The organism is Streptomyces sp. NPDC043746 (genome assembly GCF_056436485.1).
This window is the reverse complement of the sequence record NZ_JBWKCM010000005.1, coordinates 3,795-50,975: the sequence shown is the minus strand read 5'-3', so window position 1 is coordinate 50,975 and position 47,181 is coordinate 3,795. Positions and strand designations below refer to the sequence as shown.

The following is a 47,181-nucleotide window of genomic DNA, read 5'->3' as shown; positions in this document are numbered from 1 at the left end:
ACGAGGGAAAGCAACAGTAAACCACAAAAAGCACACGCGACCAGCCCCCACCCCCCCCCCCCCCCCCCCCCCCCCCCCCCCCCCCCCCCCCCCCCCCCCCGGCGTTGAGCCGTTGAACCGCTGTCGGATCTACAGGTACGGTCCCGAGCGGATCGGCCCGTGCGGGTCGCTGCCGCCTTCCTCGTCCTCGTGGGCCATCCCGGGCGGCAGCGCGCGGCGCATCTGCTCCAGCTGGGCGCGGGCCGCCATCTGCTGGGCGAACAGCGCGGTCTGGATGCCGTGGAAGAGCCCTTCCAACCAGCCCACCAGCTGAGCCTGGGCGATCCGCAACTCGGCCTCGGAGGGCACCGAGCCATCCGTGAACGGCAGGGAGAGCCGCTCCAGCTCCTCCACCAGCTCCGGCGCGAGACCGTCCTCCAGCTCCTTCACGGAGCTGGCGTGGATCTCCTTGAGCCGGACGCGGCTCGCCTCGTCGAGAGGTGCCGCCCTGACCTCTTCCAGAAGCTGCTTGATCATGCTGCCGATGCGCATGACCTTCGCGGGCTGTTCGACCATTTCCGTCACCGGGACCTCGCGCGACTCGTCGTCACTGGCACCGCCGCCGACAGCCATTCCGTCCTGGCCCACGACAAGGACCTGCGGGTGCTCCTGCGACCGGTCATTCCTCGGCATCTCCATGCCGCCATTGTCTCGCACACGTGCCGTACACCAGGTTGGTGCCCCCGAAAGCGGAAGATCCACCGTTCTCGGGGGCACCGGATGCGATCGTCACCCCGCGCGCCGGGCCAGCTTCTGCCGGGAGCTGGTGAGGGCGGCGGCGAGGAGGCCGGCCAGCACCGGGACGACCAGGGCCAGCAGCGCGATGGTCGGCCACGGCATCACGATCGGTGTGTACGCCGACTGCATCGGATCGGCCCGCATGACCTTCAGGGCCTCCCGCAGGTCGGTCAGGCGCAGCGCGACCGCCGGGACGATCCCCGCCACTGTTCCCAGCAGCACCCCGGTCAGGGCGACCACCAGGCACTGGAAGCCGGAGAGCGAGCGCCGTACGCCCGGGGGCGCCCCCACCGCGTTGAGCGTGGTGAGATCGGCCTCCGCGTCGGCCTTGGAGAGCCCGGTGGTGATGGCCGCCGCGCCGAGCGTCACGACGCCCGCGAAGAGGGCGAGGATCAGCAGGGTCACCGCGTCGTCGCGCGGGTCGGCGGAGTTGGCGGTCCACGCGTACGCGTGGCGGCCGGCCTGCTCCAGCGCCGCGTCGACTGCCTGCTGCTCGGCGTCGGTCGGCTCGCGTCCCAGGGTGTAGATCGAGCCGATCTCCTGGGAGTGCAGGCCGAGCCGGTCCACGGTCCGCTGCGGCATGATCATCCGGATCCCCGGGGTCGCCGCGTAGCTGTCGGGGGCGACGTACACCTTCAGCCGGTCCGTGGTGGTGCGGGCCTCGCCGGGGTGGCGGTCGCGGTTCTCCTTGTCGCGCTCGTTGTAGAGGTGGCGGGCCTTGAGGGTGATCTCGCCGTCCTTCGCGTACGCCGAGTTGAGCAGGACGGGGGTGCCGGCGGCGAGGGCCTTCGCGGCCTTCGGGTCGTCGAGCTTGACGTACGAGGTGAGCAGGGCGGCGTCCCCGACGACGATCTTGTCGTCGTTGTAGCCGAAGGTGATCATGGTGTAGTTCTCGTCCATGCAGGCGGGCGACTTCATCAGCCGCTTGTGCTCCTCGGCCGAGATCCGCAGGGCCAGCTCCCTGGCACCCTTGCCCTTCAGAGGGCAGGAGCGGCCCTCCCCTGTGGGTTTGACGATCTCGAGAGTCCCGCAGCCGTCCTCCTCCTCGTAGTACACGGAGCAGTCGCTGCCCGCCCAGACCCGGCCGAGCCCGGCGGGGGACCCGCTGACCGGGTAGTGCTGCTCGACGGCGGCCCGTGCGCGGTGGAGGTCGGCCTTCTCGGCGGTGTCGGAGACCGTCAGGGCGGCGGTGCCCGCGGTGAGGTTGGGCTGGTGGTTGTAGGCCTGCTCGGCGGAGGTGCTCGCGGTGTACGTGGCGATGGCGACGCTGCCCGCGACGGCGGCCATGACGGCGGCGACGGCGGGTGCGGTACGGCCCCGGTTGCGGGCCGCGTCGCGCAGGGCGATCCGGGGTGTCAGCGGCAGTCGGCGGCCGAGCCGGCCGAGGCAGCCGACGATGACCGGGATGCAGCCGAGGAGACCCAGTTCGGCGAGGACGGAACCGGCGGCGACCAGTTTGGTGCTGCCGCTCAGGCCGCCGTAGGCGGCGATGGCGACCCCGCCCGCGAGCACGACCGTGCCGACGATCGGCAGGACACGGGAGCTGCGGCGGGAGCCGCGGCGGCCGGTGAGCGATTCCAGGACGGACTGACGGCCCGCCACGATTGCCGGGGCGAGTGCGGCGAGGACGCCCGTGACCAGGCCGAGTACGGCGATGGCGAGGATTTCCCAGGGCTGGACGGTCAGTTCGCCGAAGCGACGGCCGCTGAATTCCTCGATCATCGGGCGGAACAGGACGGTGAGGCCGAATCCGGCGCCGACCCCGACGATCGCGCCGACCCCGCCGAGCACCGCACCGCCCGCGAGCACCACCGCCCGGACCTGGCCGCGGGTGCCGCCGCAGGAGCCGACCAGGCCCAGCTGCCGCCGTGACCGGCGGGCGCCCACCGCGAAGGCCGGTCCGGCCAGCAGCACGATCTCCAGCAGGGCCATCGAGGCCACGGTGAGGGCCGCGGCGGTCAGCTCCGTGCGGCTGCTCGTCCAGCTCTGCGCGTGCGCGGCCATCGGGACTTCGGAGTTCGGCGGCGGGTCCAGGACGACCTGGCGGGCTCGTACCACCACGCCCTTCTCGTTGGCGGCGAGAATGTCCGGCCAGGTCACGCCCGCCCCTGGCGGTCCCTGGACCAGCCACCTCAGGCCGCTCGCCTGGGGCGGCAGGATCTCGCTGTCGCCCTCGGCGGCCTTCTGCCACGGGGCGATGACCGCGCCCGGGACGGCGAACAGGGACCTGTTCTTCAGCTCGGCGGGGAGTTCCACCGCGCCGGTGAGGGTGTAGACCTGCTGGGGGCCGCGCACGGTGACGCGGTCACCGACGGAGAGCCCGGAGGCGGCGAGGAAGGCCTCGGTCGCCGCCATCTCGTCCTCGGCCCGCGGGTAGGCGCCTTCGGTGAGTTCGACCCGGCCGCGCACCAGCGGGTCCGCGACCGCCAGTTCGGTGATCTGCGTGTCGGTGATGCCGTGGCGGGTCGTCACGGAGGCGGGCACGGACTGCTCGGTGAGGGAACGCGAGCCCTTCGGGAAGGTCGCGGCCACGTCGACGGGCTTCCGCTCGTCCTCGGGAGGGGGCTCCGGGGCGTTCTCGGGCGTCTGCCACATGACGCCGTCGGGCATCTGCCACAGGGGGACCGGGCCCAGTCCCTGGTCGGTGAAGAGGGCGTCCGCCGCTCCCAGATCCGCCGTCAGCTCCTCCGCGGCGGTGGGCAGGGCGGATCGGTACGTCAGGTCGGCGGCGGTCACGCCGAGGACCGGCAGGGCGATCATCGCGACGACGAGGGCGCTGCGGCCCTTGGCCCGCAGCGCGTCGCGTCGGGCTATGCGGAAGGCGGCGCGCCAGCCGGGGAAGAGGCTCACTCGGCGGTCCCGGAGGTTCCGGTGGAGGCTGCGGACCCGTTGCCTCTGCCGACGCCGGGGCTTCCCGGGGCCGCGGCCGTCAGCAGCGCGTCGGCGCCCGTGGTCAGCGTCTGGTCCACGATCGAACCGTCGCGGAGGAAGACGACCCGGTCCGCCCAGGCCGCGTAGCGGGGCTCATGGGTCACCATCACCCCCGCCGCTCCCCGGTCGCAGCGGGTGCGCAGCAGGGCGAGGACGGCCTCGCCGGTCTCGGAGTCGAGCGCTCCGGTCGGTTCGTCGGCGAGGACGAGGCGCCGGTCGCCGACGAGGGCGCGGGCGATGGCGACGCGCTGCTGCTGGCCGCCGGACATCTCGTCGGGGAAGCGGTCGGCTATCTCGGTCAGCTTCATCTCGGCCAGGGCGGCGAGGGCCTCCCTACGTGCCTTGCGCACGGAGACGCCGTCGAGTTCGCGGGGCAGCGCGATGTTCTCGGCGGCGGTCAGGGCCGGGATGAGGTTGTAGTCCTGGAAGACGTACCCGACGCTGCGGCGGCGCAGGGCGGCGAGCCCCTTGCGGCCGAGCGACGCGATGTCCTGGCCCTCGATGATCACCTGGCCGCTGCTGGCGTCGTCGAGCCCTCCGGCCAGGGTCAGCAGGGTGGACTTGCCGGAGCCGGAGGGCCCCATCACGGCGACCAGCTCACCCGGGTACACGGAGAGGCTGATCCCGCGCAGGGCGTGCACCTCGGCGACGCCGGAGCCGTGGGTACGGGTCAGCGCCCGGAGTTCGAGTACGGGGGCGCCCGCGGGTGTCCCGGGGGGCGGCGGCGGTGTGGCGGTGGGCGAGGACATGGCGGGTGGTTCCCCCTGGGAGCGATGGGTTCTGATACGGGAGGTGGCGATGGGGCCGCGGCCGTGCGGGCACGGGCGCCACGGCTTCGGGCGGGCTCCGTGCCGACCCGCCTCGGGGCCGGGTGCGGGCTCAGGGAGCCCCGGGGCCTCGGGCGGGCCGTGCCGGGTCTTCGCGCGGTTCGGCCCGCCGGGGTTCCGGGCGGGCGCGGCGTGCCTGAAGCCCGGGCGGGCTCAGCGGTGGGACTTCGGGCGGCCGGCCAGGGCGCGGGCCGCCCCCCGGACGGCCGCCGGGCCGGGCGCGGCCGGGGGCTCGGTGGCGGCGGCCTCGGCGAGGCGGACGAGCCGCGACTCGCAGTGGTCGAGCCAGCGGGCCTCGGCCTCCGCCTGGAAGATCAGCTGCTCCACCACGAGCAGCCAGGCCACCTCGTCCCGGTCGGCCGGGACGTCGGCCAGGGCCTGGGCCTTGAGCCGCGTGTAGTCCTGCATGGCCTTGAGGGTGTGGTGGCGCTGGGACTGGATGACATCACGGATGTCGACACCCGGGGCCCCCACGGCCATGGCGAGCTTGATGGCCAGCTCGTCGCGGGGCGGGTTCGTGCGGTCCACCGGGGTCCCGAACCAGCTGCGCAGCTCGGCGCGGCCCTCGTCGGTGATCGCGTAGAGGTCGTGCCCGGCCTCGTCGGCCCCGTCCTGCACGACCATGCCGTCGCGCTCCAGACGGCCGAGCGTCGTGTAGACCTGGCCGACGTTCAGGGGCCAGGTGGAGCCGGTGCGCGACTCGAACTCGGTGCGGAGCTGGGAGCCGTAGCGAGGGCCCCGTTCCAGGAGGGCCAGCAGCCCGTGGCGGATCGACATACTGAGTATGTATACCGAGTATGTTGGACCTGGCAAGTCACCCGGACGGTACGGCCACGGGGCGGAACGGTCAGTTCACGCGGCGCAAGCGGAATGCGAGGAAGGCGAGCCCGAGGCCGACCAGGGCGATGCCCGTGCCCAGCGAGACCTGCTGGACCTGCCGTACGGCGGCGGCGTCCAGAGCGCGTGCCGCCCGGGCATCCGGATCGCTGAAGGCGTCGGGCGGCGGGGTGAAGTCCTGCAGGCCGACGGGGGTGGGGTCAGGTTCGTCCGCCTCTTCCGCCGCTTCCTGAGACGGTTCCTGCCCGGCCTGGCTCTCGGCCCGCGCCAGCTCCAGCGGGGTCAGTGAACGCCCGGGGCGGGCCTTCCCGGCCCCGGCCTCGCGGCCGGCCAGCGGTGCGGTCGACCCCGACACCTCGACGGAAGCGGAACGGCTGGGGGAGGGCGGGCCCGAGCCTGCGGGGGCCTCGGCGCCGTCGACGTACGCGGAGTCGGACGAGAGGCCGTCACTCGGCTCCGCCGCACCGGAACCCAGCACTCCGGGCGGCCGGGGCAGCCCCGACGGCAGGACGAAGGAGGGCCCCACGCCCGAGGGAGAGCCCGGCACGGCCACCGGCACGGACCCGGACGGCGTGCTCGACGGGAGGAGGGGCGTGGCCGGGGGGCTCGTGGCCCCGGAGTCCCCGGGGGGACCGGAAGGCGGGGCGTCGGCCGAAGGGCCGTCCGCCGCGGCCGACGACGCGTGGGCGGTCCCGCCCGGCGGGTTCAGCGGTCCCCACGGTCCCAGCGCCGCGCCGACCGCCACCAGCAGGCAGACCGCCCGCCTCGACGGCCACGCGGCCGGAAGTCCTGGAGCCATGAGATCAGCGTCACACGGGCTCTCCCATCCGGCACCCCGGACGGGACAGAAGAAGATAACCGGCCATGACGGGTCGACTGCCGACCCGTAATGAAGAGCCGAAGCCCTCACAGTGATCAGAAACGAACACCCCGAGAAGCCCGAGACCAAGCCCCGGCGCCCCCGCCCGGCCTCAGGAAGTCCGACCCGAGGAAGCCCGACCCCGGGGAGCCCGGCCTCAGGAAGCCCGCCCCGTCGACACCTTCAGCTCGAAGTGGGCGCCGCGCTCGGAGACCGCCGTACCCGAGGACGGGAACTGCCCCACGATCTGGCCTTCCGCGTACGTGTTGCCCGGCTCCTCGATCTCCTTGATCGTCCAGCCGGCGGCAGCCGCGCACTCCTTGGCCGAGAGGATGTCCTTGTAGACGAAGTTGGGCGCCTGGACCTTCTTCGGGTCGTTGGAGTCCTCGGTGGCGTCCGTGCAGGCCGTGGTCTTCATCGTCCGGTTGCGCTCCGGCGGCCGGTAGCCCTCCTCCGTGGAGGTGTCGCTGGTCCCCGGGTCACCGCCCTTGCCCGCCTGGTCGCCGCCCTTCTTGTCCTGGAGGGCGAGCGCGGTGATCAGACCGCCGACGGCGAGGAGCGCGACGACGACCGCGCCGACGACGACCGGCATGTTCCGCTTGGCGGAGGAGCCTCCCGTCGTACCGACCGCCGCCGTCGGGGCCTGCGGGTTGATCGTGTAGGGCGGCGGCGTCTGGTGGGCGAGCGGGCCCGGCGTCGGGTAGCTCTGGGCCGCCTGCGGGTAGCCGTAGCCCGGCGCGGGCGTCGGGGTCGGCTGGTTGTACGGCCCCGGGTGCTGCTGGTGCTGCGGATGCGGCTGGTACGGCGTCTGGACGCTCGGCGGGGCGGCGGTGGCCTGGTCGACCGGCGGGAACACCGCCGAGCCGACGCCCGCGCCGCTGTTGGCCGGTCCGCCGCCCGCCACGATCATCGGGGCGCCGGTCTGGCCGCCCGAGGCGTTCAGCACCCGGGCGATCTCGTCGCGCATCGCCGCGGCGCTGGGGAAGCGCTCGTTCGGGTTCTTCTTCAGGGCGCGGGCCACGAGGGCGTCCATCGCCGGGGTGACCGACCGGTTGATGCTGGAGGGCGCGACCGGCTCCTCCTGCACATGCGCGTACGCGATGGCGAGCGGGGAGTCCGCGTCGAACGGGATGCGGCCGGTGAGCAGATGGAAGAGCATGATGCCGACCGAGTACAGGTCGGAGCGGGCGTCGACACCGCGGCCGAGGGCCTGTTCGGGGGAGAGGTACTGCGGGGTGCCGACGACCATGCCGGTCTGCGTCATCGAGGTCACGCCGGACTGCATGGCGCGGGCGATGCCGAAGTCCATGACCTTCACGACGCCGCGCTTGGTCATCATCACGTTGCCGGGCTTGATGTCGCGGTGGACCAGGCCCATTTCGTGGCTGGTCTCCAGCGCGGCCAGCACGTCGGCCGTCACCTTGAGCGCCTTGTCGGCGGGCATCGCCCCGTACTGCCGGATGTCGGCGGCCAGCACCGAGCCGAGCGGCTGCCCCTCGACGTACTCCATGACGATGTACGGCATCAGCGCGCCGCCGAGCTCGTCCTCGCCGGTGTCGAAGACCGAGACGATGTTGGTGTGCTGGAGCTTGGCGACGGCCTGCGCCTCACGCCGGAACCGCTCGCGGAACGACTGCTCGCGCCCCAGCTCGGTGTGGAGGGTCTTGATCGCGACCTGGCGGTCCAGGGCGGAGTCGTAGGCGAGGTAGACGGAGGCCATGCCGCCCTCGCCGAGCAGGTCGCGCAGTTGGTAGCGGCCGCCTGCCACCGCTCCGCCCGCATAGCGGCCCTGTGCGCCGTCCTGGCTCATGACTTGCTTCCCCCTCGGCGGCGCGGCCACGACATCCGGCGGGCGGCACGCACGGTGCTGCCCACGCGATGTTTCTGTAGGACGCGGTCGCGTGCGACCTGGTTCCGTGTTCCGTACGACGTTCCGTACTACGCGATGACGCGCCAAGTCTGCCCGAGGGGTCCGACACGTCAAGCCGGGTGCCCGTTCCGTGACCCTACGCACAAGAAGCGTCGCGGAAGCGTTACAGGAATCGCATGCCGGAGGGGTGTGAGGCGCGCCGGGCGGTCGGATGATCGGTCCGGTGCGGAACCTGGGTGTCCGGCGAAGGCTGTAGCGTGACGTGGCAATGCAGCAAGGCATCGTGAGAACCCGCGGACGCGCGGACAGATACGACGGCGAGGACTGATGGCACCCGATTCCGAAGCAAACGGCGGCGGAGTTTCGGATGGCTCCGACGCCTGGGGTGTCGGAGGCGTCGTCGGTGACGGACGCTACCGGATGACCTACCGGCTCGGCCGTGGCGGCATGGCGGAGGTGTACGCGGCGGAGGACGTCCGGCTCGGACGCACGGTCGCGGTCAAGCTGCTCCGCTCCGACCTGGCCGAGGACCCGGTCTCCAAAGCCCGTTTCACGCGCGAGGCACAGTCCGTCGCCGGTCTCAACCACCATGCGATCGTCGCCGTGTACGACTCCGGCGAGGACGTCGTGGGCGGTCAGACCGTCCCGTACATCGTGATGGAGCTGGTCGAGGGCCGCACCATCCGCGACCTCCTGCTGACCGCCGAGGCGCCCCCGCCCGAGCAGGCGCTCATCATCGTCTCCGGGGTGCTGGAGGCGCTGGCCTACTCCCACCAGCACGGCATTGTGCACCGGGACATCAAGCCCGCCAACGTGATCATCACGGACTCGGGCGCGGTCAAGGTGATGGACTTCGGCATCGCGCGGGCGCTGCACGGAGCCCAGTCGACGATGACCCAGACCGGCATGGTCATGGGCACGCCGCAGTACCTCTCCCCCGAGCAGGCGCTCGGCAAGGCCGTCGACCACCGTTCCGACCTGTACGCCACCGGGTGCCTGCTCTACGAACTGCTGGCGCTGCGGCCCCCGTTCACCGGTGAGACCCCGCTCTCGGTGGTCTACCAGCACGTCCAGGACATGCCGGTCCCGCCGTCCGAGGTGCTGGACGCGGTGCCGCCGGAGCTGGACGGGCTGGCGATGCGCTCGCTGGCCAAGGATCCGGACGACCGGTTCCAGAGCGCCGAGGAGATGCGCGGGCTCGTCCAGTACAGCCTGCAGATGCTCCAGGTGCAGGGCGGCCACACCGGCACGTGGAACACCGGCCCGGTCACGCTCCACGAGGGCGGACAGGCCCCGCCGCACGGGATGTCGGGCTCGACCCGGGCCATGGGCTACCCGGCCCACGGCGACACCTCGCAGGGCCCGATCCTGCCACCGCTCAACCCGGACGACGGCGGTTACGACGGCGGCCAGCGCCCCGGTGGCGGGCGCTCGAAGATGTGGCTCTTCGTTCTGCTCGCCCTGGTCGCGATCGGTGCCGGGGTCGCCTTCGCCATCAGCGCGACGAAGGACGACAGCAAGGAGAAGGAGCCGGTCAAGCCGTCCACCTCGGTGAGTTCGACCCAGGAGGAGCCCTCACAGGAGCCGTCCGAGGAGCCCGAGGAGCCCGAGCAGCCGAGCAACTCCTCGGGCGGTGGCCGGACCCAGCCGAACCTGCCGCCGTGGACGCCGGACCCGGTGCCGAGTCAGCCGTCGTTCACCCCGTCCCCGACCCCGTCCGACAACACGGACGCCGGTACGACGGACGGCGCCACCAACGAAGGCACCAGCGGCGAACCGAGCGGCGACCCCGTGCCTCCCACCACCGACCCGGGCACGTCCGGCAACCCGGGGGGCAGCGGCGGCGACGCGGGTGCCTCCGAAGGCGCGACCGGCGGAAGCGGGGGCAGCGGCGGTCCGGGGGACACGGCCGGCCCTGGGGGAGGCACGCCTCAGTAGGGCGGGCTCCGAGGAGGCCATCGCGCATGCGTGGCCTCCTGGGCGCGCTCCGCGTCACTCCGTGAACGCCGCGCAGACCGCCTCGTACTCACGCGTCCACCACACCGCCAGGGCCGACACCGCGGGAAACTGCGGGTCGGCCCTTCGGTCGTCCAGGCGGTAGCGCCAGCGGAGTATCCAGAAGTCGTTGAGCCGCTCCCACCACACCCGGTGCACGGCGGCGGCCAGTTCGGCGGAGTCCGCCCCCGCCGCACGCCGGTAGGCGCGGGCGTACGCCCGCACTTTCGGCAGGTCCAGCTCCCCGCCCGGCTGGACGAAGAAGATGGCCGCGGCCCGGACCGCCTCTTCGGCGCGCGGCTGCACCCCCAGCCGGTCCCAGTCCACGATGGCGACCGGATCGGCGCCCCGGTAAAGGAGGTTGAGGGGGTGGAAGTCCCCGTGCACCCACCCGGTGGCGGGGCCGTCCGGGGTGGGCGGCCTGCGGTGGGCGTGCTGTTCGAGCAGGGCCCGGCGCTCCACGAGCCGGTGCACGGCCAGCTCGTCGAAGGCGTCGCGGGGGGTGTTCCGGGGCCGCTCCCCCCGGGCCGCGGCCAGCAGTTCGTCGATGAGCGCGAAGGTGTCGGCGGCGTGCGGGCTGCCGTAGCCGGCGGGTAACGGCCCCTTTGGCGAACCGCGTTCGCCACCCGTGTCCATCACCGGCATGACCTGCTCAAGAGCGGTGTGTACGGCTCCGAGGAGCGTCCCGAGACGCCGGGACTGGTGGGGGGTGAGCTGGGACCCGACGCGGTGCAGTCCGTCGACCCAGGGGTGCAGGGCGTAGCAGCGGTCGCCGATCACCGTGACCGTGGTGCCCTCCGCATCGGTCAGCGGGGGGACGACGGGCACCCCGAGGGAGGCGAGGCGCTGGGTGGCGTGGTGCTGGCGCACGATCGTGGCGCGTTCACCGGTGGCGTCGCCGATGTGCTTCTTGTCGAGATGGTGCTTGAGGAAGTAGGAGCCGCGGGTGGTGGAGACGCGGTATCCGTGGTTCAGCAGGCCCTTGGTGATCGGTTCGCAGGCGAGCGGTTCTCCCGCGTCCGGGTAGCGGCGCAGCACCTCGCCGACCGGAGGAACTGGTGGGCGGGTTACATATGAGCGCGGCACTTACCAAATGGTAGATCACGCTGCGTGGCGGACAAGCGGACTTGCGCCGAAGTCGAGAGTGTGCTCAGTGACGACGTGCGGGTCGACCCGGAGGTAGGCCGGAGCGAAGGGTTCCCCGTTGGCGCGGGCGGGTGCGGGGCCGAAGAGTCCGGCCTGTTCGGGGCAGGGATGGACGATCTCGGCGGGCCCGGTGAACTGCACGGACCACAGGTCGCCGCCGCCCGCTCCGGCGGTGGCCGCGTTGTAGTTGTCGGCCCCGTAGGTGACGACGCTGCCGTCGCACGCCTCGTGGTAGCCGAAGCCGCGGTGCATCCGCAGCAGGATCCGGCCGTCGCACACCACGTGCCGGGCGACCGCCAGGAACGGCAGGGCGCGCATGCTGGTGGCGAGGCGGCCGTACGGGACCCGGCGCAGCAGCTCGATCGCGGCGGTCGAAGAGGGCGACCCGGGCGCGCGGTGTTCGTCGGTGGGCATACGGTCCACTCTGCGCCAGGTGGAGGAGCCGGGTAAGAGTCCCCGGCCCCGGGCGGCCCGGGACCAAAGTCCCTTCCGGAGCGCGAGGGCGGCCCCCGGAACCGGTCCCTCAGCGGCGCTCGGCCTGGAGCCGTGCGACGTACGCGGCGGCCTGCGAGCGGCGCTCCATGCCGAGCTTGGACAGCAGGCTGGAGACGTAGTTCTTGATCGTCTTCTCCGCGAGGTGCAGCCGCTCCCCGATGACCCGGTTGGTCAGTCCCTCCCCGATCAGGTCCAGGATCCTGCGCTCCTGCTCGGTCAGGTCGGCGAGCCGGTCGTCACCCTTGGCCCTTCCGCCGTCGCGCAGCCGCTCCAGCACCCGGGCGGTGGCCACAGGGTCCAGCAGGGACTTTCCGGCGGCGACGTCCCGGACGGCACTGAGCAGCTCGTTCCCGCGGATCGCCTTGAGCACATATCCCGACGCACCGGCCATGATCGCGTCGAAAAGGGCCTCGTCGTCGGCGTACGAGGTGAGCATCAGGCAGGCGATGCCCTCGTCCAGCGAACGGACCTCCCGGCACACCTCCACACCGCTGCCGTCGGGCAGCCGCACGTCGAGCACCGCCACATCGGGACGCGTCGCCGGAATCCTGACCAGGGCGTCGGCGGCCGTCCCCGCCTCGCCGACCACCTCGATGTCCGGTTCGGAGGCGAGCAGCTCATGGACGCCGCGCCGGACGACCTCGTGATCGTCGAGCAGAAATACCGTGATTTTTCCATCTTCGCGCACGATCGCAGTCTCACATACTCGACCCTCCTCCGCTCTTCCCAGCCGCTGATCCGCGGGATAACGTGCCGTTGTTCCGGCTGCCTGCAAGGCTGTTCCCAGTGCTGTGACCAGCAGAACTTCGCGATTTTTTCGATTTACTTGGAAATCCAAGCAAAATCGCAGGTCAGATAGGGTTTCGCAGTTATGCGATGCACTGGGTAACGTGCTTATGACAGGACACTCGCCGGGGCACCTGTCACGCCTGTATCCCGGCCGAGAAGCACCCACCCCGTGCACGGGTCCGGACACAGGCGAGCCGCACTGGTCTCCCGGCAGACCCCGGGGGCCGGACCGACGGAGGAGCACGCACGTGACCGTGGAGAGCACTGCCGCCGCGCGTAAACCGCGACGCGCCAGTAAGCGGACCAGCGCCGCGAAGAAGCCGCAGAGTTCCGAGCCCCAGCTCGTGCAGCTGCTGACGCCCGAGGGCGAGCGCGTCGAGCACCCGGACTACAGCATCGATCTGAGCGCCGAGGAGCTGCGCGCTCTGTTCCGGGACATGGTGCTCACCCGCCGTTTCGACGCCGAGGCGACCGCCCTCCAGCGTCAGGGCGAGCTGGGTCTGTGGGCCTCGCTGCTGGGCCAAGAGGCCGCGCAGATCGGCAGCGGCCGGGCGCTGCGCGACGACGACTACGTCTTCCCGACCTACCGCGAACACGGCGTGGCCTGGTGCCGCGGGGTCGACCCCACCAACCTGCTGGGCATGTTCCGCGGGGTGAACCACGGTGGCTGGGACCCGACCACCAACAACTTCCACCTGTACACGATCGTCATCGGCTCGCAGACCCTGCACGCCACCGGTTACGCCATGGGCGTGGCCAAGGACGGCGCCGACTCGGCCGTGATCGCGTACTTCGGCGACGGGGCCTCCAGCCAGGGCGACGTCGCGGAGTCGTTCACCTTCTCCGCGGTCTACAACGCCCCGGTCGTGTTCTTCTGCCAGAACAACCAGTGGGCCATCTCCGAGCCCACCGAGCGCCAGACCCGTGTGCCGCTCTACCAGCGCGCGCAGGGGTACGGCTTCCCCGGCGTCCGCGTCGACGGCAACGACGTCCTGGCCTGTCTGGCCGTGACCCGCTCCGCGCTGGAGCGCGCCCGCCGGGGCGAGGGCCCGACCCTGGTCGAGGCGTTCACCTACCGCATGGGCGCCCACACCACCTCCGACGACCCGACCAAGTACCGCGCGGACGACGAGCGCGCCGCCTGGGAGGCCAAGGACCCGATCCTGCGGCTGCGGACGTACCTGGAGAAGGAGAAGCTCGCCGACGAGGCGTTCTTCACCGAGCTGGAGGCGGAGAGCGAGACCCTCGGCAAGCGCGTACGCGAGGCGGTGCGGGCGATGCCCGACCCGGAGCCGATGGCCCTCTTCGAGCACGGCTACGCCGACGGCAACTCCCTCGTCGACGAGGAGCGTGCCCAGTTCGCCGCCTACCAGGCATCGTTCGCAGACTCCGCCGAGGAGGGCAAGTAGCCATGGCCGTGGAGAAGATGTCCATCGCGAAAGCGCTCAACGAGTCGCTGCGCCACGCTCTCGACACCGACCCCAAGGTCCTCATCATGGGTGAGGACGTCGGGAAGCTCGGCGGTGTCTTCCGGATCACCGACGGCCTCCAGAAGGACTTCGGCGAGGACCGGGTGATCGACACCCCGCTCGCGGAGTCCGGCATCGTCGGCACCGCGATCGGTCTGGCCCTGCGCGGCTACCGCCCCGTCGTCGAGATCCAGTTCGACGGCTTCGTCTTCCCCGCGTACGACCAGATCGTCACGCAGCTCGCCAAGATGCACGCCCGCGCGCTCGGCAAGATCAAGCTCCCGGTCGTCGTCCGCATCCCGTACGGCGGTGGCATCGGCGCGGTCGAGCACCACTCCGAGTCCCCCGAGGCGCTCTTCGCCCACGTGGCGGGCCTCAAGGTGGTCTCGCCGTCCACCGCGAGCGACGCCTACTGGATGATGCAGCAGGCCGTCCAGAGCGACGACCCGGTCATCTTCTTCGAGCCCAAGCGGCGCTACTGGGACAAGAGCGAGGTCGACACCGACGCGATCCCGGGCCCGCTGCACAAGGCCGTCACCGTCCGCGAGGGCAGCGACCTGACGCTCGTCGCGTACGGCCCGATGGTCAAGGTCTGCCTGGAGGCGGCCGCGGCCGCGCAGGAGGAGGGGAAGTCGATCGAGGTCCTGGACCTGCGCTCGATGTCCCCGATCGACTTCGACACCGTCCAGGCCTCGGTCGAGAAGACCGGCCGGCTCGTGGTCGTCCACGAGGCGCCCGTCTTCTACGGCTCCGGCGCGGAGATCGCCGCCCGGATCACCGAGCGCAGCTTCTACCACCTGGAGGCCCCCGTCCTGCGGGTCGGCGGCTACCACGCGCCCTATCCGCCGGCGCGGCTGGAGGAGGAGTACCTGCCGGGTCTGGACCGGGTGCTCGACGCCGTCGACCGCTCACTGGCGTACTGAGAGGAAGGGGACGTGACGACGATGACCCAGACGTCCGCTCGCTTCCGCGAGTTCAAGATGCCCGACGTGGGCGAGGGCCTCACCGAGGCCGAGATCCTCAAGTGGTTCGTCCAGCCCGGTGACACGGTCACCGACGGCCAGGTCGTGTGCGAGGTCGAGACGGCGAAGGCGGCGGTGGAGCTGCCCATCCCGTTCGACGGCGTGGTGCACGAGCTGCGGTTCGGCGAGGGTACGACGGTCGATGTCGGCCAGGTGATCATCACGGTGGACGTGGCGCCGGGCAGCGACGAGGAGGCGCCCGCGCCCGCTCCCGTACAGGAGCCGGTGGAGGCACCCGCTCCGGCCGCTCCCGCCGACGCACCGAAGGGCCGTACCCCGGTCCTCGTCGGCTACGGAGTCGCCGAGTCCTCCACCAAGCGCCGCCCGCGCAAGGGCGCCGCTCCGGAGGCCGCTGCCGTGGCGGCGGCGGTCCAGGCCGAGCTGAACGGCCACGGGGCGCCGGTTGCGGAGCCCGAGGCTCCGGTGGCCCGCCCGCTGGCCAAGCCGCCGGTGCGGAAGCTGGCCAAGGACCTGGGCGTGGACCTGGCGAGCGTGGTGCCGACCGGCAAGGACGGCATCATCACGCGCGAGGACGTGCACGCGGCGGCGACGGCGAAGGCGGATGCTCCGGCTCCGGTCACCGAGCCGGTGACGGCGACGGCCGAGCCCTCGGCTGCTCCGGCACCCTCCACCTCCGCCCGCGAGACCCGTATCCCCATCAAGGGGGTCCGCAAGGCGACCGCGCAGGCGATGGTGGGCAGCGCCTTCACCGCGCCGCACGTCACGGAGTTCGTGACGGTCGACGTGACGCGCACGATGAAGCTCGTGGCGGAGCTGAAGGAGGACAAGGACATGGCGGGGGTGCGGGTCAACCCGCTCCTGATCATCGCCAGGGCCCTCCTGGTCGCCATCAAGCGGAATCCCGAGGTCAACGCGGCCTGGGACGAGGCCAACCAGGAGATCGTGCGGAAGCACTACGTCAACCTGGGCATCGCGGCCGCCACCCCGCGCGGTCTGATCGTGCCGAACATCAAGGACGCGCACGACAAGACGCTGCCGCAGCTCGCGGAGGCGCTGAGCGAGCTGGTCGCCACGGCCCGGGACGGCAAGACGTCCCCGGCGGCGATGGCGGGCGGCACGGTGACCATCACCAACGTCGGCGTCTTCGGCGTGGACACCGGCACCCCGATCCTGAACCAGGGCGAGTCCGCGATCCTGGCGGTCGGTGCGATCAAGCTCCAGCCGTGGGTCCACAAGGGCAAGGTGAAGCCGCGTCAGGTCACCACGCTGGCCCTCTCCTTCGACCACCGGCTGGTCGACGGCGAGCTGGGCTCCAAGGTGCTGGCGGACGTGGCGGCGATCCTGGAACAGCCGAAACGCCTGATCACCTGGGCGTAGCAGTGCGTGGGGTGGGCCCGTACGTCTTGGTGGCGTACGGGCCCACCGCCGTGTCCGGTACGTACGTGGTCCTGGCGTACGAGCCCACCGCCATGTCCGGCCCCGGTCACCGTTCGGACAGCTCGGCGAACACGGTCCTCCCGACGCTGCGCGACTCGACGCCCCACCGGTCAGCGGGCTGGGCCACGACCAGGAGACCGCGCGGACTCGTACCCTGGCATGACCAGCGCTCTCAGCACCCGCGCGCCCGCCGCGTGGGGCGCCTTCACGGCCGACCTGCACCGCCGGCGGCGGCCGTAGGCCCGTACGTCCGCCATACGAACGGCGAAGGGCCCGGCCCGCACACACCGTGCGGACCGGGCTCCCTGTCGTACGCGTGGGCCGGCTACAGCTTGAAGCCGTAGTCCATGAGCTTCTTCGCGTCGGCCGTGCGGGTCGACTCGTTGGTCGACGTGAGCACCGTGCCGATGACCGTCTTGCCGTTACGGGTCGCGGCGAAGACCAGGCAGTACTTGGCGGTCGGGCCGGAGCCCGTCTTCACGCCGATCGCACCGTTGTAGGTGCCGAGCATCTTGTTGGTGTTGGTCCACGACATGACGCGCTTGCCACCGTTCTTCATGGTGACCGTCTGCTTCGTGGACTTGGTCTTGACGACCGTGCGGAACGTGGGGTTCTTCATCGCTTCGCGGGCGATGATCGTCAGGTCGCGGGGGGTCGAGTAGTTCTTCCCACCCCCTATGCCGTCGAACGAGTCGAAGTTGGTGTTCTTCAGCTTGAGGCTCTTCGCCGTGGCGTTCATCTTGCCGATGAACGACTTCACGCGGGCGTCACGGGTCTGGCCGGTGCCGAACTTGTCCGCCAGGGCGTACGCCGCGTCGCAGCCGGAGGGGAGCATCAGGCCGTAGAGGAGCTGGCCGACGGTGACCTTGTCGCCGACGATGAGCCGGGCGGACGAGGCGTTCTTCGACACGATGTAGTCGCTGTACGCCTTCTGGACCGTGACCTGGGAATTCAGGTTCACGTTCTTCTGCTGGAGCACCACGAGAGCGGTCATGATCTTCGTGGTGGAACCGGTGGAGCGGCGGGTGTCCGCGGTCTTGCTGAAGAGCGACTTCCCGGTGCCGCTGTTCATCACGAAGCCGCCCTTGGCGTCGATCGTCGGAGCCGGCGGCGCCGTGGCGGCCTGGGCCCCCGAGGCGAGAGCGCCGCTCGCCAGCACCGCGCCCGCGGTGAGGACCACGGTGCTCGTGACGGTCACGCGATTGATGCGCTTGATCCCGATTTTCAACTGAACGCTCCAAATGCCCCTGATATGCGGCCACATAAGGGTGCCGCTCGGTAATGAGACTCCTGGGGCGGGGGAAAGGATGCGTGTCCTGACGGGTGAATTTGCACAGGCTTGGCCCTGGCGGTTCGAGGGCCGCCGAGGGGGACTCCGTCAGGCGTATGAGGAGAGCAGTTCGTCGAGTGTCCAGATCGTCGCCCGTACGCCCGATGTGCGGGCGAGGTACCGGTCCCGTTCGATGAGGATATTGAGGTCGCCGCAGCCGAGCCGGTTGCAGGCGTGCTCGATCAGGGTGCCGCCTGTACTGCCGCCGTCCACGAGTGCCTGAAGGTGGGCTGAGTCCCACTCGACCTCGTTGAGGGCCCAGGGTGCCTTTCCCCCAATGACGGTGGTCAGGACGCCGGAGAGCCGTTCGGCGCAGGAGCGGCGAGCCCGGCCGTCCGAGACCTGGGCGATGTGATTGCCCGTTTCGATGATTGCGGTGACCGGCAGGAGAAGGTCCGTGTCCCGGCGTTCCCGCTTGGTCTTCAGCTCGTCGATCACCCGCTTGCGGTCCTGGCATTTGCCGGGGACCTCCAGCAGATTGCACAGGATCGACGTGTCGACGAACTCCACCCCCCGGGCCACTGCCTCACCCGATCCCGAGGAGTCGGTCGAACTCGGCGTAGTCCTGCTCGCCGCGGCCCTCCCGCATCAGTCGGCCATGAGTCACCACGTCACCCAGCGGGCCGGCCCCCATCGCCGTGGCGTAACCGTCCAACTCGGTGAGCCGCGTGAGGAGGCTGGTGCCTGTGGTGCGGTCGCGTGAGCAGACGATGACCCCTTGGTGGTCGTCTCCGCTGAGAGCGGAGAGCAGGGCGGGGCTGTGGGTGGTGATCAGGACCTGGGTCGCGTTCTTGTCGGCCGCCTCACGTACGAGCCGCAGTACCTCCGCCGCTTGCGAGGGATGAAGCCCGTTCTCCAACTCCTCGATGACGAGAGCCAGAGAGCCGTCAAGGACGCCAAGGGGTGACGTGCCCGTGTCGAGTCCTTTGCCGCCAGTGAGCAGCGAAGTGGCGATCGCGAGGAATCGGAGCATGCCATCGCTCATCTCGCGGGCGGGGGTGAGGCCCAGGGGGCCTTCGTCGAGTGCGAGCATGACGTCCCCCAACTCCGACTTGGTGACGGCGAGCCGCTCGATGTCGTGGTCGGCTAGACCGCGCAGGAGATCGACGAGCTGAGCGAAGAGGCCGGGGTCGTGTCTCTGGATGTTGTCGACAGCGGCCGAGAGGTTCTCTGCTGTTCGGCGGAGGCGGGTGTCGCGGGCCGGTACGTACTGCCGCATCAGGTGCGGTACGGGATCCAGGTGGAAGGCGCCTGTGAGCGCGCTCAGCAACGACTCCGCAGCCCAGAGGGTGTCGCTCTCCCCGTGGCTGTCACCGGGGACGCGGAGAAGGAGCTGAGAGGTCAGCAGGCGACTGCTGCGGAAGGGGGCTCGGGGGTTGCGGCCCGGCTTGCCGTTGTGCCAGGAGGCGTCGATGTCCGCGCGTTGGGTGCTGGGTTCCCCGCTGGTGAGGAGCGCCTTGATGCCGTTCGGGGTCGGTCCCGTAAGCCGTTCCTCAATGATCTGAACCTCCGGCTCCACCTTGATGGTCACGTCGAACCCGACGGGCCCTTCCTCGGTGCTGACCGTGCAGCCCAGCGAGAACCGGTCCGAGCCGTGCGGCACGCACCCGCTCAGCCCGCCTCGCACCGGACCGGCGGCACTGCGCCGGCTCTCCAGCGCTTCGCTGATGTCGTCGCCGCGCGCCAGTCGCGAAAGGACCTCCAGCCCGTCCAGCGCGTTCGACTTGCCGCTGCTGTTGCGTCCGATCAGGACGGTGAGAGGCGCCAAGGGGAGCACCGCGCCGTGGAAGCTCTTGAACGCGGTGAGACGTACCTCTTCGATGGCGTGACCTGTCACTTGCCCAACGTAGCGCACGCCACACAGACCATGTAGCGCTCGCTGCGCAGCACGCCATCGGTGTGCGAAGCCCTGTGTGGTCCAGGATCCGGACGCCGCTCCTCATGCGTGCATGTTGTATCTATGCTGTGCGCATGCCTGCCGCGCCCTCCGCCCCCGCACAGCCGCCGACCACCACCTCTCTCAAGCGACCGCCCGCCGCCGAGCGGGTCTACGCGCACGTCAAGGACGCCGTCCTGGACCGCCGCTACGAGGGCGGGACGCTGCTCACCGAAGGGGGCCTCGCGGATGCGGTAGGGGTGTCGCGGACACCCGTCCGGGAGGCGCTGCTGCGGCTGGAGGTCGAGGGGCTGATCAAGCTCTACCCGAAGAAGGGCGCCCTCGTCCTCGCCGTCTCCGCACAGGAGATCAAGGACGTGGTGGAGACCCGGCTGCTGGTGGAGGAGTTCGCGGCGCGCAAGGCCGTGCCCGCCTCGCCCCGGTTGATCGCGCGACTCGAACAGCTCCTGGAGGAGCAGCGGCAGCTCGCGGAGGCCGGGGATCTGGCGGCGGTGGCGGTCAAGGACCGGTGTTTCCACGCGGAGATCGTCAGACACGCGGGGAACGAGATCCTCTCGCGCCTCTACGACCAGCTGCGCGACCGTCAGCTGCGGATGGGTGTCGCGGTGATGGAGGCCCACCCCGGGCGGATCGAGGCCAACATCACCGAGCACGGTGAGCTGCTGGAGGCGATCCGGGGCGGGGACCCCGAGGAAGCCGCGCAGGTCGTGCGGCGGCATGTCGGGCGCGTGCGGGAGCTGGTCAGGGGTGAGGACCGGTGAGTTCAGGGGCCGCCCCCACCCTCCCGCTGCCCGGCGACCCACCCGGGGGCCGCCGGGCCGCCTGGGTCTGGGGCATCGGTGTCGCCGTCTACTTCGTCGCCATCATCTTCCGCACGAGCCTGGGCGTCGCGGGGCTCGACGCCGCTGACCGGTTCGACGTCAACGCCTCCGCCCTCTCCACCTTCTCCATCCTCCAGCTCCTCGTCTACGCGGGCATGCAGATACCCGTAGGGCTGATGGTCGACCGGCTCGGCACCAAGCGGGTCCTGACCATCGGGGTCGTGCTGTTCACCGTCGGTCAGCTCGGCTTCGCGCTCTCGCCGTCGTACGGGATGGCGCTCGCGGCTCGCGCCCTGCTCGGCTGCGGCGACGCGATGACGTTCATCAGCGTGCTGCGGCTCGGCAGCCGCTGGTTCCCGGCCCGGCGCGGGCCGCTCATCGGCCAGGTCGCCGCCCTCTTCGGGATGGCGGGCAACCTCGTCTCCACCCTCTTCATCGCCCGGGCCCTGCACAGCTTCGGCTGGACCACCACCTTCGTCGGCAGCTCGCTGGCGGGCGTGGTCGTACTGGTACTGCTCCTGCTCTTCCTGAAGGACCACCCCGAGGGCCACGAGCCGCCGCCGGCCGAGCACGCGGGTGCCGCGTACGTACGCCGGCAGATCGCCGCCGCCTGGCGGGAGCCGGGGACGCGGCTCGGGATGTGGGTGCACTTCACCACCCAGTTCCCGGCGATGCTCTTCCTGCTGCTCTGGGGGATGCCGTTCCTGGTCGAGGCACAGGGGCTGAGCCGGGGGACGGCGGGCACCCTGCTCACCCTGGTGGTGCTCTCCAACATGGTGGTGGGGCTCGTCTACGGGCAGGTCATCGCCCGCCACCACGAGGCGCGGGCCCCCATCGCCCTGGGCACGATCGGGACGACCGCCCTCCTCTGGGCCTGCGCGATCTTCTACCCGGCCGCTCACACCCCCGTGTGGCTGCTGACGGTCCTCTGCCTCGTGCTGGGCGCCTGCGGGCCCGCCTCGATGGTCGGCTTCGACTTCGCCCGGCCGGCCAACCCGCCGGAGCGTCAGGGCACCGCGTCGGGGATCGTCAACATGGGCGGGTTCACCGCCTCGATGGTGACGCTGTTCGCCGTGGGAGTTCTGCTGGACGCGACGGGCGGCAACTACCGGGCCGCCTTCTCCTCGGTCTTCGCCCTCCAGGCGCTCGGTGGCGCCCAGATCCTGCGGCTGCGCCGCCGGGCGGCGCTCAGGGAACGCGACCACCATGTGGTCAGCCGCGTGGAGGCCGTGCACGTGCCTGTGTAGGACGTCTTCGTACGTGACGCGCGACCCTCGCACGTGTCCGCATGCCGGCGGCGGCGCGCCCGCCCGTGAACTCCGGGGCGGGCGCCGCCGACGAGGGGTGCGGGCCTACGGGGTCACGGCGAAGTGGTCCAGAATCGCCGTGGCCAGCTCCTGGTCGCCCTCGGCCTTGATCCGGTCGGCCACGGCCGTGTGACGGACCCGGCCGCAGGCGAGGCGTACGTACGTCTCCCAGTCCATGGACAGCGTCACCGCCGGACCCAGCGAGGGCGAGCCGTCGATCGAACCGCGCCCCTCCGCGTCGACCCGGACCGTCCGCAGGAACTCCACCGGGCCGTGCACGTCCAGCACGACCGCCGAGTTGACCGGTGCACCCGCGTCCTTGGCGACCACCTTCGGCAGCGCCGTGAGCAGCACGTCCCGGGTGACGAGCGCGCCCGGGGAGTCCAGGTTGCCCGGATGCCCGAGCGCCGCCCGCAGGTCCTGCTCGTGCACCCAGAGATCGAAGGCGCGCATGGTGTACGCCACTTCGAGGGTCTGCTCGGCGCCCAGCGGGGCGCGGACCGTGGTCTCGGGAGCGCGGGACTCGTTGCGCAGGTGCCGGGCGCGGCGGATGAGGACGTACTCCAGCTCGGACGTCATCTCCGGGGCGGTGTGGTGGCGCCGGACGTCGACCTGCATCTCCATGTAGCGGGCGAAGTCGCTCTGCACGTGGTAGAGATCGCGCGGCAGCGTATGGATGGGGCGAGGGTCCCCGAGCATCTCGCACTCCATGCCGATGACGTGCGACACGATGTCCCGCACCGACCACCAGGGGCAGGGTGTGCGGCGGTTCCACTCCGCCTCCGCGAGCGGCTTGACCAGGTCGGATATCGCTTCGATGGAGTGGGTCGCGGCGTCGGCGTAATTCTGGAGGCTGGGATGGAGCGTCACGGGACCCCTCGGCGGTTCTCGGTGCATGGGCTGGTGAGCAGGGAGTGCTGTCACGGGCGGGCGGGCACTGACGGCGCTGTCGGCGAGCTGCGTGGGAGGTTCGGTGGCTAAGTTACGCTGCGAGCAGGCACCCCGGCAGTGCTTTCGTGTGACGATCGTAGGCCTGTGTTGACGGCTCGAATGCCAGGACGGTGGTAGTGTGCGCGCCTCCCTCATCCAGATCGCAGTAGACCCGGACGAATCCGTCGAGGCCCGGCGGGAGCGGGTGGCCTCCCTGGTCCTCGCCCAACGCGGCGCCGACCTGGTGGTCCTGCCCGAGCTGTGGCCGGTCGGGGCGTTCGCCTACACCGTCTTCGAGCAGGAGGCGGAGCCGCTTCAGGGCCCCACCCACGAGGTGATGGCGAAGGCGGCGGCCGAGGCCGGGGTCTGGCTGCACGCGGGCTCGTTCGTCGAGCGCGCGCCGGACGGCACCCTCTACAACACCGCGCTGGTCTTCGCCCCGGACGGGGGGCGCTCGGCCGTCTACCGCAAGATCCACCGGTTCGGCTTCGACAAGGGCGAGGCGGTGATGATGGGCGCCGGCGAGGAGCTGGTGACCGTCGCCCTGCCGCAGACGACCCTCGGCCTGGCCACCTGCTACGACCTCCGCTTCCCGGAGCAGTTCCGCGGCCTCGTCGACGCGGGCGCCGAGACGCTCGTCGTGGCGGCGGGGTGGCCCGAGCGCCGCCGCGCCCACTGGACCCTCCTCGCCCGGGCCCGGGCCGTCGAGAACCAGGCGTACGTCCTCGCCCTCAGCACGGCGGGCAGCCACGCGGACGTCCCGCAGGCCGGGCACAGCATCGTCGTCGACCCCTGGGGCGAGGTGCTGGCCGAGGCGGGGGCGGACGAAGAGGTGCTGACCGTGGAGTTCGACCCGGCGAAGGTGAGCGCGACGCGGGAGGAGTTCCCGGCGCTCAAGGACCGCCGCCTGGGGCTCGCACCGCCGCCGCGCTGAGCATGCTGCCCCGGACGCCGTGTTTCACGTGAAACCGGCAACTACGGCACACCGCCGTGTTTCACGTGAAACGAGCAACCGCCGTGCGGGACACCGGGCTTCATCCCGCCTACTCCTTCTCCGCCAGCACGATCACGCAGATCGACACGGCGACGAGCAGCGCGATGTCCGCGTCCTCCCGCACCACGTCGATGCCGTACGTGTCCCGGATCGTCAGCCAGCGGCGCGAGATCTGGGCCAGCAGCTCACCGTCGTACTCGATGGCGAACTCGCGGTCCAGGATCTTGCCGCTGACGTCGATCTCGGTCCCGTCCACCAGGGTCACCCGGTAGTGGTTGCGGAGCAGCGAGAGCCGCTTGCGCTTGACCTTGGCCAGTTCCTCGCCACCGCGCTCGATGAGCATGGTGTCGCGCAGGCTGACCAGCTTCTGGCGCAGCTCGACCAGAACCCGGCCGTCGGCGTCCTTCAGCTCGAAGGTGTCGCGCAGCCGCATGGCCTTGCCGTCGACCAGGAAGACCTTGCGGCCCTCGACGTCCTCGATCCAGTAGTCGTCACCGATGGCGAACAGCCGCTCACGTACGAGAAGTCTCATGCGACACAGGTTCCCCCGGCCCCCGGCGGAATGCGCGCAGGCGGTGTCGGTGTTGACTGATGGCATGGCATCACGTGCGCGCGTCCGCGCCCCCGAACTCATCGGCAAGGGCGGCTGGCTCAACACAGGCGACCGGCAGTACACCCTCTCCGAGCTGCGAGGACGCATTGTCATCCTCGATTTCTGGACCTTCTGCTGTGTGAACTGCCTCCACGTCCTCGATGAGCTGCGGGAGCTGGAGGAGAAGCACCGGGACACCGTGGTGATCATCGGAGTCCACTCCCCGAAGTTCGTCCACGAGGCCGACCACCAGGCCGTCGTCGACGCCGTCGAGCGGTACGAGGTCCACCACCCGGTGCTCGACGACCCCGAGCTGGCCACCTGGAAGCAGTACGCCGTACGGGCCTGGCCGACGCTCGTCGTCATCGATCCCGAGGGCTATGTCGTCGCCCAGCACGCGGGCGAGGGCCATGCGCACGCCATCGAGAAGCTGGTGGAGGAGCTGGAGGCCGAGCATGCGGCCAAGGGCACGCTCCGCCGGGGCGACGGCCCGTATGTGGCGCCCGAGCCCGTCGCCACGCATCTCCGCTTCCCGGGCAAGGCGCTGCTGCTGCCCGACGGCGGTTTCCTGGTCTCCGACACCACCCGCCACCGCCTCGTCGAGCTGGACGCGGACGGCGAGACCGTACGGCGCCACTTCGGCACCGGTGAGCGCGGGCTGAGTGACGGAGGCCCGGAGGAGGCCCGGTTCAGCGAGCCGCAGGGGCTCGCCGTGCTCCCCGACGGCCGCATCGCCGTCGCGGACACCGTCAACCACGCGATCCGCGCCCTGGACCTCACGACCGGGGCGACCACCACCCTCGCCGGGACCGGCCGCCAGTGGTGGCAGGGGAGCCCGACCGACGGACCGGCACGCGAGGTGGACCTCTCCTCGCCGTGGGACCTGGCCTGGTTCGGTGACCGGCTGTGGATCGCCATGGCGGGCGTGCACCAGCTGTGGACGTACGACCCCGAGGCCGGGAGCGTGGGCGTCGCGGCCGGGACCACCAACGAGGGCCTGGTCGACGGGCCGGCCGCCGAGGCCTGGTTCGCCCAGCCGTCCGGGCTCGCGGTCTCCTCCGACGGCGAGCGGCTCTGGGTCGCCGACTCCGAGAGCTCCTCCCTGCGCTGGGTCGACCGGGACGGCCACGTGCACACCGCCGTCGGCACCGGCCTCTTCGACTTCGGCCACCGCGACGGGGCCGCCGACCAGGCGCTCCTCCAGCACCCGCTCGGCGTGACCGCGCTGCCCGACGGGTCCGTGGCGGTCTCGGACACGTACAACCACGCCCTGCGCCGGTACGACCCCGCCTCCGGTGAGGTCACCACGCTCGCCACCGACATCCGCGAGCCCAGCGACGCGGTGCTGGTCGACGGCGACCTGGTGGTCGTCGAGTCCGCCCGCCACCGGCTCACCCGCCTGCGGCTCCCCGAGGAGGCCGTACGCGTCCCCGACCAGGCGCACCGCACCCAGCGTGCCGCCACCGAGATCGCGCCGGGCACACTCCGGCTCGACGTGGTCTTCCAGGCGCCCGCCGGGCAGAAGCTGGACACCCGTTACGGGCCCTCCACCCGGCTCCTGGTCTCCTCGACCCCGCCCGAGCTGCTGGCGGACGGCTCCGGCGCGGGCACCGACCTCGGGCGCGACCTGGTCCTCGCGGACGGGGTCACCGAGGGCGTGCTCCACGTCTCCGCGATGGCCGCGTCCTGCGACGACGACCCGGCCAACGAGTACCCGGCCTGCCATGTCCACCAGCAGGACTGGGGCGTGCCGGTGAGCGTCACCGCCGACGGCACCGCCCGGCTGGCGCTGGTCCTGGCGGGGATGGACGAGCCCGCCTGATGCCTGACGGTTTCACGGGCGGCGGCCGGCGGATCAGAACTCGTCGGCTCCGTTGCGCAGTTCGGTGGTCCAGTAGCCGGTGGCCCACTTCTGCGGGTTGACGGCGAGACCTTCGGGGGCGGGGGACTTCACGACCGCCATCCCGCCTCCGTTCGCCTTCAGCGTGACCGTGAACTCCTTCACCGTCTCGGTGCTCTCCTTCCGGCCGCCGTCGGACATGCGCACCGCGGCATAGGCGGACTGACCGGGCTCCAGGATCACCGGGGCCGACGGCTTGCTCTGGGCGACGGCCGGGACGATGCCCCGCGCGTTGTCCAGGAAGTGGATGTGCGGGTACTCCTTCATCTCGCAGCCGGCGCCGGAGGTGTTTTTCGCGGCCAGCGTGAGGTGGGTGTAGGGCGGGCCGTCCTGGCGCTCGGCGGTGATCTTCAGGCCCTGCGCGGTGCAGAGGGGGACGGAGGCCCTGGAACCGTCGGCGGTGGAGCCCGTGGAGCCCGGCGACCCGGTGGAGCCGGTGGTGCCTGTCGCGCCGGAGCCCTTGGCCGTGCTGGCGGCCTGCTCGGTGTCGGTGCCCGTCTCCTCGGCGTCGTTCACCGCCTCCCCGGACTCGGGGGTCTGCGGGGCGACCGCCGCGCCGGTGCTCGTCGCCGGGCCGGCGGACTGGGTGCCGGTGCCGTCGTCACCGCAGGCGGTGAGGGTGAGGGCCAGGACGGCGGTGGTCGTGGCGGCCAGGACGGTGCTGCGACGGCGGAACGTACGCATGGAGACTCCCCCAGGGGTGATGGCGAGGCGGACACCCGGTCGAGACGGCCGCCCGAACTGCTGACGGAGACGACTCTGCCCGTCGCCGCTCACGTACCGCTGACGTCCGGCTGACGTCCGGCCCCCGGCCGCCCGTGGCCCGTCCGGTCAGTCCGTGCCGGAGAGCCGCCGGAGCGCCTGTTCGTGGCGGCGCCGGTAGTCCGCCCGTGCCGTCACCCGCAACAGCGCCCCCAGCGCCTGTACGGCTCCCTCGTCGTAACCGGAATGCTCCGCCTCCGCCGCCGCCAGGTCCAGCAGCCGTATGCCCTCGTCCTCCTCGCCGAGCGCGACGTGCGCCTCGCCGCTGACGGCCAGCAGCAGCGTCCGGCGGGTCACTTCCTCGCGCTCGGGGCCCAGGCCGAGCGCTGTCCGGGCCGATGCGAGGGCGTCCTCCGGGCGGCCGGCGGTGAGCCGCATCCGGGCGAGGTGCTGGAGGCCGAGCATCTCCGTGTGCCGGTCCTCCTCCGTGCGGGCCAGCTCCACGGCCCGTACGCACCCCGCCTGCGCCGTGTCCAGATCACCGAGTTCGGCCTGGAGGACCGCCAGGTTGATCAGCGCGGTCGCCTCGCCCAGCGGGTCGCCGGCCTGGCGGGCGATCAGGGGCGAGGGCTCCAGCAGGGCGGCGGCCTCGGCCATCCGGCCCTCCTCCGTCAGCACCCAGCCGAGCAGGCTGAGCACCCGCGACTCCGCGTACGGGTCCTTGCCCGCGCGAGCCGATTCGAGCGCCAGCTCCAGCAACGGCGACCAGTTGTCCCGCACTCGCCACACCACCTGCGGCCACTGGAGCAGGATGATCCGCCACGCCCGGTCGTCCAGCCCCGCGTCCCGGGCCGCTGCGGCGGCCAGCGCCAGGTCCTCGCGCTCGGCCGCCAGCCAGTGCATCGCCTCGGCACGGTCGGCGAAGTCCCGTACGGCGACGGGGCGCCGGTAGTCGTCCGGGAGGGCGAAACAGGGCTCGCCGCCGGGCTCCGCCGTGTCGGCGGCGGCCAGCGAGGTGGCGATGCAGTGGTCCAGCACCCCGATGAGGGCCTCGCGCGCGGACGCCGGGTCGAGGCCGCGGGCGTAGAGGCGCACCAGGTCGTGCAGGACCCACCGGCCCGGCGCGGTCTCGGCGACGAGGTGGGCCGCGGCCAGGCGCTCCAGCGCCGCCGCCGCGGAGACCGGGTCCGTCCCCGCGAGCGCGGCGGCGGCGTACGGGTCGAAGTGGCCGCCGGGGTGGTGGCCGAGCCGGGCGAACTGGTGGACGGCCTCGGGCGGCAGATGCTGGACGGTCAGCCGCAGCGCGGCGGCGACGCCGGTGTCGTCCACGTCGAGGTACGCCAGTCGGCCGCGCTCGTCGGCCAGTTCGTCCGCGAGCGCGGCCAGGGTCCGGTGTGGCCGTCCCGCCAGCCGGGCCGCGGTGACCCGCAGTGCGAGGGGCAGTCCGCCGCAGAGCTGGGCCAGCCGACGGGCCGCCACCGGTTCGGCTCGCACCCGCTCCTCCCCCAGCACCCCGGCGAGCAGCGCCGTACCGTCGTCGGCCTCCAGCGTGTCGAGCGGGACGGGCCGGGCCGCGTCCGAGGCGATGAGCCCCTCCAGCCGGTGCCGACTGGTGACCAGCGTGACGCAGTCGCTGCCACCGGGCAGCAGCGCCCTGACGGTGGCGGAGTCGCGGGCGTTGTCGAGGACGACCAGCACGCTGCGTCGGCCGGTCAGCGAGCGGAAGAGCGCGCCGGCCGCCGGGGCGGACTCCGGCACCCGGCGCGGTGCGACGCCGAGCGCGAGCAGGAACTCCCGCAGTACGTCGATGAGCGCGGGCTCACCGCCCTCGCTGAAGCCGCGCAGATCGGCGAAGAGGCGGCCGTCGGGGAAGAGCGCACCGCTGCGGTGCGCCCACTGGAGCGCCAGCGCGGTCTTGCCGACTCCGGCCGGGCCCGTGACCAGGCAGACGGGCGCCTCGCCCGCCGCCGCCCGGGTGAGGGCGGCCAGTTCGGCGGTGCGTGCGTGGAAGCCCCGGGGCGCCCGGGGGAGCAGATCGACGGGGAGCGGTTCGCCGGTGTGGGGGGTGGGTGGTGCGCCGGGCAGCGGGGGCCGGGGCGCGGGCGGCGTCTTCTCCGTACCGGTGGCGGTGGCGCCCAGGGGTACGTCACCGGCGTCACCGGCCGGGGCCGCTCCACCGGCCCCGGCCTCGGTGGCAGAGGCCGGTGGAGCGGCGGCGGAGCCCGGGGCAGAGGCACCCGGGCCCGGGACAGCGGCCTGAGCGTCGCCGCCCGGACCCGGCTCCCCCCGCAGGACCAGCGCGTACGCGTCCGCCAGGACGGGCCCCGGGTCGACGCCCAGTTCGTCCGCGAGCAGCCGCCGGGTGCGGTGGAAGCGGTCCAGCGCCTCCGACTGGCGTCCCGCGCGGTACAGCGCCAGCATCAGTGCCGCCGCGAGCGGCTCCCGCAGCGGGTGTGCCGCGGTCTCCGCCGTCAACAGGGCCGCGGCCCGGTGGTGTTCGCCCAGCTCGCCGTAGGCACGGGCCAGTTGTTCGACCGTCGTCAGCCGCGACTCCTCCAGCGACTGCGCTGCCGCCCGCAGCGGCGGACCGGCGAGGGCCCCGCCGAGCGCCGGTCCCTGCCACAGGGCCAGGGCCTCCGTGAGCATCAGGACCATGTCGGCGGCGGAGCGCTGCTGTCGGGCCAGCATCACCAGTTCCTCGAACCGCTGCGAGTCCAGCAGGGTTTCCGGTGCCCGCAGGGTGTACGCGTCGTCGAGGGTGGCCAGTTCCACCCCGTACGCCTCCGCCTCGGCACCCGTCAACAGCGCGCGCAGCCGGGAGACGTGCCCCTGGATGACGCTACGGGCGTGCAGCGGTGGTTCGTCGTCCCACAGGGAGTCCGTCAGCCGGCCGATGGAGACGGGCGTGTTGGCGGCCAGCAGGAGCGCGGCCAGCAGGCTGCGCCGTTTGGCCGGTCCCAGTGGCAGCGGCCCGGTGTGTGTCTCGATGGAGACCGTGCCGAGCAGCCGGAACTCCACGGGCGGTTCCCCTTCCGGGCGGTTCGCGCCCGCGGACGGGGCGCGGGGTCCGCTCCAGAATATCGGGGCCGATCGGTGGCAAACACCGGGTCGTGCCTGGTGGAGGCCGGTTTTCGGCCGCTGTTCGGACCGGACCGGGTCGCCGGTACCCGGGCTCCGCCGCTCGGCCGGGCCCGCCGCGATCAGCGGTAGCGGTGCTCGTCGTCCTGGACGACCGTCGTGGTGGGCGGCACGACCATGCGGCGGCGGCGCGCGATGCTCATGTAGACGAAGACCCCGATGAGTCCGACGAGCATCATGATCCAGCCGACCAGGTCGACGTTGACGGTGTCCACCTTCCAGTCGGTCGCGAACGCCAGGATCGCGCCGCCACCGATCAGGAGAATGCATCCTCCGAGTCCCATGGTTCCCGCCTCCTCGACGGCCCGGCGTGTCCGGGCCGGTGTACGGGTCGCGTACCCGGCCCGGCAACAACCATGTCCGAGCCGGTCGTTGGGAGGGGCGTCAGTCCGTCAGGAACGCCGTCAGCGCGTTGGCCAGCAGATACGGGTCGTCGGCACCGCACAGTTCACGGGCGCTGTGCATGGAGAGGATCGCGACCCCGATGTCCACGGTCCGGATGCCGTGCCGGGCGGCGGTGATCGGGCCGATCGTCGTGCCGCAGGGCATCGAGTTGTTGGAGACGAACGTCTGCCACGGCACCCCCGCCTTCTCGCAGGCGGCGGCGAACACCGCGCGGCCGCTGCCGTCGGTGGCGTACCGCATGTTGACGTTGACCTTGAGGATCGGCCCGCCGTTGGCGACCGGGTGGTGCGTCGGGTCGTGCCGCTCGGCGTAGTTGGGGTGCACGGCGTGGCCGGTGTCGGAGGAGAGGCAGACCGTCCCGGCGAAGGCGCGGGCGCGGTCCTCGTACGTACCGCCCCGGGCGAAGACCGAACGCTCCAGCACGGTGCCGAGGAGTGGTCCGTCGGCGCCGGTGTCGGACTGGGAGCCGTTCTCCTCGTGGTCGAAGGCGGCCAGCACGGGGATGTACGGAAGCTCGTCGTCGGGCTGCCCGGCGACGGCGGCCAGGGCGGCGGTCGCGGCGTGCACGGAGAGGAGGTTGTCCATCCGCGGCCCGGCGACCAGCTCGCGGTCCCGGCCCAGGTAGGACGGCGGCTCGATGGCGTGCGGCATGAGGTCCCAGCCGGTGACGTCCTCCGGGTCGACGCCCGCCTCCTCGGCGACGAAGCGGATCAGGTCGCCCTCGGCCACCTCCCCGAGCCCCCAGATCGGCTGCATGTGACGCTGCCGGTCGAGTTTGAGGCCGTCGGTGTTGGCCGAGCGGTCCAGGTGTACGGCCAGCTGCGGCACCCGTAGCAGCGCCCGGTCGATGTTGACCAGCCGGTCGGTGCCGTCCCGCAGCGAGATCCGGCCGGCCAGGCCCAGGTCCCGGTCGAGCCAGGTGTTCAGCAGGGTGCCGCCGTAGATCTCGACGGCGATCTGGCGCCAGCCGTGCGACCCGGTGTCGGGCAGCGGCTTCACCCGCAGGTTCGGGGAGTCGGTGTGCGCGCCGACGATCCGGAACGGGGTGTGCGCCGCCGCGCCCTCCGGCACGTACCAGGCGATGATCGCTCCGCCGCGGAGCACGTACTTCCCACCGGGGCTCGGCTCCCAGGCGGCGGTCTCCTCGACCTGACGGAATCCGGCCACCTCCAGCCGGGCGGCGGCGTTGGCCACAGCGTGGTACGGGGACGGGCTCGCCGCCAGGAAGGACATCAGATCATCGGTGTGCGCACGGTCGAACCGGTGGCGAGAACTCATGGTCTTCACTGTATCGAGGCACCCGAGTCCGGAATCCGGTGACCGCCGGGGCGGGGCCGCAGACCTCTACAGGGAGACCGTCCGCAGGTCGTCGATCGCGGTCGGGCCGATGTCGGTGTCGTACGGGTACCCAGCTGATACGGCAGCGCCGCCACTCGGACGGATTCCGGGTGGCGGCGCTGGTGGGTGTACGGAACAGGCGGGCGCGCCTCAGAAGGCGGCCTCGTCCAGCTCCATCAGGGAGTTGTCGATGCTCTCGGCGAGCGCGCGCTCGGTCGAGACGCCCGGCAGGACGTTCGCGGCGAAGAACTTCGCGGCGGCGATCTTGCCCTGGTAGAAGGCGACGTCCTTGGCGGAGGCGGTCGGCAGCTTCTCGGCGGCCACGGCGGCGCCCTTGAGGAGCAGGTAGCCGACGACGACATCGCCGGAGGCCATCAGCAGGCGGGTCGTGTTCAGCCCGACCTTGTAGATGTTCTTGACGTCCTCGCCGGTGGCGGTGAGGTCGGTGATCATCGTGCCGACGATCGCCTCCAGGTCCACGGCCGCCTTGGCGAGGGAGTCCAGCGCGGGGGCCAGCTCCTCGTTGCCCTGGGCGCCCGCGAGGAACTTCTTGATCTCCTCGGAGAGCGTGTTGAGCGAGGCGCCCTGGTCGCGGACGATCTTCCGGAAGAAGAAGTCCTGGCCCTGGATCGCCGTCGTGCCCTCGTAGAGGGTGTCGATCTTGGCGTCCCGGATGTACTGCTCGACCGGGTACTCCTGGAGGTAGCCGGAGCCGCCGAACGTCTGGAGCGACTGCGCCAGCTGCTCGTAGGACTTCTCGGAGCCGTACCCCTTCACGATCGGGAGCAGCAGGTCGTTGAGGCCGTTGAGAGCCTTGGCGTCCTCGCCCGCGGCCTCCTTCTCCTGGATCGCGTCCTGGACGGTGGCCGTGTACAGCACGAGGGAGCGCATGCCCTCGGCGTACGCCTTCTGCGTCATGAGCGAGCGGCGCACGTCGGGGTGGTGCGTGATGGTGACCTTGGGGGCCGTCTTGTCCATGAACTGCGACAGGTCGGTGCCCTGGACGCGCTCCTTGGCGTACTCCAGCGCGTTCAGGTAGCCCGTGGAGAGGGTGGCGATCGCCTTCGTGCCGACCATCATGCGGGCGAACTCGATGATGCGGAACATCTGGCGGATGCCGTCGTGCTTGTCGCCGATCAGCCAGCCCTTGGCGGGGTGGCGGTCGCCGAAGGTCATCTCGCAGGTGTTGGAGGCCTTGAGGCCCATCTTGTGCTCGACGTTCGTCGCGTACACGCCGTTGCGCTCGCCCAGCTCACCGGTGGTCCAGTCGAAGTGGTACTTCGGGACCAGGAAGAGGGAGAGGCCCTTGGTGCCGGGGCCGGCGCCCTCGGGGCGGGCCAGCACGTAGTGGAGGATGTTCTCGGACATGTCGTGCTCGCCCGAGGTGATGAAGCGCTTCACACCCTCGATGTGCCAGGAGCCGTCCTCCTGCTGCACGGCCTTCGTCCGCCCGGCGCCGACGTCCGAGCCGGCGTCCGGCTCGGTCAGCACCATCGTCGAGCCCCACTGCTTCTCGACGGCGATCTCCGCGACCTTCTTCTGCTCCTCCGTGCCCTCCTCGAAGAGGATGCCGGCGAACGCCGGGCCGGAGGAGTACATCCACACGGCCGGGTTCGAGCCGAGCAGCAGCTCCGCGTAGCCCCAGATCAGGGAGCGCGGGGAGGTGGTGCCGCCGATCTCCTCGGGCAGGCCCAGGCGCCAGTACTCCGAGTCCATGAAGGACTGGTACGACTTCCTGAAGCTCTCCGGGACCGGCGCGGTGTTGGTCTCCGGGTCGAAGACCGGCGGGTTGCGGTCGGCGTCGGCGAAGGAGTCGGCCAGCTCGTTCTCCGCGAGACGGGCGATCTCCTCCAGGATGCTCTTCGCGGTGTCGACGTCCATCTCCGCGAACGGACCGGTGCCGTACACCTTGTCGCGCCCGAGCACCTCGAAGAGGTTGAACTCGATGTCGCGGAGATTCGACTTGTAGTGCCCCATGGGAAGGCTCCGTAATCAATAGCAGTGGCGCGCAGCGCCCCGGGGAGTGATGCGGGTCGGGCGACAGGCAGGCATTCGGTACAGGCAGACGTGGGTGTATCAGCTGACCTCTACGATGATGCTACCCGTCAGTAATAAGGCGCAACCCCTCAAGCCGCAGATGTGTCCGATTACTCTTTGCGGCATGTACGGCTACGACCAGAACCCTGGTGCTCAGCAGCAGATGGGTCAGATGGGCCAGGCGGGGCAGATGGGCGGCGGCTACGGGGAGCAGCCGCTGTACCCCGAGCCCTCCCCGCCCTCCCTGGCAGACGCGGTACGGGCCTTCACCACCGGCTCCCTCTCCGCCGAGGACTTCCAGCAGATCTTCGCCACGTCGAAGGTCTACTGCCCGCGCGGCGACAACCCCGGCTTCCTGGCGCTGCACAACACGCAGCAGCCCGTGATCCCGATGTTCACCACGCTCAAGGAGCTGCGGCGGTACGCGGGCAAGGAGTCCAAGTACTTCGTGATCACCGGCGCCGAGGTGATCGACCTGCTGCCCACGGGGTACGGCTTCGTCCTGGACATGGAGGGCGATCACCGCATGGTCTTCGACGCCAAGGCGGTCGAGCAGATGGTCGACTTCGCGATGCGGCGGATGTACGGCTGAGGGCTGTCCCGTCCGTGCGTCGCTGACCTGCGGTTCTTCTGTTCAGGTGAGGGTCTGTGCCGCTTTTGGCGCGGGCCCTCGCTCCGTCGGGGGCAGAGCCTCCGTGCTCTCGTCGGCGGGGCGGGAACGCGCCATGCGTGCGCCGGGGTGCGCGCCCGGGAATGCGGCACGCCTTGCGAGATGTTCATCATTCAACTAAATTGAGTGCAGCAGACTCGCCCGGAGGTGGCTCCCATGCCCGCAGTGACCGTCGACAACCCGCTGACCCTGCCCAAGGTGGCCGCTCAGGGTGACGCCGTGGCCCGCCCCGTGCTCGCCGTCACCACGGCGCCGAGCGGCTTCGAGGGTGAGGGCTTCCCCGTCCGCCGCGCGTTCGCGGGGATCAACTACCAGCACCTCGACCCGTTCATCATGATGGACCAGATGGGCGAGGTGGAGTACGCCGCGGGCGAGCCCAAGGGCACCCCCTGGCACCCGCACCGCGGCTTCGAGACCGTCACGTACCTGATCGACGGAACCTTCGTCCACCAGGACTCCAACGGTGGCGGCGGCACCATCGAGAACGGCGACACCCAGTGGATGACCGCCGGGTCGGGGCTGCTGCACATCGAGGCGCCGCCGGAGTCGCTCGTCATGTCCGGCGGGCTCTTCCACGGCCTCCAGCTCTGGGTGAACCTGCCCAAGGCCGACAAGATGATGAACCCGCGCTACCAGGACATCCGAGGCGGCGAGGTGCAGCTCCTCGCCTCCCCGGACGGCGGTGCGCTGCTCCGGGTCATCGCCGGTGAGCTGGACGGACACCAGGGGCCCGGCATCACCCACACCCCGATCACGATGATCCACGCCACCGTCCGCCCCGGAGCCGAGGTGACCCTGCCCTGGCGCGAGGACTTCAACGGCCTCGCGTACGTCCTGGCCGGGCGGGGCACGGTCGGCCAGGAGCGCCGACCCATCCGCCTCGGGCAGACGGCGGTGTTCGGCAGCGGCTCCTCGCTGACCGTCCGCGCGGACGAGAAGCAGGACGGGCACACCCCGGACCTGGAGATCGTCCTCCTCGGCGGCCGCCCGATCAGGGAGCCGATGGCGCACTACGGGCCGTTCGTGATGAACAGTCAGGCAGAGCTGAAGCAGGCCTTCGAGGACTTCCAGGCGGGCCGCCTGGGGACCGTCCCGGCTGTCCACGGCATGTGAGGGCCGGGTGGGGCCTCACTGCCCACGGCATGTGGGAACCAGAGCGAGGCTCGCCGTGCGCGGCCTGTGACGTCTCTGTACGGGGCGTACGGGGGACGGGCGCCGCGTCAGGTGATGGCCCGTCACCCGTGCGGTGCGCGTCGGCGGGCTCGCCCGGGCGGGCCGTGATCGGGTGGGAGGGTGCCCGCTTCCAAGCCACTCCTGCCCGAAGGCGCTCGCCGCACGGCCGCCTGGTGCGGTGTCGTCCTGCTGGTCGCGGGGGTCGCCGCCGTCGGGATCTGGCTGGTCGTCGCCCTCAAGACCGCGGTCACGCCGGTGCTGCTCGCCCTCCTCGGCACCGCGCTGCTCGGCCCCGTGCACCGCTGGCTCATCGCCCGCCGACTCAACCGCTCGCTGGCCGCCGGGCTCACCTGCGCGGCGTTGGTCGCGGTGGTGGGCGGGGCCGGGTACGTCGTGGTCACCGCCCTCGTCGACTCCGGTGACCAGATCGTCCGCTCCCTCAAGGACGCCGGACAGTGGGTCATCGATCATCTGGACATCGGCGGCAACACGGATGTCGACAGCCTGGCCGACAACGCCAAGAACCTGGTCGACCGGTTCGGGGCGAGCGCCGCAGGTGGCCTGCTCAGCGGGATCAGCCTGGTCGGGACGCTGGTGGCGACCAGCGTGCTGGCGCTCCTGCTGACCTTCTTCTTCCTGCGCGACTCCGACCGGGCCGTCGACCTCGCCCACTCGGTGGCCCCGCGTGGCACCGGTGGCCTGGTGGAGGCCATGGGCCGGCGGGCGTTCGAGGCCGTCGAGGGCTTCATGCGCGGTACCACGTTCATCGCGCTGATCGACGCCGTGTGCATCACGGTGGGCCTGCTGATCCTGGACGTCGCGGGGGCGGTGGGGCTGGGTGCGCTGGTCTTCGTCGGCGCCTACATCCCGTATCTCGGGGCCTTCCTCTCCGGCGCGGTCGCCGTGCTGGTCGCCCTGGCCGACCGGGGGTTCGTGATCGCGCTCTGGGCGCTGGGGGTGGTGCTCGCGGTCCAGCTGCTGGAGGGGCATGTGCTCCAGCCGGTGATCCAGAGCCGTACGGTGCAGATGCACCCAGCGATGATCATGGTGGCGCTGACGGCGGGCGCGAGTGTCGCCGGCCTCCTCGGCATGCTGCTCGCCGTCCCCCTCTGCGCGGCGGCCTTCGGGGTCCTGGGCGAGCTGCGCCGCCATTCGAGTCCGTCCGATGGCCCACCCGGGGGGCCGTCTCATGGTCCCCCGGACGGTCCGCCCGGGGGGCCTTCCGATCCGCCCGGCAGCCACCCGGGCCCGCCGGGCGGTGAATCCAGCCCGTCCCGCGCCTGAGGACGGAGCCCGCACGCGCGAAGAGCCCGGAGCAAGCGGGCCTCGCGCCTACACCCCCGTCCCGCCTCCCTCGTACAGCTCGAACCAGATCGACTTCCCCTCCCCCCGCGGATCGACCCCCCACGCGTCCGCCAGCATCTCCATCAGCACCAGCCCCCGCCCGCTGGACGCCATCTCCCCCGGCCGCCGCTTGTGCGGCAGCTCGTCGCTCGCGTCGGCCACCTCCACGCGCAGCCGCCGCTCGCCCCGCTCCCCGGAGACCTCCGCCGCCATCAGCGCGTCCCCGTCCGTGTGGACCAGCACGTTGGTGGCCATCTCCGAGACCATCAGGACCGCCGAGTCGACCTGCTCGGGGTCCTTCCAGTCGTGCAGCAGCTCCCGGACGAGCTGGCGGCCCACCGAGATCCGCTCGGGCTCGGCCTGCGCGATGGTCAGCACGCTCCGCCGGGCCGGAGTCTCCGGCGCCCGGCCGCTCTCCCGCCGCAGCACCAGCACCGCGATGTCGTCCTCGCGGCGGTCCGCGAGCGGCCCGGTCGTGTAGTGCGAGGTCGGCCCGTGCACGGCCTGGACCAGGGCTTCGGCCAGCTCCTCCAGGTCTTCGGTGGGCTCCTCCAGGACCGGGCGCAGCCGGGTCCAGCCGGTGGCCATGTCGTGGCCGCCGGTCTCGATGAGCCCGTCGGTGCACAGCATGATGGTTTCGCCGGGCTCCAGGACGACCCGGGTGGTGGGGTAGTCGGAGTCCCTCTCGATGCCGAGCGGCAGCCCGCCCGCCGTCTGCCGGATCACCGCCGTGCCGTCGGCGCTCACCACCACCGGGTCCGGATGGCCCGCCCGGGCGATGTCCAACGTTCCGGCATCCGGGTCGACCTCGGCGTACAGGCAGGTCGCGAAGCGCGGGGCGGTGGGCTCGTCGTCGCCCGCCACCCCCTCGTACGCGTCGGTCAGCCCGGAGAGGAAGCGCGAGGCCCGGGAGAGCACGGCGTCCGGGCGGTGGCCCTCGGAGGCGTACGCGCGCAGGGCGATGCGGAGCTGGCCCATCAGCCCGGCGGCCCGTACGTCATGGCCCTGGACGTCACCGATGATCAGGGCGATCCGGCCGTTGGGCAGCGGGATCATGTCGTACCAGTCGCCGCCCACCTGGAGCCCGCCGCCGGTCGGCACGTACCGCGCGGCCACCGTCATCCCGGGGATGTCCGGCCCCAGCGTCGGCATCATCGAGCGCTGGAGGCCGAGCGACAGCTCCCGCTCGGTCTCCGCGACCCCGGCGCGGGCCAGCGCCTGGGCGAGCATCCGGGCCACCGTCGAGAGCACCGCGCGTTCGTCCGGCGAGAACGCCACGGGGTGCTGGAACCCGGCCATCCAGGCGCCCATCGTGCGGCCCGACGAGACGAGCGGGAGGAACGCCCACGACCGTCGGCCGAACCGGCGGGCGAGGGGCCAGGTGGCGGGGTAGCGGCGGCGGTACTCGTCGGGGGAGGGGAGGTAGATCGCGCGGCCCGTCCGGACGACCTCGGCAGCCGGGTAGTCGGTGTCCAGGGGCATGTCGGTGAAGGGGTCCTCCTCGCCCGCGCTCTGCCCGTGGTGGCCGATGATCGTCAGCCGCTCGCCCACCGAACCGAAGACCGCGAGCCCGTCCGGGGAGAAGCCGGGCATGGAGAGGGAGGCCGCGACCCGCAGCACCTCCTCGGTGGACCGGGCCTCGGCCAGCGCCCGCCCGGCGTCCAGCAGGAACGCCTCCCGGGAGCGGCGCCAGTCCCCGGTGATGGGCGTGTCCGCGGCGGACGAGCCCGGCTGGGGTTCCGCGACCTCCTGGAGGGTGCCGATCAGGACGTACCTCTCGGTGCCCCCGTCCACCGGGACGACCGGCTTGGAGCGGCTGCGCACGGTACGGAGCACCTGGCCCCGCTCGTCGACGATCCGCAGCCGGGCCTCGGCGAGGGTGCCCTCCGCGACGGCCAGGTTCACCACCCCGTAGATCTCGTTCCAGTCGACCGGGTGGAACCGTGAGCGCACCGCCGCCTCCCGGTAGCTGCCGGGCTCGGGGGGCAGCCCGAGCAGCCGGGCCGCCTCCGCGTCGAGCGTGACCGTGCCGGCTGCGTTGTCCCAGCGCCACAGGCCGGTCGCGATCGCGGCCAGGACGTCCTCGGTGCGCATTGCCCCACTTTAGGAAGATGTGCTCTTCGCACGCCACCGAGGGGCGGCCGAGCGCGGGCCGCCGCCAGGGGCGGGCGGGAAAGCGAAATGAAGAGGCCCGGCCCCGGGCGGTAGCCTGGTGAGGCTCGATCCCCACCTAACCGCGAAGACTGGATGAACGACGATGCATCGGTACAGGTCCCACACCTGCGGCGAGCTCCGCGCCTCTGACGTCGGCACCGACGTCCGGCTGAGCGGCTGGCTGCACAATCGCCGAGACCTGGGCGGCATCCTCTTCATCGATCTGCGGGACCACTACGGTCTGGTGCAGCTGGTCGCCCGTCCCGGCACCCCGGGCAACGAGGCCCTGGCGAAGCTGACCAAGGAGACCGTCGTCCGCATCGACGGCAAGGTCTCCGCGCGCGGCGCCGAGAACGTCAACCCGGAGCTGTCGACCGGTGAGATCGAGATCGAGGTCACCGAGGTCGAGGTCCTCGGCGAGGCGGGCCCGCTGCCCTTCACGATCAACACCGAGGACGGCGTCAACGAGGAGCGGCGCCTGGAGTACCGCTTCCTCGACCTGCGCCGTGAGCGCATGCACCGCAACATCATGCTGCGCTCGGCCGTGATCGCCGCCATCCGCTCCAAGATGGTGGCCCTCGGCTTCAACGAGATGGCGACCCCGATCCTCACCGCCACCTCCCCCGAGGGCGCCCGCGACTTCGTCGTCCCGTCCCGGCTGAACCCCGGCAAGTTCTACGCGCTGCCGCAGGCCCCGCAGCAGTTCAAGCAGCTGCTGATGATCTCGGGCTTCGACCGGTACTTCCAGATCGCGCCCTGCTTCCGTGACGAGGACGCCCGCGCGGACCGTTCGCCGGGCGAGTTCTACCAGCTCGACGTGGAGATGTCCTTCGTCGAGCAGGAGGACGTCTTCCAGCCGATCGAGAAGCTGATGACCGAACTCTTCACCGAGTTCGGCAACGGCCGCGAGGTCACCTCGCCCTTCCCGCGCATCCCGTTCCGCGAGTCGATGCTGAAGTACGGCAACGACAAGCCGGACCTGCGGGCCAAGCTGGAGCTGGTCGACATCTCGGACGTCTTCGCCGACTCCGGGTTCAAGGCGTTCGCCGGCAAGCACGTCCGCGCGCTGCCCGTCCCGGACACCGCGGGCCAGTCCCGCAAGTTCTTCGACGGCCTCGGCGAGTACGCCGTGGAGCACGGCGCCAAGGGCCTGGCCTGGGTGCGTGTGGGCGAGGACGGCACGCTGGCCGGTCCGATCGCCAAGTTCCTCACCGAGACCGACGTCAAGACGCTCACCGAGCGCCTCTCGCTGGTCCCGGGCCACGCGGTCTTCTTCGGCGCGGGCGAGTTCGACGAGGTCTCCAAGGTCATGTCGGCCGTCCGGGTCGAGGCGGCCAAGCGCGCCGGCCACTTCGAGGAGGGCGTCTTCCGGTTCTGCTGGATCGTCGACTTCCCGATGTACGAGAAGGACGAGGAGACCGGGAAGATCGACTTCTCGCACAACCCCTTCTCGATGCCCCAGGGCGGCCTGGCCGACCTGGAGGAGAAGGACCCGCTGGACATCCTGGCCTGGCAGTACGACATCGTCTGCAACGGCATCGAGCTGTCCTCGGGCGCCATCCGCAACCACGAGCCCGAGCTGATGCTCAAGGCCTTCGAGATCGCCGGGTACGACCGCGAGACCGTGGAGCAGGAGTTCGCGGGCATGCTCCGCGCGTTCCGTCTCGGCGCCCCGCCGCACGGTGGCATCGCCCCGGGCGTCGACCGCATCGTGATGCTGCTCGCCGACGAGCCGAACATCCGCGAGACGATTGCCTTCCCGCTCAACGGCAACGCCCAGGACCTGATGATGGGCGCTCCGACCGAGCTGGACGAGACCCGTCTGCGCGAGCTGAACATCCAGCTCCGCAAGCCGGTCGCGGCCAAGGGCGGCGCGGAGAAGCCCGCCGACACGTAGGCGTCACCTCCGCAGACTGCTCCGCTCTGTGGACGTTTCACGTGAAACAGCCCCCGATCGCCTGATCGGGGGCTGTTGCGCTGCATGAGCGTGAGCGCCCCGGACGGCCGGGGCGACCGGGCGACGCCGTACAGCCGGATGGCCCCGGATCGGATTCGGCCGCGCCGGGTGCGGCAAGGACTGGCACCGAGACACCCCTCTCGCACCCCGTGCCGCACCGTCGCACCGCCGCGCCGTCACCCGAGGAGCCCGCCACCGTGTCCGTCCCGCTCCGCCCGCCCGTACCGCTGCTCGCCGCCCCGCTCCTCGCTCTGGCCCTGCTGCTCACGGGCTGCACTTCCGGCAGCGCCCCCGCGAAGGCCCCCGTCGGCGCCCCGGGGCAGGGTGCCGCAGGCCCGGAGTCCGACGCCGCCTCCGTACGCCGGGCCTCTCCCAGCCCGGAGCCGGATCCGAGCCCCGCGCAGATCCCGGGCCTCGGGCCGCAGACCAGGGCGGAGATCCCGGAGGAGGCCCGGCAGGCGTTCGTGGTCACCGGGGAGGGCGAGGACGCCAACCGGTCCAGCGCGGTCCTGTACGCCCGTGAGGACCCGGCGGAGGGATGGGCGGCGGTTGCCGGCCCCTGGGACGCCCACAACGGCATGAAGGGCTGGACCGACCACCATGTGGCGGGCGACCTGAGGTCCCCCACGGGCGTCTACACCCTCACCGACGCGGGCGGTCGCCTCCCCGACCCGGGCGCCCTGCTCCCGTACGACGAACACCCCCGGTTCGCGGTGGACGGCGTGGGGTTCTTCGGGGAGCCCCTGGAAGGCTCCTTCGACTACGTCGTCGCGATCAACTACAACCGCACCGAGGGTGTCACCCCCCTCGACCGCACCCGCCCACTCGGCCTCGAACGCGGCGGCGGCATCTGGATCCACGTCGACCACGGTGGCCCCACCCAGGGCTGCGTCTCCATCCCGGAGGAGCGCATGGAGGAGCTGCTCCGCACCCTGGACCCGGCCATGAACCCGGTCATCGTGATGGGGGACGCGGAGTCGCTGGGGCGGTGATCGAGCGGACGGGCGGGCGGCCTTGGCCGTACGCTGAAGACGTTCGCGGTGCAAGTGACCCGGTGCAGCAGGAGGTCGTGGCGAGCATGGTCGAGGACCGCGTCCTGATCGACCGGGACACCTGTGAGGTGAAGGTCCACTCGCAGCCCGACGGTGTGCGCTATGAGCAGGTGGCCACCGTGCCGTACGGCAAGACCGTGACCCTCCCCGACCCGGTCGGGATCGAGCTGGACACCGAGCCGCTCAAGAACTGGACGCGCTGACCCGGTGCCGTACGCGCACGACTGGAGCCCGGGACCACGAACGGTGGTCCCGGGCTCCTGGTGGACGTACTAGGCCGGCTTCTCCTCCAGGCGGGGGAAGAGCACCGCGCCCTTCGTCACCGTGGCACCGGCGGGCAGGGTGCCCCAGACGCCCGCGTCCTGGACCCTCTGGTCGGCCAGGGCGCCCAGGGACTCCTCGGCGCCCAGGGACTCCCAGAGCTTCTGCGAGGTCTCCGGCATCACGGAGTTCAGCAGGACCGCGACACCGCGCAGCGACTCGGCGGCCGTGTAGAGGATGGTCGCCAGGCGGGCCTGGCCCTCCGGGGTGGTGTCCTTGGCCACCTTCCACGGCTCCTGCTCCGTGATGTAGCCGTTGACCTGCTTCACGAAGTCGAAGATCGCCAGGATGCCGGACTGGAAGTCCAGCTCCTCGCCGATCTTCGCGTCGGCCGTCGCGACGGCCTTCGCCAGGCCCTCCTGCACGGCCCGCTCGGCGTCACCGGAGGCCGTGGCCTCCGGCAGCGCCCCGCCGAAGTACTTGCCGACCATGGCGGCCACGCGCGAGGCGAGGTTGCCGTAGTCGTTGGCCAGTTCGGACGTGTAGCGGGCGGAGAAGTCCTCCCAGGAGAACGAGCCGTCGCTGCCGTACGCGATGGCCCGCAGGAAGTACCAGCGGTACGCGTCCACGCCGAAGTGGGAGGTCAGGTCCTGCGGCTTGATGCCGGTCAGGTTCGACTTGGACATCTTCTCGCCGCCGACCATCAGCCAGCCGTTGGCGACGACCTTGCCGGGGAGCGGCAGGCCCTGCGCCATCAGCATCGCGGGCCAGATCACCGAGTGGAAGCGGAGGATGTCCTTGCCGATCAGGTGCACGTTCGCCGGGAACGTACCGTCGAACTTCTCCTGGTTGGCGCCGTAGCCCACGGCCGTCGCGTAGTTCAGGAGCGCGTCGATCCACACGTAGATGACGTGCTTGTCATCCCACGGGACCGGAACGCCCCAGTCGAACGTCGAGCGCGAGATCGACAGGTCCTGCAGGCCCTGCTCGACGAAGTTCACGACCTCGTTGCGCGCCGACTCGGGCTGGATGAAGTCCGGGTTCGCCGCGTAGAACTCCAGCAACTTCGGGCCGTACTCGCTGAGCTTGAAGAAGTAGTTCTCCTCCTTGAGGAGTTCCACCGGCTTCTTGTGGATCGGGCACAGCTTCTGCCCGGCGAACTCGCCCTCGCCGTCGATCAGATCGCCGGGGAGCTTGTACTCCTCGCAGCCCACGCAGTACGGGCCCTCGTACCCGCCCTTGTAGATCTCGCCCTTGTCGTACAGGTCCTGCACGAACTCCTGCACACGGTCGGTGTGCCGCTTCTCCGTCGTCCGGATGAAGTCGTCGTGTCGGATGTTCAGATGCTCCCAGAGGGGCTTCCACGCCTCCTCGACGAGCTTGTCGCACCAAGCCTGCGGAGTGACGTCGTTCGCCTCGGCCGTGCGCATGATCTTCTGACCGTGCTCGTCCGTGCCGGTGAGGTACCACACCTTCTCGCCGCGCTGGCGGTGCCAGCGCGTGAGCACGTCGCCTGCGACGGTCGTGTAGGCGTGGCCCAGGTGAGGAGCGTCGTTGACGTAGTAGATGGGGGTCGAGACGTAGTACGCCGTCGCCCCCTGCTTCTCGGATCCAGTGGCCGCCATGGTCGAAATCCTAACGGTCAGTTGAAGATCCACTCACATCGATGAGCGGGGGTGCGGGGGCGCTCCTCGGCAGGTCTGCGGTGGAGAGCTTTGCGAAACATGCCCTGCCGTAATGCTTCCCGCGGGAAAGTCGCATCCTGGGAGGGAGCGGACAAGCGTGCACGAGGCAGGGGACATCACCATGCGGGTACTGGTCGCCGAGGACGAGGAGATCCTCGCGGAACTGGTCGCCACCGGGCTGCGCCGGGCCGGCTTCGCCGTCGACACCGTCTACAGCGGGGACGCCGCCCTCGCCTATCTCGGGCTGTACGACTACGACGTCGTCGTACTGGACCGCGACCTCCCGCGCGTCCACGGCGACGACGTGGCCCGGCGGCTCGTCGCCTCCGGCTCCCGTACACGGATCCTGATGCTCACCGCCTCCGGCACCATGGAGGACCGCGTCGCCGGGCTCGACCTCGGAGCCGACGACTACGTCAGCAAACCGTTCGAGTTCCCCGAGCTGGTCTCCCGGGTCCGCGCCCTGCGCCGCCGCAGCGCCCGGCCCGTACCGCCCCAGTTGGAACGGCACGGCATCCGGCTCGACACCGTACGCCGCTCGGCGCTCCGGGACGGCCGGGAGCTGGACCTGTCGCCCAAGGAGTTCACCGTGCTGCAACTGCTCCTGGAGGCCGACGGCGGGACCGTCAGCGCCGAGGAGCTGCTGGAGCGGGCCTGGGACGCCAACGCCGACCCCTTCACCGGTGCCGTGCGCGTCTGCATGAGCAAACTCCGCGCCAAGTTGGGCGAGCCCGCCCTGATCCGTACCGTCCAGGGCGTCGGGTACGCGCTGTGAGCCCCCGGGCCCGGCTGCGGCGGCCGGCGGCTGCCTCGAAGCTGCCGCGCTCGACGATCAGGACGCGCATAGCCCTCGTGTACGGCGGGGTCTTCCTCGTCCTCGGCACGGCCCTGCTCACCACCGTCAACCTGGCCTCCCGCGCCGGTACGGACTCCGAGGCGCGCGCCATCGCCTCCTCCGCCGTCGTCGTCCCGCCCGGGTACACCATCAACGGCCCGTTCATCGCCCGCAGCGCGGCCGACGGGCCCACCGTCTACGAGCTGACCGACCACGTCAGCGACGCGGCCAGCAAGCAGCACATGTACTGGTCGATCGCCGCGCTCCTGGTGATGACGGCGGGCGCGGTCGGCGTCGGCTGGTGGATCGCGGGCCGGGTGCTGCGGCCCGTCCACGCGATGACCGCCAAGGCCCGCAGCCTCTCCGAGCGGACCCTGCACGAGCGGATCGCCTCCAGCGGGCCGGACGACGAGCTGAAGGAGCTGGGGGAGACGCTGGACGCGCTGCTGGCCCGGCTGGAGAAGGCCTTCGACAGCCAGCGCAGGTTCATCGCCAACGCCTCGCACGAGCTGCGCACCCCGCTCGCCACCCAGCGCGCCGCGATCCAGGTGGGGCTGGACGACCCGAGCCCCGACGATCTCGTCCGCACCCGGCAGACGCTCCTGGACACCAACCGGCGCAGCGAGCGGCTCATCGAAGGGCTGCTCGTGCTGGCCCGGAGCGAACGGGGGCTGGCCGCCGACGAGCGCGAGGACGTCCGCTTCGACCGGGTGGTGGCCGAGGAGACGGCCCGGCGGCCGTGGGCGCGGGGGGAGGGGCCGGGGCGGCCCGCGGTGAGCGTCGAGGTGGCGCCCTGCCCGGTGCGGGGCAACCGGCTGCTGCTCTCCCAGCTGGTGTCGAACCTGCTGGCCAACGCGGTGACGTACAACATGCCGGGCGGTTCGGTGGACATCACGCTGGCGGAGGACGGTGCCCTCGTGGTGCGCAACACCGGCCCGGTGGTCTCCGAGGCCGATATCGCGGGTTTCTTCGAGCCGTTCCGGCGGGGCGAGGGCCGCGACCGGATGGGTCCGGGGTCGGGCCTCGGGTTGTCGATCGTGCGGTCGATCGCGGTGGCCCACGGCGGTACGGTCACGGCGGTCCCGGGCCCGGGGGGCGGTCTCGCCGTGACTGTACGGCTGCCGGTCGATCAGCCCTCGGTGCGCTCCTCGCGCGCCGCGATCCAGGTCGGCAGCCCGGCCAGGACCTCCCGGTAGAGCTCGGCGTCCGGGATCTCGCGCGGGGCCGGGCCGGCGTGGAAGAAGGCGGCGTTGGGGGCGTCCAGCTTCCGCAGGAAGTCGAAGCCCTTCGCGTCCTGCTCGCCGAACGCGACGAACTGGAAGAACAGTGGCAGCCGGGCCGCGTCCGCCAGCGCCTGGCGGGCGAGCTGCTTGGCGTCCGGCGGGCCGTCCGTCTGGAAGATCACCAGAGCCGGACCGGCGTCCTGAGCTTGCCCGCTGTCCGTCTCTCCGTGCCCCGCCCTCTCGTAGTCCGCCACGATCTGTTCGATCGCGCGGTGGTAGTTCGTCCGGCCCAGCCGTCCGAGACCGGCGTTCAGCTCGTCGACCCGGCCCTCGTGGGCGGCCAGCTCGATGGTGCCGGTGCCGTCGATGTCGGTGGAGAAGAAGACGACGGACACGGTGGCGTCGGTGTCCAGGTGGGCCGCGAGCGCGACTGTGCGGTCCCCCAGGTGCTGGGTGCTGCCGTCCTTGTAGAACGGCCGCATGGAGCCCGAGCGGTCGAGCACCAGGTAGACGCGGGCGCGCAGCCCGGTCAGCCCGTGCCCCTTGAGCGCCGCCTGCGCCGCCTTGTACGGGGCGACGAGCTGCGGCGCGCGGGAGGTGACCCGGGCGAGGGTGGTGGCGGGCTTGGCGGTGGCCTTGGAGGCGGTCTTCGCCGCGGGGGCGGTCGCGGTCTCTGCCGCCGTGGGTGCGGTCGGGGGCTCGGGGGTGGCCTCCGGCTCAGGGGCGGCGGCCTCGGGGGCGGGCTCCGGCTCCGGCGTGGTCTCGGCCTCGGCGGGCTTCGCTTCCGCGTCCGATACGGGCTCCGGGTCGGGCTTCGGCGCCTGGTCGGAGTCCGGGTCGAGGTCGATCGTGATCGGGGCGGGCTCCGAGGCGGGGGCGGTGGTCTCGGCCTGCTCCTCCGCCTTGACGGGCTCGACAACCGGCTCGGTGGTCTCGGCCTGCTCCTCCGCCTTGACGGGCTCGACAACCGGCTCGGTGGTCTCGGCCTGCTCCTCCGCCTTGACGGGCTCGACAACCGGCT

37 protein-coding genes and 1 pseudogene are annotated in these 47,181 nt (G+C 71.5%); 16 read left to right on the top strand and 22 right to left on the bottom strand.

Features of this window, described 5'->3' with window-relative positions:
* Positions 1 to 129: 129 nt before the first annotated feature.
* From AC0682_RS07540 to AC0682_RS07515, 6 genes are all read right to left on the bottom strand, one after another.
* Positions 130 to 678 (bottom strand): bacterial proteasome activator family protein, encoded by a 549-nt coding sequence (locus AC0682_RS07540; protein WP_478531525.1) that lies wholly within the window; start codon positions 676 to 678, stop codon positions 130 to 132.
* Positions 679 to 768: 90 nt separating this feature from the next.
* Positions 769 to 3,627, bottom strand: a complete 2,859-nt coding sequence (locus AC0682_RS07535) for an FtsX-like permease family protein (RefSeq protein WP_478531523.1) — start codon at positions 3,625 to 3,627, stop codon at positions 769 to 771.
* Positions 3,624 to 4,457: an ABC transporter ATP-binding protein gene (locus tag AC0682_RS07530; protein ID WP_478531521.1), complete on the bottom strand. Its 834-nt coding sequence runs from the start codon at positions 4,455 to 4,457 to the stop codon at positions 3,624 to 3,626. The genes AC0682_RS07535 and AC0682_RS07530 overlap by 4 nt, the downstream gene beginning before the upstream one ends.
* A 231-nt stretch (positions 4,458 to 4,688) precedes the next feature.
* Entirely contained in the window at positions 4,689 to 5,312 is a 624-nt protein-coding gene (locus tag AC0682_RS07525; RefSeq protein WP_478531520.1) for a PadR family transcriptional regulator, read from the bottom strand.
* A 70-nt stretch (positions 5,313 to 5,382) separates the two neighbouring features.
* Positions 5,383 to 6,171 carry a hypothetical protein gene (locus AC0682_RS07520; RefSeq protein WP_478531519.1) on the bottom strand — a complete coding sequence of 263 codons (789 nt, stop codon included), beginning with the start codon at positions 6,169 to 6,171 and terminating at the stop codon, positions 5,383 to 5,385.
* A gap of 217 nt (positions 6,172 to 6,388) precedes the next feature.
* Entirely contained in the window at positions 6,389 to 8,041 is a 1,653-nt protein-coding gene (locus AC0682_RS07515) for a protein kinase domain-containing protein (protein ID WP_478531518.1), read from the bottom strand.
* Between the two features lie 387 nt (positions 8,042 to 8,428).
* Between AC0682_RS07515 and AC0682_RS07510 the strand changes: the two genes are divergently transcribed.
* Positions 8,429 to 10,039 carry a protein kinase domain-containing protein gene (locus tag AC0682_RS07510; protein ID WP_478531517.1) on the top strand — a complete coding sequence of 537 codons (1,611 nt, stop codon included), beginning with the start codon at positions 8,429 to 8,431 and terminating at the stop codon, positions 10,037 to 10,039.
* Between the two features lie 54 nt (positions 10,040 to 10,093).
* Here the strand turns inward: AC0682_RS07510 and AC0682_RS07505 are convergent, their stop codons facing one another.
* The 3 genes from AC0682_RS07505 to AC0682_RS07495 all read right to left on the bottom strand — a co-directional run bounded on the left by AC0682_RS07505 (position 10,094) and on the right by AC0682_RS07495 (position 12,425).
* Complete coding sequence (locus AC0682_RS07505) at positions 10,094 to 11,134, bottom strand: phosphotransferase (RefSeq protein WP_478531745.1); 1,041 nt, start codon at positions 11,132 to 11,134, stop codon at positions 10,094 to 10,096.
* A gap of 63 nt (positions 11,135 to 11,197) precedes the next feature.
* A complete protein-coding gene (locus AC0682_RS07500; RefSeq protein ID WP_478531515.1) occupies positions 11,198 to 11,656 on the bottom strand; it encodes a pyridoxamine 5'-phosphate oxidase family protein in 459 nt (152 codons plus the stop codon).
* Positions 11,657 to 11,765: 109 nt separating this feature from the next.
* On the bottom strand, positions 11,766 to 12,425 hold the full coding sequence (locus tag AC0682_RS07495) for a response regulator (RefSeq protein ID WP_478531513.1): 660 nt from the start codon (positions 12,423 to 12,425) through the stop codon (positions 11,766 to 11,768).
* A 349-nt stretch (positions 12,426 to 12,774) separates the two neighbouring features.
* On the opposite strand from AC0682_RS07495, the gene pdhA reads away from it, so the two are divergent.
* Genes pdhA through AC0682_RS07480 form a run of 3 tightly spaced genes read left to right on the top strand, consistent with a single transcriptional unit; the run spans position 12,775 to position 16,355 of the window.
* Positions 12,775 to 13,935 (top strand): pyruvate dehydrogenase (acetyl-transferring) E1 component subunit alpha, encoded by a 1,161-nt coding sequence (gene pdhA, locus AC0682_RS07490; protein WP_254812165.1) that lies wholly within the window; start codon positions 12,775 to 12,777, stop codon positions 13,933 to 13,935.
* A gap of 2 nt (positions 13,936 to 13,937) precedes the next feature.
* Positions 13,938 to 14,918 carry an alpha-ketoacid dehydrogenase subunit beta gene (locus tag AC0682_RS07485; RefSeq protein ID WP_254812166.1) on the top strand — a complete coding sequence of 327 codons (981 nt, stop codon included), beginning with the start codon at positions 13,938 to 13,940 and terminating at the stop codon, positions 14,916 to 14,918.
* Between the two features lie 12 nt (positions 14,919 to 14,930).
* Positions 14,931 to 16,355, top strand: a complete 1,425-nt coding sequence (locus tag AC0682_RS07480; RefSeq protein ID WP_478531511.1) for a dihydrolipoamide acetyltransferase family protein — start codon at positions 14,931 to 14,933, stop codon at positions 16,353 to 16,355.
* Positions 16,356 to 16,740: 385 nt separating this feature from the next.
* Here AC0682_RS07480 and AC0682_RS07475 read toward each other — a convergent pair whose 3' ends face one another.
* The 3 genes from AC0682_RS07475 to AC0682_RS07465 all read right to left on the bottom strand — a co-directional run bounded on the left by AC0682_RS07475 (position 16,741) and on the right by AC0682_RS07465 (position 19,582).
* Positions 16,741 to 17,643 (bottom strand): D-alanyl-D-alanine carboxypeptidase family protein, encoded by a 903-nt coding sequence (locus AC0682_RS07475; RefSeq protein ID WP_478531509.1) that lies wholly within the window; start codon positions 17,641 to 17,643, stop codon positions 16,741 to 16,743.
* Between the two features lie 150 nt (positions 17,644 to 17,793).
* On the bottom strand, positions 17,794 to 18,267 hold the full coding sequence (locus AC0682_RS07470) for a hypothetical protein (protein WP_478531507.1): 474 nt from the start codon (positions 18,265 to 18,267) through the stop codon (positions 17,794 to 17,796).
* 4 nt (positions 18,268 to 18,271) lie between these two features.
* Complete coding sequence (locus tag AC0682_RS07465) at positions 18,272 to 19,582, bottom strand: AAA family ATPase (protein ID WP_478531505.1); 1,311 nt, start codon at positions 19,580 to 19,582, stop codon at positions 18,272 to 18,274.
* Between the two features lie 134 nt (positions 19,583 to 19,716).
* Between AC0682_RS07465 and AC0682_RS07460 the strand changes: the two genes are divergently transcribed.
* Complete coding sequence (locus AC0682_RS07460; protein ID WP_478531503.1) at positions 19,717 to 20,403, top strand: GntR family transcriptional regulator; 687 nt, start codon at positions 19,717 to 19,719, stop codon at positions 20,401 to 20,403.
* The gene (locus tag AC0682_RS07455) at positions 20,400 to 21,710 is read left to right on the top strand and encodes an MFS transporter (RefSeq protein WP_254812169.1); all 1,311 of its coding nucleotides are present in this window, start codon (positions 20,400 to 20,402) and stop codon (positions 21,708 to 21,710) included. The genes AC0682_RS07460 and AC0682_RS07455 overlap by 4 nt, the downstream gene beginning before the upstream one ends.
* A gap of 105 nt (positions 21,711 to 21,815) precedes the next feature.
* On the opposite strand, the gene AC0682_RS07450 is transcribed toward AC0682_RS07455, so the two are convergent.
* A complete protein-coding gene (locus AC0682_RS07450) occupies positions 21,816 to 22,640 on the bottom strand; it encodes a maleylpyruvate isomerase family mycothiol-dependent enzyme (RefSeq protein ID WP_254812170.1) in 825 nt (274 codons plus the stop codon).
* Positions 22,641 to 22,839: 199 nt separating this feature from the next.
* Here AC0682_RS07450 and AC0682_RS07445 point away from each other — a divergent pair, with 199 nt between their 5' ends.
* A complete protein-coding gene (locus AC0682_RS07445; protein WP_478531501.1) occupies positions 22,840 to 23,634 on the top strand; it encodes a carbon-nitrogen family hydrolase in 795 nt (264 codons plus the stop codon).
* A 109-nt stretch (positions 23,635 to 23,743) separates the two neighbouring features.
* Here AC0682_RS07445 and AC0682_RS07440 read toward each other — a convergent pair whose 3' ends face one another.
* Positions 23,744 to 24,226, bottom strand: a complete 483-nt coding sequence (locus AC0682_RS07440; protein ID WP_254812172.1) for an LURP-one-related/scramblase family protein — start codon at positions 24,224 to 24,226, stop codon at positions 23,744 to 23,746.
* A 64-nt stretch (positions 24,227 to 24,290) separates the two neighbouring features.
* Between AC0682_RS07440 and AC0682_RS07435 the strand changes: the two genes are divergently transcribed.
* A complete protein-coding gene (locus AC0682_RS07435) occupies positions 24,291 to 26,108 on the top strand; it encodes an NHL domain-containing thioredoxin family protein (protein WP_478531500.1) in 1,818 nt (605 codons plus the stop codon).
* A gap of 33 nt (positions 26,109 to 26,141) precedes the next feature.
* Here AC0682_RS07435 and AC0682_RS07430 read toward each other — a convergent pair whose 3' ends face one another.
* The 5 genes from AC0682_RS07430 to AC0682_RS07410 all read right to left on the bottom strand — a co-directional run bounded on the left by AC0682_RS07430 (position 26,142) and on the right by AC0682_RS07410 (position 33,746).
* Positions 26,142 to 26,870, bottom strand: coding sequence for a DUF4232 domain-containing protein (locus AC0682_RS07430; protein WP_254812174.1), 729 nt, complete (start codon positions 26,868 to 26,870; stop codon positions 26,142 to 26,144).
* Positions 26,871 to 27,017: 147 nt separating this feature from the next.
* Positions 27,018 to 29,906: an AfsR/SARP family transcriptional regulator gene (locus AC0682_RS07425; protein WP_478531499.1), complete on the bottom strand. Its 2,889-nt coding sequence runs from the start codon at positions 29,904 to 29,906 to the stop codon at positions 27,018 to 27,020.
* 182 nt (positions 29,907 to 30,088) lie between these two features.
* Complete coding sequence (locus AC0682_RS07420) at positions 30,089 to 30,310, bottom strand: DUF6458 family protein (protein ID WP_254812176.1); 222 nt, start codon at positions 30,308 to 30,310, stop codon at positions 30,089 to 30,091.
* 100 nt (positions 30,311 to 30,410) lie between these two features.
* Positions 30,411 to 31,709, bottom strand: coding sequence for a M18 family aminopeptidase (locus tag AC0682_RS07415; RefSeq protein ID WP_478531498.1), 1,299 nt, complete (start codon positions 31,707 to 31,709; stop codon positions 30,411 to 30,413).
* A 210-nt stretch (positions 31,710 to 31,919) separates the two neighbouring features.
* Positions 31,920 to 33,746 (bottom strand): acyl-CoA dehydrogenase, encoded by a 1,827-nt coding sequence (locus AC0682_RS07410; RefSeq protein ID WP_254812178.1) that lies wholly within the window; start codon positions 33,744 to 33,746, stop codon positions 31,920 to 31,922.
* Between the two features lie 184 nt (positions 33,747 to 33,930).
* On the opposite strand from AC0682_RS07410, the gene AC0682_RS07405 reads away from it, so the two are divergent.
* The 3 genes from AC0682_RS07405 (at position 33,931) to AC0682_RS07395 (ending at position 36,933) form a co-directional block, all read left to right on the top strand.
* A complete protein-coding gene (locus tag AC0682_RS07405; protein WP_254812179.1) occupies positions 33,931 to 34,398 on the top strand; it encodes an SseB family protein in 468 nt (155 codons plus the stop codon).
* A 234-nt stretch (positions 34,399 to 34,632) separates the two neighbouring features.
* On the top strand, positions 34,633 to 35,589 hold the full coding sequence (locus AC0682_RS07400; protein WP_478531497.1) for a pirin family protein: 957 nt from the start codon (positions 34,633 to 34,635) through the stop codon (positions 35,587 to 35,589).
* A gap of 180 nt (positions 35,590 to 35,769) precedes the next feature.
* Complete coding sequence (locus tag AC0682_RS07395) at positions 35,770 to 36,933, top strand: AI-2E family transporter (RefSeq protein ID WP_254812181.1); 1,164 nt, start codon at positions 35,770 to 35,772, stop codon at positions 36,931 to 36,933.
* Positions 36,934 to 36,981: 48 nt separating this feature from the next.
* Here AC0682_RS07395 and AC0682_RS07390 read toward each other — a convergent pair whose 3' ends face one another.
* Positions 36,982 to 39,087, bottom strand: a complete 2,106-nt coding sequence (locus AC0682_RS07390; protein ID WP_478531495.1) for a SpoIIE family protein phosphatase — start codon at positions 39,085 to 39,087, stop codon at positions 36,982 to 36,984.
* Between the two features lie 163 nt (positions 39,088 to 39,250).
* Between AC0682_RS07390 and aspS the strand changes: the two genes are divergently transcribed.
* The 3 genes and pseudogenes from aspS to AC0682_RS07375 form a co-directional block, all read left to right on the top strand.
* Positions 39,251 to 41,044: an aspartate--tRNA ligase gene (gene aspS / locus AC0682_RS07385; RefSeq protein ID WP_254812183.1), complete on the top strand. Its 1,794-nt coding sequence runs from the start codon at positions 39,251 to 39,253 to the stop codon at positions 41,042 to 41,044.
* A 257-nt stretch (positions 41,045 to 41,301) separates the two neighbouring features.
* Complete coding sequence (locus AC0682_RS07380) at positions 41,302 to 42,096, top strand: L,D-transpeptidase family protein (RefSeq protein WP_254812184.1); 795 nt, start codon at positions 41,302 to 41,304, stop codon at positions 42,094 to 42,096.
* Positions 42,097 to 42,197: 101 nt separating this feature from the next.
* Positions 42,198 to 42,359 (top strand): annotated as a pseudogene (locus tag AC0682_RS07375) (Uma2 family endonuclease); the annotation flags it as partial.
* A gap of 69 nt (positions 42,360 to 42,428) precedes the next feature.
* Here AC0682_RS07375 and metG read toward each other — a convergent pair.
* Positions 42,429 to 44,042, bottom strand: coding sequence for a methionine--tRNA ligase (metG, locus tag AC0682_RS07370; protein WP_478531493.1), 1,614 nt, complete (start codon positions 44,040 to 44,042; stop codon positions 42,429 to 42,431).
* Between the two features lie 181 nt (positions 44,043 to 44,223).
* On the opposite strand from metG, the gene AC0682_RS07365 reads away from it, so the two are divergent.
* Together AC0682_RS07365 and AC0682_RS07360 are read left to right on the top strand one after the other, a co-directional pair.
* On the top strand, positions 44,224 to 44,877 hold the full coding sequence (locus AC0682_RS07365; protein WP_254813231.1) for a response regulator transcription factor: 654 nt from the start codon (positions 44,224 to 44,226) through the stop codon (positions 44,875 to 44,877).
* A complete protein-coding gene (locus AC0682_RS07360; RefSeq protein ID WP_478531491.1) occupies positions 44,874 to 46,133 on the top strand; it encodes a sensor histidine kinase in 1,260 nt (419 codons plus the stop codon). Before AC0682_RS07365 ends, AC0682_RS07360 begins: the two co-directional genes overlap by 4 nt.
* Here the strand turns inward: AC0682_RS07360 and AC0682_RS07355 are convergent.
* Positions 46,067 to 47,181: VWA domain-containing protein (locus AC0682_RS07355; protein WP_478531489.1), on the bottom strand; the 1,115-nt coding region annotated here is incomplete at its 5' end. The two genes, AC0682_RS07360 and AC0682_RS07355, sit on opposite strands and share 67 nt — an antisense overlap.

Bases quoted from the DNA above. Each gene is read 5' to 3' on its own strand.
- AC0682_RS07540 (WP_478531525.1), bottom strand. From the start codon at position 678: ATGGAGATGCCGAGGAATGACCGGTCGCAGGAGCACCCGCAGGTCCTT.
- AC0682_RS07530 (WP_478531521.1), bottom strand. From the start codon at position 4,457: ATGTCCTCGCCCACCGCCACACCGCCGCCGCCCCCCGGGACACCCGCG.
- AC0682_RS07525 (WP_478531520.1), bottom strand. From the start codon at position 5,312: ATGTCGATCCGCCACGGGCTGCTGGCCCTCCTGGAACGGGGCCCTCGC.
- AC0682_RS07520 (WP_478531519.1), bottom strand. From the start codon at position 6,171: ATGGCTCCAGGACTTCCGGCCGCGTGGCCGTCGAGGCGGGCGGTCTGC.
- AC0682_RS07515 (WP_478531518.1), bottom strand. From the start codon at position 8,041: ATGAGCCAGGACGGCGCACAGGGCCGCTATGCGGGCGGAGCGGTGGCA.
- AC0682_RS07510 (WP_478531517.1), top strand. From the start codon at position 8,429: ATGGCACCCGATTCCGAAGCAAACGGCGGCGGAGTTTCGGATGGCTCC.
- AC0682_RS07500 (WP_478531515.1), bottom strand. From the start codon at position 11,656: ATGCCCACCGACGAACACCGCGCGCCCGGGTCGCCCTCTTCGACCGCC.
- AC0682_RS07485 (WP_254812166.1), top strand. From the start codon at position 13,938: ATGGCCGTGGAGAAGATGTCCATCGCGAAAGCGCTCAACGAGTCGCTG.
- AC0682_RS07460 (WP_478531503.1), top strand. From the start codon at position 19,717: ATGCCTGCCGCGCCCTCCGCCCCCGCACAGCCGCCGACCACCACCTCT.
- AC0682_RS07440 (WP_254812172.1), bottom strand. From the start codon at position 24,226: ATGAGACTTCTCGTACGTGAGCGGCTGTTCGCCATCGGTGACGACTAC.
- AC0682_RS07435 (WP_478531500.1), top strand. From the start codon at position 24,291: ATGGCATCACGTGCGCGCGTCCGCGCCCCCGAACTCATCGGCAAGGGC.
- AC0682_RS07430 (WP_254812174.1), bottom strand. From the start codon at position 26,870: ATGCGTACGTTCCGCCGTCGCAGCACCGTCCTGGCCGCCACGACCACC.
- AC0682_RS07420 (WP_254812176.1), bottom strand. From the start codon at position 30,310: ATGGGACTCGGAGGATGCATTCTCCTGATCGGTGGCGGCGCGATCCTG.
- AC0682_RS07415 (WP_478531498.1), bottom strand. From the start codon at position 31,709: ATGAGTTCTCGCCACCGGTTCGACCGTGCGCACACCGATGATCTGATG.
- AC0682_RS07410 (WP_254812178.1), bottom strand. From the start codon at position 33,746: ATGGGGCACTACAAGTCGAATCTCCGCGACATCGAGTTCAACCTCTTC.
- AC0682_RS07405 (WP_254812179.1), top strand. From the start codon at position 33,931: ATGTACGGCTACGACCAGAACCCTGGTGCTCAGCAGCAGATGGGTCAG.
- AC0682_RS07400 (WP_478531497.1), top strand. From the start codon at position 34,633: ATGCCCGCAGTGACCGTCGACAACCCGCTGACCCTGCCCAAGGTGGCC.
- AC0682_RS07390 (WP_478531495.1), bottom strand. From the start codon at position 39,087: ATGCGCACCGAGGACGTCCTGGCCGCGATCGCGACCGGCCTGTGGCGC.
- aspS (WP_254812183.1), top strand. From the start codon at position 39,251: ATGCATCGGTACAGGTCCCACACCTGCGGCGAGCTCCGCGCCTCTGAC.
- metG (WP_478531493.1), bottom strand. From the start codon at position 44,042: ATGGCGGCCACTGGATCCGAGAAGCAGGGGGCGACGGCGTACTACGTC.
- AC0682_RS07365 (WP_254813231.1), top strand. From the start codon at position 44,224: ATGCGGGTACTGGTCGCCGAGGACGAGGAGATCCTCGCGGAACTGGTC.